At 68.3% G+C, this 54,709-nt stretch carries 57 protein-coding genes and 1 tRNA gene (2 of these 58 only partly in view); 31 read left to right on the top strand and 27 right to left on the bottom strand.

What is annotated here, in order from left to right:
* From HNQ67_RS07195 to HNQ67_RS07185, 3 genes are all read left to right on the top strand, one after another.
* Positions 1-122, top strand: partial view of a YbjN domain-containing protein gene (locus HNQ67_RS07195; RefSeq protein ID WP_183253814.1) — the 3' end only. Its footprint begins 391 nt before the window's first position; 122 of the gene's 513 nt are visible here — the last part of the coding sequence; its start codon lies beyond the left edge, outside the window; the stop codon is at positions 120-122.
* A gap of 44 nt (positions 123-166) precedes the next feature.
* On the top strand, positions 167-1,354 hold the full coding sequence (locus tag HNQ67_RS07190; protein ID WP_183253811.1) for a BaiN/RdsA family NAD(P)/FAD-dependent oxidoreductase: 1,188 nt from the start codon (positions 167-169) through the stop codon (positions 1,352-1,354).
* 219 nt (positions 1,355-1,573) lie between these two features.
* Positions 1,574-1,879, top strand: a complete 306-nt coding sequence (locus HNQ67_RS07185; protein WP_183253808.1) for a TFIIB-type zinc ribbon-containing protein — start codon at positions 1,574-1,576, stop codon at positions 1,877-1,879.
* A gap of 19 nt (positions 1,880-1,898) precedes the next feature.
* Here the strand turns inward: HNQ67_RS07185 and HNQ67_RS07180 are convergent, their stop codons facing one another.
* A complete protein-coding gene (locus HNQ67_RS07180; protein WP_183253806.1) occupies positions 1,899-3,614 on the bottom strand; it encodes a hypothetical protein in 1,716 nt (571 codons plus the stop codon).
* Positions 3,615-3,788: 174 nt separating this feature from the next.
* Here HNQ67_RS07180 and HNQ67_RS07175 point away from each other — a divergent pair, with 174 nt between their 5' ends.
* The 5 genes from HNQ67_RS07175 to HNQ67_RS07155 all read left to right on the top strand — a co-directional run bounded on the left by HNQ67_RS07175 (position 3,789) and on the right by HNQ67_RS07155 (position 7,327).
* Positions 3,789-4,493 (top strand): two-component response regulator ChvI, encoded by a 705-nt coding sequence (locus HNQ67_RS07175; RefSeq protein WP_183253804.1) that lies wholly within the window; start codon positions 3,789-3,791, stop codon positions 4,491-4,493.
* Positions 4,462-6,108: a stimulus-sensing domain-containing protein gene (locus HNQ67_RS07170; protein ID WP_183253802.1), complete on the top strand. Its 1,647-nt coding sequence runs from the start codon at positions 4,462-4,464 to the stop codon at positions 6,106-6,108. Before HNQ67_RS07175 ends, HNQ67_RS07170 begins: the two co-directional genes overlap by 32 nt.
* Positions 6,105-6,536: an HPr kinase/phosphatase C-terminal domain-containing protein gene (locus tag HNQ67_RS13615; RefSeq protein ID WP_183253800.1), complete on the top strand. Its 432-nt coding sequence runs from the start codon at positions 6,105-6,107 to the stop codon at positions 6,534-6,536. Before HNQ67_RS07170 ends, HNQ67_RS13615 begins: the two co-directional genes overlap by 4 nt.
* Before the next feature lie 90 nt (positions 6,537-6,626).
* On the top strand, positions 6,627-7,031 hold the full coding sequence (locus HNQ67_RS07160) for a PTS sugar transporter subunit IIA (protein ID WP_183253798.1): 405 nt from the start codon (positions 6,627-6,629) through the stop codon (positions 7,029-7,031).
* A complete protein-coding gene (locus tag HNQ67_RS07155) occupies positions 7,028-7,327 on the top strand; it encodes an HPr family phosphocarrier protein (RefSeq protein WP_183253796.1) in 300 nt (99 codons plus the stop codon). Before HNQ67_RS07160 ends, HNQ67_RS07155 begins: the two co-directional genes overlap by 4 nt.
* Positions 7,328-7,369: 42 nt before the next feature.
* On the opposite strand, the gene HNQ67_RS07150 is transcribed toward HNQ67_RS07155, so the two are convergent.
* On the bottom strand, positions 7,370-7,834 hold the full coding sequence (locus HNQ67_RS07150; RefSeq protein WP_183253794.1) for a peptidase S1: 465 nt from the start codon (positions 7,832-7,834) through the stop codon (positions 7,370-7,372).
* A gap of 160 nt (positions 7,835-7,994) precedes the next feature.
* Positions 7,995-8,070 (bottom strand) — tRNA-Ala (locus HNQ67_RS07145).
* 152 nt (positions 8,071-8,222) lie between these two features.
* On the opposite strand from HNQ67_RS07145, the gene HNQ67_RS07140 reads away from it, so the two are divergent.
* The 6 genes from HNQ67_RS07140 (at position 8,223) to HNQ67_RS07115 (ending at position 13,809) form a co-directional block, all read left to right on the top strand.
* The gene (locus HNQ67_RS07140; RefSeq protein ID WP_183253790.1) at positions 8,223-8,528 is read left to right on the top strand and encodes a YggT family protein; all 306 of its coding nucleotides are present in this window, start codon (positions 8,223-8,225) and stop codon (positions 8,526-8,528) included.
* Positions 8,529-8,655: 127 nt separating this feature from the next.
* Entirely contained in the window at positions 8,656-9,534 is an 879-nt protein-coding gene (locus HNQ67_RS07135) for a 3-hydroxybutyryl-CoA dehydrogenase (protein WP_183253788.1), read from the top strand.
* Positions 9,534-10,112 carry a phthalate transporter gene (locus HNQ67_RS07130; protein WP_183253786.1) on the top strand — a complete coding sequence of 193 codons (579 nt, stop codon included), beginning with the start codon at positions 9,534-9,536 and terminating at the stop codon, positions 10,110-10,112. Before HNQ67_RS07135 ends, HNQ67_RS07130 begins: the two co-directional genes overlap by 1 nt.
* A gap of 93 nt (positions 10,113-10,205) precedes the next feature.
* Positions 10,206-11,456: a DUF418 domain-containing protein gene (locus HNQ67_RS07125; RefSeq protein WP_183253784.1), complete on the top strand. Its 1,251-nt coding sequence runs from the start codon at positions 10,206-10,208 to the stop codon at positions 11,454-11,456.
* A 38-nt stretch (positions 11,457-11,494) separates the two neighbouring features.
* Entirely contained in the window at positions 11,495-13,000 is a 1,506-nt protein-coding gene (hisS, locus tag HNQ67_RS07120) for a histidine--tRNA ligase (protein ID WP_183253782.1), read from the top strand.
* Positions 13,001-13,215: 215 nt separating this feature from the next.
* Complete coding sequence (locus tag HNQ67_RS07115) at positions 13,216-13,809, top strand: GNAT family N-acetyltransferase (RefSeq protein ID WP_246347475.1); 594 nt, start codon at positions 13,216-13,218, stop codon at positions 13,807-13,809.
* A gap of 124 nt (positions 13,810-13,933) precedes the next feature.
* On the opposite strand, the gene HNQ67_RS07110 is transcribed toward HNQ67_RS07115, so the two are convergent.
* Entirely contained in the window at positions 13,934-16,075 is a 2,142-nt protein-coding gene (locus HNQ67_RS07110) for a M13 family metallopeptidase (RefSeq protein ID WP_183253780.1), read from the bottom strand.
* Positions 16,076-16,228: 153 nt separating this feature from the next.
* On the opposite strand from HNQ67_RS07110, the gene HNQ67_RS07105 reads away from it, so the two are divergent.
* Together HNQ67_RS07105 and HNQ67_RS07100 are read left to right on the top strand one after the other, a co-directional pair.
* The gene (locus HNQ67_RS07105) at positions 16,229-18,052 is read left to right on the top strand and encodes a cation:proton antiporter domain-containing protein (protein WP_183253777.1); all 1,824 of its coding nucleotides are present in this window, start codon (positions 16,229-16,231) and stop codon (positions 18,050-18,052) included.
* A 214-nt stretch (positions 18,053-18,266) separates the two neighbouring features.
* Complete coding sequence (locus tag HNQ67_RS07100) at positions 18,267-18,932, top strand: TetR/AcrR family transcriptional regulator (RefSeq protein WP_183253775.1); 666 nt, start codon at positions 18,267-18,269, stop codon at positions 18,930-18,932.
* Positions 18,933-18,988: 56 nt separating this feature from the next.
* On the opposite strand, the gene HNQ67_RS07095 is transcribed toward HNQ67_RS07100, so the two are convergent.
* Positions 18,989-20,110 carry an aromatic ring-hydroxylating oxygenase subunit alpha gene (locus HNQ67_RS07095; protein WP_183253773.1) on the bottom strand — a complete coding sequence of 374 codons (1,122 nt, stop codon included), beginning with the start codon at positions 20,108-20,110 and terminating at the stop codon, positions 18,989-18,991.
* A 123-nt stretch (positions 20,111-20,233) separates the two neighbouring features.
* On the opposite strand from HNQ67_RS07095, the gene HNQ67_RS07090 reads away from it, so the two are divergent.
* Both HNQ67_RS07090 and HNQ67_RS07085 read left to right on the top strand, forming a co-directional pair.
* Positions 20,234-21,181 (top strand): alpha/beta fold hydrolase, encoded by a 948-nt coding sequence (locus HNQ67_RS07090; protein WP_183253771.1) that lies wholly within the window; start codon positions 20,234-20,236, stop codon positions 21,179-21,181.
* A gap of 118 nt (positions 21,182-21,299) precedes the next feature.
* Positions 21,300-23,429 carry a transglycosylase domain-containing protein gene (locus HNQ67_RS07085; RefSeq protein WP_183253769.1) on the top strand — a complete coding sequence of 710 codons (2,130 nt, stop codon included), beginning with the start codon at positions 21,300-21,302 and terminating at the stop codon, positions 23,427-23,429.
* A gap of 92 nt (positions 23,430-23,521) precedes the next feature.
* Here the strand turns inward: HNQ67_RS07085 and HNQ67_RS07080 are convergent, their stop codons facing one another.
* Both HNQ67_RS07080 and HNQ67_RS07075 read right to left on the bottom strand, forming a co-directional pair.
* Entirely contained in the window at positions 23,522-24,238 is a 717-nt protein-coding gene (locus HNQ67_RS07080; protein WP_183253768.1) for a YgjP-like metallopeptidase domain-containing protein, read from the bottom strand.
* Positions 24,204-25,484 carry a polyhydroxyalkanoate depolymerase gene (locus HNQ67_RS07075; RefSeq protein WP_183253765.1) on the bottom strand — a complete coding sequence of 427 codons (1,281 nt, stop codon included), beginning with the start codon at positions 25,482-25,484 and terminating at the stop codon, positions 24,204-24,206. The genes HNQ67_RS07080 and HNQ67_RS07075 overlap by 35 nt, the downstream gene beginning before the upstream one ends.
* A 188-nt stretch (positions 25,485-25,672) precedes the next feature.
* On the opposite strand from HNQ67_RS07075, the gene HNQ67_RS07070 reads away from it, so the two are divergent.
* Positions 25,673-26,227 carry an RNA polymerase sigma factor gene (locus tag HNQ67_RS07070; protein WP_183253762.1) on the top strand — a complete coding sequence of 185 codons (555 nt, stop codon included), beginning with the start codon at positions 25,673-25,675 and terminating at the stop codon, positions 26,225-26,227.
* Positions 26,224-26,595 carry a DUF6768 family protein gene (locus HNQ67_RS07065; RefSeq protein ID WP_183253760.1) on the top strand — a complete coding sequence of 124 codons (372 nt, stop codon included), beginning with the start codon at positions 26,224-26,226 and terminating at the stop codon, positions 26,593-26,595. The genes HNQ67_RS07070 and HNQ67_RS07065 overlap by 4 nt, the downstream gene beginning before the upstream one ends.
* A gap of 23 nt (positions 26,596-26,618) precedes the next feature.
* Here HNQ67_RS07065 and HNQ67_RS07060 read toward each other — a convergent pair whose 3' ends face one another.
* Entirely contained in the window at positions 26,619-27,242 is a 624-nt protein-coding gene (locus HNQ67_RS07060; RefSeq protein ID WP_183253758.1) for an SCO family protein, read from the bottom strand.
* A gap of 53 nt (positions 27,243-27,295) precedes the next feature.
* Between HNQ67_RS07060 and HNQ67_RS07055 the strand changes: the two genes are divergently transcribed.
* Both HNQ67_RS07055 and HNQ67_RS07050 read left to right on the top strand, forming a co-directional pair.
* Complete coding sequence (locus tag HNQ67_RS07055; protein WP_343054844.1) at positions 27,296-28,789, top strand: ActS/PrrB/RegB family redox-sensitive histidine kinase; 1,494 nt, start codon at positions 27,296-27,298, stop codon at positions 28,787-28,789.
* A 70-nt stretch (positions 28,790-28,859) separates the two neighbouring features.
* The gene (locus HNQ67_RS07050) at positions 28,860-29,414 is read left to right on the top strand and encodes an ActR/PrrA/RegA family redox response regulator transcription factor (protein WP_183253756.1); all 555 of its coding nucleotides are present in this window, start codon (positions 28,860-28,862) and stop codon (positions 29,412-29,414) included.
* 110 nt (positions 29,415-29,524) lie between these two features.
* On the opposite strand, the gene pnp is transcribed toward HNQ67_RS07050, so the two are convergent.
* From pnp to rimP, 11 genes are all read right to left on the bottom strand, one after another.
* Positions 29,525-31,759 carry a polyribonucleotide nucleotidyltransferase gene (gene pnp / locus HNQ67_RS07045; RefSeq protein WP_183253754.1) on the bottom strand — a complete coding sequence of 745 codons (2,235 nt, stop codon included), beginning with the start codon at positions 31,757-31,759 and terminating at the stop codon, positions 29,525-29,527.
* A gap of 248 nt (positions 31,760-32,007) precedes the next feature.
* On the bottom strand, positions 32,008-32,277 hold the full coding sequence (gene rpsO, locus HNQ67_RS07040) for a 30S ribosomal protein S15 (protein ID WP_183253752.1): 270 nt from the start codon (positions 32,275-32,277) through the stop codon (positions 32,008-32,010).
* Positions 32,278-32,287: 10 nt separating this feature from the next.
* A complete protein-coding gene (gene truB, locus HNQ67_RS07035; protein ID WP_183253749.1) occupies positions 32,288-33,220 on the bottom strand; it encodes a tRNA pseudouridine(55) synthase TruB in 933 nt (310 codons plus the stop codon).
* Between the two features lie 43 nt (positions 33,221-33,263).
* Positions 33,264-33,704 (bottom strand): 30S ribosome-binding factor RbfA, encoded by a 441-nt coding sequence (gene rbfA / locus HNQ67_RS07030; RefSeq protein ID WP_183253747.1) that lies wholly within the window; start codon positions 33,702-33,704, stop codon positions 33,264-33,266.
* 61 nt (positions 33,705-33,765) lie between these two features.
* Complete coding sequence (locus tag HNQ67_RS07025; protein WP_183253745.1) at positions 33,766-34,476, bottom strand: DUF2459 domain-containing protein; 711 nt, start codon at positions 34,474-34,476, stop codon at positions 33,766-33,768.
* The gene (locus HNQ67_RS07020) at positions 34,473-35,126 is read right to left on the bottom strand and encodes a hypothetical protein (protein WP_183253742.1); all 654 of its coding nucleotides are present in this window, start codon (positions 35,124-35,126) and stop codon (positions 34,473-34,475) included. The genes HNQ67_RS07025 and HNQ67_RS07020 overlap by 4 nt, the downstream gene beginning before the upstream one ends.
* Positions 35,127-35,164: 38 nt before the next feature.
* On the bottom strand, positions 35,165-35,677 hold the full coding sequence (locus HNQ67_RS07015; RefSeq protein ID WP_183253740.1) for a hypothetical protein: 513 nt from the start codon (positions 35,675-35,677) through the stop codon (positions 35,165-35,167).
* Between the two features lie 71 nt (positions 35,678-35,748).
* Entirely contained in the window at positions 35,749-38,706 is a 2,958-nt protein-coding gene (gene infB / locus HNQ67_RS07010; RefSeq protein WP_183253737.1) for a translation initiation factor IF-2, read from the bottom strand.
* Between the two features lie 80 nt (positions 38,707-38,786).
* Positions 38,787-39,455: an RNA-binding protein gene (locus tag HNQ67_RS07005; RefSeq protein ID WP_183253735.1), complete on the bottom strand. Its 669-nt coding sequence runs from the start codon at positions 39,453-39,455 to the stop codon at positions 38,787-38,789.
* An 18-nt stretch (positions 39,456-39,473) separates the two neighbouring features.
* Complete coding sequence (gene nusA, locus HNQ67_RS07000) at positions 39,474-41,228, bottom strand: transcription termination factor NusA (RefSeq protein ID WP_183253733.1); 1,755 nt, start codon at positions 41,226-41,228, stop codon at positions 39,474-39,476.
* 3 nt (positions 41,229-41,231) lie between these two features.
* Positions 41,232-41,774 carry a ribosome maturation factor RimP gene (rimP, locus tag HNQ67_RS06995; RefSeq protein WP_183253731.1) on the bottom strand — a complete coding sequence of 181 codons (543 nt, stop codon included), beginning with the start codon at positions 41,772-41,774 and terminating at the stop codon, positions 41,232-41,234.
* A 218-nt stretch (positions 41,775-41,992) separates the two neighbouring features.
* Between rimP and HNQ67_RS06990 the strand changes: the two genes are divergently transcribed.
* Positions 41,993-42,478: a protein-tyrosine phosphatase family protein gene (locus HNQ67_RS06990; RefSeq protein ID WP_183253728.1), complete on the top strand. Its 486-nt coding sequence runs from the start codon at positions 41,993-41,995 to the stop codon at positions 42,476-42,478.
* Positions 42,475-42,999: a biotin transporter BioY gene (locus HNQ67_RS06985; RefSeq protein ID WP_221247771.1), complete on the top strand. Its 525-nt coding sequence runs from the start codon at positions 42,475-42,477 to the stop codon at positions 42,997-42,999. Before HNQ67_RS06990 ends, HNQ67_RS06985 begins: the two co-directional genes overlap by 4 nt.
* On the opposite strand, the gene trmB is transcribed toward HNQ67_RS06985, so the two are convergent.
* The 5 genes from trmB to HNQ67_RS06960 all read right to left on the bottom strand — a co-directional run bounded on the left by trmB (position 42,989) and on the right by HNQ67_RS06960 (position 46,664).
* A complete protein-coding gene (gene trmB / locus HNQ67_RS06980) occupies positions 42,989-43,684 on the bottom strand; it encodes a tRNA (guanosine(46)-N7)-methyltransferase TrmB (protein WP_183253726.1) in 696 nt (231 codons plus the stop codon). The genes HNQ67_RS06985 and trmB overlap by 11 nt on opposite strands.
* 93 nt (positions 43,685-43,777) lie before the next feature.
* A complete protein-coding gene (metK, locus tag HNQ67_RS06975; protein ID WP_183253724.1) occupies positions 43,778-44,980 on the bottom strand; it encodes a methionine adenosyltransferase in 1,203 nt (400 codons plus the stop codon).
* Positions 44,981-45,036: 56 nt separating this feature from the next.
* On the bottom strand, positions 45,037-45,492 hold the full coding sequence (locus tag HNQ67_RS06970) for a hypothetical protein (RefSeq protein ID WP_183253722.1): 456 nt from the start codon (positions 45,490-45,492) through the stop codon (positions 45,037-45,039).
* Positions 45,474-45,953 (bottom strand): hypothetical protein, encoded by a 480-nt coding sequence (locus HNQ67_RS06965; RefSeq protein WP_183253720.1) that lies wholly within the window; start codon positions 45,951-45,953, stop codon positions 45,474-45,476. Before HNQ67_RS06965 ends, HNQ67_RS06970 begins: the two co-directional genes overlap by 19 nt.
* A gap of 48 nt (positions 45,954-46,001) precedes the next feature.
* Positions 46,002-46,664: a helix-turn-helix domain-containing protein gene (locus HNQ67_RS06960; RefSeq protein WP_183253718.1), complete on the bottom strand. Its 663-nt coding sequence runs from the start codon at positions 46,662-46,664 to the stop codon at positions 46,002-46,004.
* Between the two features lie 266 nt (positions 46,665-46,930).
* Between HNQ67_RS06960 and HNQ67_RS06955 the strand changes: the two genes are divergently transcribed.
* Genes HNQ67_RS06955 through HNQ67_RS06935 form a run of 5 tightly spaced genes read left to right on the top strand, consistent with a single transcriptional unit; the run spans position 46,931 to position 49,972 of the window.
* Positions 46,931-47,848 carry an MBL fold metallo-hydrolase gene (locus HNQ67_RS06955; protein ID WP_343054843.1) on the top strand — a complete coding sequence of 306 codons (918 nt, stop codon included), beginning with the start codon at positions 46,931-46,933 and terminating at the stop codon, positions 47,846-47,848.
* Entirely contained in the window at positions 47,845-48,282 is a 438-nt protein-coding gene (locus HNQ67_RS06950; protein WP_183253716.1) for a YeeE/YedE family protein, read from the top strand. The genes HNQ67_RS06955 and HNQ67_RS06950 overlap by 4 nt, the downstream gene beginning before the upstream one ends.
* On the top strand, positions 48,279-48,698 hold the full coding sequence (locus HNQ67_RS06945; protein ID WP_183253714.1) for a DUF6691 family protein: 420 nt from the start codon (positions 48,279-48,281) through the stop codon (positions 48,696-48,698). The genes HNQ67_RS06950 and HNQ67_RS06945 overlap by 4 nt, the downstream gene beginning before the upstream one ends.
* A gap of 31 nt (positions 48,699-48,729) precedes the next feature.
* The gene (locus HNQ67_RS06940) at positions 48,730-49,149 is read left to right on the top strand and encodes a protein tyrosine phosphatase family protein (protein ID WP_183253712.1); all 420 of its coding nucleotides are present in this window, start codon (positions 48,730-48,732) and stop codon (positions 49,147-49,149) included.
* A gap of 19 nt (positions 49,150-49,168) precedes the next feature.
* Complete coding sequence (locus tag HNQ67_RS06935; RefSeq protein ID WP_183253710.1) at positions 49,169-49,972, top strand: sulfite exporter TauE/SafE family protein; 804 nt, start codon at positions 49,169-49,171, stop codon at positions 49,970-49,972.
* A 706-nt stretch (positions 49,973-50,678) separates the two neighbouring features.
* Here HNQ67_RS06935 and HNQ67_RS06930 read toward each other — a convergent pair.
* The gene (locus HNQ67_RS06930; protein WP_183253708.1) at positions 50,679-51,821 is read right to left on the bottom strand and encodes a tetratricopeptide repeat protein; all 1,143 of its coding nucleotides are present in this window, start codon (positions 51,819-51,821) and stop codon (positions 50,679-50,681) included.
* A gap of 143 nt (positions 51,822-51,964) precedes the next feature.
* Positions 51,965-52,327 (bottom strand): hypothetical protein, encoded by a 363-nt coding sequence (locus HNQ67_RS06925; RefSeq protein ID WP_183253706.1) that lies wholly within the window; start codon positions 52,325-52,327, stop codon positions 51,965-51,967.
* Between the two features lie 380 nt (positions 52,328-52,707).
* Here HNQ67_RS06925 and HNQ67_RS06920 point away from each other — a divergent pair, with 380 nt between their 5' ends.
* Positions 52,708-53,058, top strand: coding sequence for a hypothetical protein (locus HNQ67_RS06920; RefSeq protein ID WP_183253705.1), 351 nt, complete (start codon positions 52,708-52,710; stop codon positions 53,056-53,058).
* A 25-nt stretch (positions 53,059-53,083) separates the two neighbouring features.
* Positions 53,084-53,497, top strand: a complete 414-nt coding sequence (locus HNQ67_RS06915; protein WP_183253703.1) for a hypothetical protein — start codon at positions 53,084-53,086, stop codon at positions 53,495-53,497.
* Positions 53,498-53,677: 180 nt separating this feature from the next.
* Here the strand turns inward: HNQ67_RS06915 and HNQ67_RS06910 are convergent, their stop codons facing one another.
* Positions 53,678-54,709: the 3' portion of a site-specific integrase gene (locus tag HNQ67_RS06910; protein ID WP_183253701.1), read on the bottom strand. Its footprint extends 123 nt past the window's final position; only the last 1,032 of its 1,155 coding nucleotides appear in the window; its start codon lies off the right edge, out of view; the stop codon is at positions 53,678-53,680.

Below are 54,709 nucleotides of genomic sequence, written 5' to 3'. Positions count from 1 at the left end.
TCCAGTACGACGTGCTGATCGGCCCGGGCGGCGTTGAGCAGCTGGCCGATCATACGGCCCTGTGGCTGGACCTGGTCTCGGCTTTCGCCACGACGGTCGGCTATTTCGCCGCCGCGGAATAGGCGAAACTCTCGCTGACCGCCCGCCGGCCTGCTAACGCGGGCGGATGAAGGCTGACATCGTCGATGTGCTGATCGTCGGGGCGGGCGCCGCCGGCATGATGTGCGCCATCGAGGCCGGGCGACGCGGCCGCTCGGTGCGCGTGCTGGACCATGCCCGGGCGCCCGGCGAGAAGATCCGCATCTCGGGCGGCGGGCGCTGCAATTTCACCAATCTGGGGACCGGGCCGGGCAATTTCCTCGGGGAGAACCCGCGCTTCGCCACCTCGGCCCTGAAGCGGTTCACCCAGCACGATTTCATCAAGCGCGTCGACCGGGCCGGCATCGCCTGGCACGAGAAGACTCTCGGCCAGCTATTCTGCGACGACAGCGCCAAACAGATCATCCGCATGCTGACGGACGACATGCGCGAGGCCGGAGCGCGGCTGTCGCTGGGCGTGGCGGTGGAGCGGATTGCCCGCGACGGCGACGGGTTCGAGGCAGTGCTGTCCGACGGTTCGACGGTGAAGGCGGGCTCGCTGGTGCTGGCCACCGGCGGCAAGTCGATCCCCAAGATGGGCGCGACCGGCTGGGCCTATGACACGGCGCGGGGGTTCGGACTGAGGGTCACGGAGACGCGGCCGGCGCTGGTGCCGCTGACCTTCGAGACGGGCGTGCTGGAGCGGCTGAAGCCGCTGGCGGGCGTGTCGGTCGAGGCGGTCGTTTCGCATGGGAAAACGAGATTCGCCGAGGGGTTGCTGTTCACCCACCGGGGCCTGAGCGGGCCGAGCGTGCTGCAGATCTCGAGCTACTGGCGCGAGGGCGAGGCTATTTCCGTAGCCATGGCCCCGGGCCTGGACGTGTTCGCGCGGCTGAAGACGATGAAGGCGGAGAACGGGCGGCAGGCGGCGCATACGGCGCTGGGCCAGATCGTTCCGAAGCGGCTGGCCGAGTTGCTGGTCGAGCAGGAGGGGGGCGTCGGCAACCTGGCCGATCTGTCGGACAAGGCGCTGCGGCGGCTGGACGCGGCGGTCAACGGCTGGAGCGTCAAACCGGTGGGGTCCGAAGGCTACCGCACCGCCGAGGTCACGCTGGGCGGGGTGGCGACGGATCAGCTGGACCAGCAGACCCTGGCCGCAAAGAGCATGCCGGGCCTGTACGTGATCGGTGAGGCGGTCGACGTCACCGGCTGGCTGGGCGGCTATAATTTCCAGTGGGCCTGGTCGTCGGGCTGGGCCGCGGGTCAGGTCTGCTGAGCCCGCGACGTTCCGGCCTATTGCCGGGCCGGGGCGCCTCCCCCCACTCTGACCCGGCGGGACGGGCCCCTCTGGCGCGCCCCCGGCGGCGCCCCCTTCCCTTCGGCCGCCGGCGGCGCGTGATGTCGGACCGCATCGGGCGCTCCGGCGTTCGACTCCGGCCCAATCCGGACCGCTGGAGCGCCCGATACCCGTTCTGACCCCCTCGGAGACCTGTCAATGCCCTTGTTGATGTGCCCCAACGACAACGCCGCCATGCAGACGCTGGAGCGTGACGGAGTCCAGTTCGACATGTGCCCGACTTGTCGCGGCGTCTGGCTGGATCGGGGCGAACTGGAAAAGCTGATGGCCGCAGCCGCCGAGGACGGGCGCGCCTCGGCGCCCGCCGCCGCGACACAGCCATGGGGACAACAGCCCCGCGAGCCGAACCGCGAGCCGCCCCGCTACAAGGATGAGCGCTACCGCGACGACGATTACAAATACCGCAAGAAGAAGCGCGACAGCATCTTCGACATCTTCGACTGACCGCAGGCCCCCGGTCGATCTAGGCCGCCAGCCCGGCCGCCTTCATCAGACCCTTCAAGGGCGCGATCGTTTCCGGCGCGGCGGCGAGGGCGGCGCGGTTGTCGGGGGCGCGGAACAGCTTGATCGCCTCGGCCTTGGCCCGGTCGGCGGCGGGACCCGGCGGCGCCGTCTCGCCGGCCGCCATGCGCAGCAGGACGGACAGCTTCTGCGGCAGGGGGGCCGGGGCGCGGGCCAGCATGGCGACGATGCGGGCCTCGGCCTCGACCGTCCCGCCCACGCCGCCGATGGCCGTGATGATCTCGGTTTCGTCCCGCTCCATCAGGCCGCAGGTGCGCACGGCGCGGGTCAGGTTCGCGAGGATGCCCAGCTTCTGGGCCGCGGTCTGGTTCGAGGTCGCTCGCATCTCGCCCTCGAAGCGCAGCGAACCGACGCAGGCCGACAGCCAACGGGCCGAGGCGCGCTTGTTGGCGAGGCCGGTGACGTTCTCGCACAGCCGGGTCAAGGCCTCGGCTTCGCACAGCACGGTCGTGCAGGTCTTCACATAGGCGGCGACGAAATCGGCGGTGACGATTGCCTTGGAGCGCTCGTTGAACGCGGTCTGCACCTCTTCCAGCGTCAACAGCCGCCCGGCCGTCGCGGTCAGGGTCATGGCCAGGGTGCGCAGGATGTCGATCTCGCCGGCGGCGTCGTTGGGGCGCAGGCGGCGCGGGCTCATCAGCTCGCGCACGACCATCCGGGCAAGGGCGGCGGAAAGCAGGGGGAATTCGCCCGCCGCCACCCGCTCGCCGAGCCGGGCGGCGGGGCCGTCGACGACGGGAACCTGAAGCGCCAGCCTGGCGTCCTGTTTGATCAGGGCGGCGACCTCGCGCGGGGCGACCATCCGCACCACGGCGGCCAGCGAAGCCCCTTGGTCGAGGGCAGGGCCGAGCACGTCGGCCAGACTGGTCCGGGCGGCGAACAGTTCGCACATCACCTGTTCGATCGGCACCATGACCATGGCGCGCGGCGCGCCTTCCATGGGGGCGCGTTCGGCCAGATCCATCAGGCGGTCGAGGCGGGCCCGGCCGCCGCGCACGCCCTTCAGGGCCCCGGAGATGACGCCGCCCATGACGAAGGCGCGGTCGGCCTGTCCGGAGAACCGGTGGGCGATATCGGCCAGGGAGTGGTTCTCGAGGTCCGGGAACAGGTTGCGGCGCCCGGCGATCAACAGGCGTTCGATCGTCTTGTCGGCCAGCTTCTGATAATGGCGAACGAGGTCGTGCACGGGTTGACCCACGGCCTGACTTTCGGGCACGGCGACTTTCTGGACGGCGTGCTGGAGCTCGACGCCGGAGGCTTCCAGCTTCTCGGCCAGATCCGGGCGGTGCAGAAGTTCGAAGGCGGTGACGCCCTGGCGGTTCAGCCAGTCCTCGAGCACCCGGCCGATGAGGTCGCGGGCGATCGGCGCGTACAGATCCTGGGGCGCGCTACACCGCGGCCCGGCCTCGTCGTCGGGAATGACCCGTTTGCGCTGCACCTCCGGCGCGCCGCGGGTCAGCACCGTGACGCTGTCGAAGGCCATGGTGTCGGGATCGAGGGTTTCCTTGGTGACCCGGACGGCGGCGGCGCGATTGTCGCTCAGCAGATCCTCGGCTGTCTGGATCGCGTGGGCCCGGTCTTCCGTCGCCATCTGGAGGCTCCAGGACGCAGGCGCGGTCTTTCGGATATACAGCTCGTAGTGGACGGGGCCGGTCATGAAACACTCGCACTTCTGAACCCGCACCATGGCGCCAAGGCTTTAAGGCCGGGTTTCATTGCGCATTCAGGTGCGGCGGCCCATTTTATCGCCGTAATCTCACCCAGTTGATCTAGAACGGTTACGCTTGCCGCGCGTTGAGTGCGGGAACGGCAAGCCTGCAAGGAGACCGCCTTGGCGAACATCACCCTGGTCGACGACGACGAAAACATCGTGGCGTCCGTGTCGCTGGCGCTGGAAAGCCATGGTCACAAGATCACGGCCTTCCACGACGGCGCCGCCGGGCTGGAGGCGCTGGAAACCACGCCGCCGGATCTGGCGATCCTCGACGTGAAGATGCCCCGGATGGACGGGATGGAGGTGCTGCGCCGCCTGCGCCAGACCAGCCAGATCCCGGTCATCATGCTGACCTCCAAGGACGAGGAGATCGACGAGATCCTCGGCTTCAACCTCGGCGCCGACGACTACATCCACAAACCCTTCAGCCAGCGGCTGCTGATCGAGCGGGTCAAGGCCCTGCTTCGGCGCACCGGGGCCGACGGCGGCGAGCCGGAACCCGCGGGCGACGGATCGACCCGGGCCATCAAGCGCGGCAAGCTGTCGATGGATCCCGCACGGCACGAATGCACCTGGGACGGCAAGGCGGTGAAGCTGACCGTGACCGAGTTCCTGCTGCTGCAGGCGCTGGCCCAGCGACCCGGCTTCGTGAAGAGTCGCGACAACCTGATGGACGCCGCCTACGACGATCAGGTCTATGTCGACGACCGCACCATCGACAGCCACGTCAAGCGGATGCGCAAGAAGTTCCGGGTGGTCGATCCCGAGTTCGACGCGATCGAGACCCTGTATGGCGTCGGCTATCGATACCGCGAGAGCTGAGCCGGACGATCCGGCGGACGACGACCGGCCGCGCCGCCCGCAGCGGTTCGGCGGATCGCGGCTGGGCGGCTTCATCCTCGCTCTCAACCTGCTCAGCCTGCTGATCCTGTTCGGCGGCGCCCTGGTGCTGAACGAGTGGAGTCGCGGGCTGATCGAGGCCCGACAGGAGACGCTGGCGGCGCAGGCCGAACTGCTGGTCCAGGTGCTGGGCGACGAGCGGCTCGGCGTCACCCGGGGCGAGCCGACGCCGGAGCTCAACTATCTGGAGGCCAGCCGCTGGCTGCGCGACAACTTCATCCCCGAGGGCCAGCGGGCCCGCCTGTTCGATGTGGACGGCATTCTGGTGGCCGACAGCTACCAGGTGACCGAAGCGATACCGGGTGAGCCCCTGCCGCCGGCCCTGCCTGCCGGCAGCCCCCCTCCGGTCCTTGACGCCGCCGAGGAGGCCCGCGACGCCCGCGAGCTTGAACAGGCCCGGCGCGCCCTGGCGGAGGAGGTCGAAACCGCGCTGGAGGGCCAGTCGTCGGCGACCTTGCGCATGTCCGAGGGCGGCGACCGGGTGGTGTCGGTGTCGATCCCCGTGCGCCACGTCGAACAGGTGCTGGGCGTGCTGACGCTGGAGGCCGGCGATGTCGACGAGACGCTGGCGGCGCAGCGGCTGGCCCTGATGCCCTTCGCCCTGGTGGCGCTGTTCGTGTCGCTGCTGTCCTCCCTGTTGCTGCACCTGTTCGTGGCACGGCCGGTGATGCGATTGTCGGCGGCGGCGGACGCGGTCCGTCTCCAGCGCGCCCGGGCCATCTCCCTGCCCGACCTCGATCACCGCAGGGACGAGATCGGCGACCTGGCCCGGTCGCTGGAGACCATGACCGAGACGTTGTCGGACCGGATGGACGCCATCGAGCGGTTCGCCGCCGACGTGGCCCACGAGATCAAGAACCCGCTGACCTCGATCCGCTCGGCGCTGGAGACCCTGCCGCTGGTGAAGACCGACGCCCAGCGCGAGAAACTGACCAATCTGCTGCAACAGGACGTGCGGCGGCTGGACCGGCTGATCACCGACATCTCCAACGCCTCGCGGCTGGACGCCGAATTGAACCGCGACCGGCCGCGCTCGATCGATCTGACCGTGCTGCTGAGCGAGATCGTCGGGGTCTACGAGGCTGCAGTCCGGCCCGACGGCGGCGTCCATGTGACCTTCGAGGATTCGGGCGCCCGACACGCCATGATCCGCGGCCGCGACGGTCCGCTCGGGCAGGTATTCCGCAACCTGATCGACAACGCCCGTTCGTTCAGCGCCGCCGGGGGCGAGGTGCGGGTCAGCCTGTCGCGGGACGACATCGATCCCGACCAGCCGGTGCGGGTGCGCGTCGACGACGACGGGCCCGGCATCCCGCCCGAGAACCTCGAGACGGTGTTCGAACGCTTCTATACCTCGCGGCCCCGGGGCACGGCCTTCGGGACCAATTCCGGGCTGGGTCTGTCGATCGTCCGTCAGATCGTCGAGGCGCACGGCGGACGGGTCTGGGCCGAGAACCGGCTGGGAGCGGACGGGGAGGTCGCCGGCGCGCGCTTCGAGGTCGCCCTGCCCGCCGCGACGGCCGGACGGCGGCCGTGAGCGCGCAGCAGCCTCTCCACGGGACGGTGGCGGCGTGCTGGACCACCGCCGCCGGCTGGCGCGGGGTGCTGATCACCGGCGCCCCGGGTGCAGGCAAGAGCGACCTGGCGCTGCGTCTGACGGGACGCGGCTGGAGGCTGGTCGCCGACGACTACGCCCATGTCGTGGCGTCCGGCGGAGCCCTGTACGCCATCGCGCCGGAGACCATCGCCGGCCGGATGGAGGCGCGGGGGGTCGGGGTGCTGACGGCCTGCGCCCGCGGTCTGACCCGGCTGTCGTTGACGGTGGAGCTGACCGACGGGAAGGTCGAGCGCCTGCCGGAGGCCGAGTCCCGGACCTTCGACGGGGTGTCCCTGCAGTTGCTGCGCCTGAACGGATTCGAGGCCTCGGCGGTCGAAAAGGTCGCGGCGGCGCTCGCCCGGCTTTAACCCGCCGTCCGTTTGGGCTATTCCGCGCGGCTTGCGGCCGGTCCAGCGGACGGTCGGAGACGCGGGGGCGCGAGTCTTGGTGAAGCCTTCATGATCGGCCTGGTGATTGTCACCCACGGGGGACTGGCCTCGGAATTCCTGTCGGCCATGGAGCACGTCGTCGGCCCGCAGCGGGGCGTCGCCGCGATCTGCATCGGGCCCGAGGACGACATGGAGCGCCGCCGTCGCGACATCGTTGACGCCGCCCGGGCGGTCGACGACGGCGACGGCGTCATCCTGCTGACCGACATGTTCGGCGGCACGCCGTCCAACCTGGCCATTTCGGTGATGGAGGAGACCTGCGCCGAGGTCATCGCCGGCCTGAACCTGCCGATGCTGATCAAACTGGCCAGCGTGCGCGCCCGCGAGCCGCTGCAGGCCTGCGTCGCCCACGCCCAGGACGCCGGGCGAAAATACATCTCGGTCGCCAGCTGGGTGCTGCAGGGCGAGAAATGAGCGACGCGGCGAGCGCCTCAGCCGGGCGGGCGGCGGCGACCGCCAACATCTGCAACACGCGGGGCCTGCACGCCCGCGCCAGCGCCAAATTCGTCAAGTTGGCCACGACGTTCGACGCCGAGATCCACGTCACCCGCGATGGTGTCACGGTCAACGCCCTGTCGATCATGGGACTGCTGATGCTGGGCGCCGGCAACGGCTGCGGCATCGAGATCGCCGCCGAGGGCCCCGAGGCCGAGGCGGCGGTGGCGGCGCTGGCCGATCTGGTCGCCCGCCGTTTCGACGAGGACCAGTAGCGAGAACGACCGCAGGCGGTCGCGCGCGTCACCGCCCGGACGTTACGGCGTCTCGGTGATCAGCAGGGTCGCCGCGGCGGTGCCCCCGTTGAAGGTGCCGATCCAGATGTCGTAGGTCCCGCTCGACGGCTTGTTGAAGCGCACCTCGGCGTCGCCGTCACCCCAGCTGTCGTCATCGCAATACCACCGGCCGTCCGGGCCGTTGATGATCAGGGTGGTGTCTGTCGACGAGCGGGTGCGGAACACCAGCGGCAGAGATCCGGCGCTGTAGGTCACCTCGTAATCCGGCGCATTGGAGATGTCCCCGACGCAGGACGCCGGCAGATTGGTGTCCGTATAGGCGTCGATCGAGCCGCCGGCGGTCAGATTGACCCGATGCGGATCCGGCGTGAACCCGGCGCTCAGGCGGATTTCGCCGTAGTTGGCGGTCATGCCGGCGTTCTGGGCGGCGGCGACGCCCGGCGCGGCCAGAATGGTGAGCGCCAGCGCGTTGATGAGCATTTTCATGTGTTCAGTCCCCGACAATCTGTGGATCAGCCCGGCCGGACTCGACGCCTTTCGAACGGCGTCGTCAAGTTGGACGAACATTGTTGTCAGGTTTCGTGGGTCGCTCGACCGCTTCAGCGGTGGTCTCGCCCCCCTGCATGGCGCGCCGCGCGAAGCAGGATGGTGGAGCCGAGGGGAGTCGAACCCCTGACCTCGTCATTGCGAACGACGCGCTCTACCAACTGAGCTACGGCCCCGTTTCCGGGTTTCGGGCGAGGGCGCGACATACGAGCGGCGGGCCGGTGGTGTCAACGGTGTTCGGCGCCGATCGTCGCGAGGCCCGCGCGAATCCTTGGACAGGGCGGATCGACGCGCTAGAAGCGGACGGCATCGCGGGAGCATATCGTCCATGGGTTACGCCATCGTCTGGCTGGTCAACACCGTCCTCAGTCTCATGACGTGGGCGATCATCATTTCAGCCATCATGAGCTGGCTGTTCGCCTTCGACGTCATCAACCACCGCAACCGGTTCGTGAACCAGATCGCCATGCTCCTCGACGCGCTGACGGGGCCGATCCTGGCGCCGTTCCGCAAGATCATTCCGCCGCTGGGCGGACTGGACATCTCGCCGATCGTGGCCATCCTGACGCTTCACTTCCTCGGCATACTGTTCAACCGGATGAGCGCTCCCTTCCTGATTCAGGTGCTGGGTTAGGCGTGACCAGCGGGCGACAGGGAGACCCCACCGAAGCGACGGCGGACGGCGGGCGCTTGCACCCATCCGCAGGCCGTCTAGGGTGCCGCTCCGATCGGGCCGAGCGCCTGCCAGACCACCGGACTTCATGACCACGATCCGATCAGTCGCCATTGTCGGCGCCGGCCAGATGGGGGGCGGCATCGCCCAGGCCGTCGCGGGGGGCGGCTATGACGTCCTGCTCCACGACGCCATCCCGGAACGCATCCCGCAGGCCCAGGGGGTCATCGCGGCCAGCCTGGCCCGTCAGGTGGCGCGCGGCGCGATGAGCCAGGCCGAGGCCGACGCCGCCCTGGCCCGGATCCGGCCGGCGAAGTCTCTGGCAGAGGCGGCCAAGGCCGATCTGGTCATCGAGGCGGCGGTCGAGGACGAGGCGGTCAAGAAGGCCATCCTCGCCGACCTGCTTCCGCATCTGGGCCCGAGAACCCTTCTGGCGTCCAACACCTCGTCGATCTCCATCACCCGGCTGGCCTCGGCGACGGACCGGCCCGAGCGCTTCATCGGCCTTCATTTCATGAAGCCGGCCCCGGTCATGAAGCTGGTCGAGATCATCCGCGGCATCGCCACCTCGGCCGAGACCTACGACACCGCCGTGACCTTCGCCGAAAGCCTCGGCAAGACCACGACCAACGCCGAGGACTTCCCCGCCTTCATCGTCAACCGCATTCTGGTGCCGATGATCAACGAGGCGATCTACACCCTGTACGAGGGCGTGGGGAACGTGGCCTCGATCGACAAGGCGCTGAAGCTGGGCGCCAACCACCCGATGGGGCCGCTGGAGCTGGCCGACTTCATGGGCCTGGACGTGGTGCTGGCCATCATGAACGTGCTCTACGAGGGCCTGGCCGATAGCAAATACCGCCCCTGCCCTCTGCTCGTGAAATACGTCGAGGCCGGCTGGCTGGGGCGCAAGTCCGGGCGCGGCTTCTACGACTATTCCGGCGACACGCCGGCGCCGACCCGATGATGCGCCCGAAACTTCCGCCGCTCGAGCGGCCCGAGGACTTCCCCGGCCAGACCCGGGTGACGTGGCGGCGCGAACCGCACGCCATCGTGCTGGCGGCGATCGCAGGCGCCCTGTGGCCGCCGCTGATCCTCACTTTGCCGATCTGGCCGCCGCGAAACTGGATCCCGGGGCTGGAGATGGACTGGCGTCTGCTGGTGTTGTTGATCGGCCTGCTGGCCGTACCCGGCGGCCTGTGGCTGCTGGACAAGGAACGGCGGCGGACCAGCCGGCCGTCGACCCGGTTGGGCGTGATCTGGCGGTTCATGTTCTACGGCGGCCTGCTGGCCACGGCGCTGGGCGCGCTGTTCGCCCTCGTCCAGTCGGTGCTGCAGTGGCTCAACGCGTCCAATGTGGGCGAGGCGGTGGGCGGCAGCGAGACCTCCCTGCTGATCTATGGCGTCGGGGGCCTGTCGGTCGCCGTGCTGGTCGGCGTCAGCTACGCCCTTTGGGCCGGCCTGTGCGCCGCCTACATCGCCTTCCGGCCCCAACCGGAGGTGCGCGACCGCCTCGGCCTGATGGGCGAGCGCGATCCGGACTGAACCCCCGGCGGATCGAGGTTACGGGAAATTTAGTTTCAATCGCGCCCTGTCGGTGTAAAGTTTCCTTGTCTGCACTGGGGGGGGAAGGCCGACATGACCGCCGAGACGACGACCGCCGTGGCGCCCGGGGCCGTGGGCCCTGTCCGCGAAAAGGACCGGATCCACAATCTCGACATGCTGCGGGGCTGGGCCATTCTCGGCATCCTCGCGGTCAACGCCATGGCCTTCGCCTGGCCCGTCGAACTGATGATGGCCGAAGCGCCGCCTCCGGGCGATCTCAGCCGCGCCGACGTGATCGGCCTCTGGGTCACCGACGTCTTCTTCTCCGACAAGATGCGCACCCTGTTCACCATGCTGTTCGGGGTTTCGGTCTTCCTCGTAGGCGGCGAGCGCTCCGATGAGGTCCGCGGCAAGGTGCTGGTCCGCCGCCTGCTGTGGCTGGGCCTGTTCGGCGCGCTCCACGGCGCCCTGCTGTGGTACGGCGACATCCTGCTGCACTATGCCTACTGCGGCCTGCTGCTCATGCTGATGCGGTCGTGGTCGGCCAGGCGGCTGCTCTGGGTGGGCGGGCTGATCACCCTGCTGTGGGGCGTGGTCGCGACCCTCGGATACTGGGCGATGGGCAATCTGCCGCCGGAGTTCGCGGAGCAGATGGCGGCCGGACGCCCGACGGCGACGCCGGAATCGATCGCGGCCACCGTGGAGCTCTATCGCTCCGGCTGGCCCGCCGGACTGATCGAGAACCTCAAGCACTGGGCCCTGTTCCAGCTGATGATCAGCCCCTTCCTGATCCCCATCACCGTGCCGCTGATGATGCTCGGACTGGGGCTGTTCAAGTCCGGCTATCTGTCGGGCAAGGCGCCGATGTGGACCTATCTTCTCGTTCTGCTGGCCGGCGGCGCCAACCTGGTCCTGTTCGCCGTCTGGGGCTGGCAGGAGGCCATGGCGGGCGAAGGCGCCGATCCGACGGGCGGACTGGCTGACGCGGCGGGCGGCATGGCCCCGTTGATCACCCTGTTCTACGCCACCCTGCTGATCCTGATGGTGCGGTTCGGGTTGAAGCCTTTGACCCGAATCTTCGTCCCGGTCGGCCGCATGGCCTTCACCAACTACCTGACCCAGACGCTGATCATGGTGACCCTCTACTATGCGCCCTGGGGCCTGATGTGGTTTGGAACCCATTCGCCGGTCGAGATGTGGCAGGTGGTCGGCGCCGTCTGGATCGCCCAGTTGATCTGGTCGCCGCTGTGGCTGTCGGTGTTCCAGATGGGCCCGCTGGAATGGCTGTGGCGCTGCCTGACCTACGGGCGGATGGTGCCGATCCGCAGAGCGGCCGCCGCCTGATCGTTGCTCCATGCCGGGCGATGGCTTAATCGCCCGGCATGACCGACGCTCCGATCCGACCTGAAGCCCGCGCCCCCCGGGGTTTCGCCGACCGCCGCGGCCGCGACCTGATCGCCGAGCGGCGGCTGGTGACGCGCGTGTCCGCCGTCTACGAGCGCTGGGGCTTCGAACCGCTGGACACCGGCGCCTTCGAATACGCCGACGCCCTCGGCAAATTCCTGCCTGACGCCGACCGGCCCAACGAGGGCGTCTTCGCCCTTCAGGACGACCCGGACGACGAGGGCAATGGCGAGTGGATGGCGCTGCGCTACGACCTGACCGCGCCGTTGGCCCGGTTCGCGGCCCAGAACTGGGAGACCCTGCCCAAGCCGTTCCGCCGCTATGCCTTCGGACCGGTGTGGCGCAACGAGAAACCGGGCCCGGGCCGCTTCCGCGAATTCGTGCAGTGCGACGCCGACACCGTCGGCTCGGACCGGCCCGAGGCCGACGCCGAGATCATCGCCATGGCCTGCGAGGGCCTGCAGGCGGCCGGACTGGCGCCGGACCTGGCCGTGGTCCGGGTGTCAAACCGCAAGCTGTTCGACGGCCTGTTCGAGACGGGGGGCGTCGAGGACGCGGGCCAGAAGCTGACCGCTCTGCGCGCCATCGACAAATACGACCGGCTGGGCTGGGAGGGCGTCGCCGCCCTGCTGGGCGAAGGCCGGCTGGACGAGTCGGGCGACTACACCAAGGGCGCGCAGCTGCCCTCCAAGGTGATCGGCGCCATCGAGGGCTTCCTCGCCTCGGCCAACAGCCCCGACCTGTCGCGGGCCGAGACCCTCGACGCCGTCGCCCGGTCGGGGAACATCGGCGCGGTCGGCGAGGCGGCGCTGGCCGAGCTGGCCGCCATCGACGCGGCCCTGAACGCCATGAAGGTTGATCAGTCGGCCGTGCGTTTCGACCCGACCATCGTGCGCGGTCTGGAGTATTACACCGGCGCGGTGTTCGAAGCCGAGCTGCTGCTCGAAACCACCGACGACAAGGGGCGGGCGGTGCGCTTCGGCTCGATCGGCGGCGGCGGGCGCTATGACGATCTGGTGGCGCGCTTCACCGGCGAGCGGCTGCCGGCGACGGGCTTTTCGTTCGGGGTGTCGCGGCTGGCCTCGGCCCTGCGCGCGGCCGGGCGCGGCGCGGCGGACGCGGTGCGCGGGCCGGTGGTGGTGATCGCCTTCTCCGAGGCCGACATGCAGCACTATCTCGACGCGGTGGCCGAGCTGCGCAACGCCGGCGTCGCCGCCGAACTCTATCTCGGGCGCGCGGGCATGAAGGCGCAGATGAAATACGCCGACCGTCGCGGCGCCCCGGCGGCGGTGATCCTCGGCGGCGACGAGATCGCGGCGGGTCAGGTCACGGTCAAGGACCTCGACGCCGGGCGGGCGCTGGCGGCCGGGATCGCCGACAACGAGGCCTGGAAGGCGGAGCGTCCCGGCCAGGTGGTCGTGCCCCGGACCGACCTCGTGGCCACCGTCCGCCGGATCGTGGACGCTCCGCGCACGGATGCGTGAGTTATCATTGATAAGGAATGAAAACCGGGCGTTTCGGCTGACACTTCATTGACTTGACCGCCGGAATGTCGTCATTCTGCCGCCACTCGAAAGCCGTGGCGTTCCGACGCCGCGGCCTTTCGGAGGCGTTTCGGGGAGGAAACGTCCGCTCCGTAGAGAGCGAAAGAAGCCCGCCGCGATGTATCCCCCGCGGCGGGCTTTTTCGTGCCCGGCGTTTGCACGCTGTCGCCGCGCAACGGCTCGGCGGCCGCGAAGCGCCGTTACGGACACTGGCGGTTGCCGCACCGGGATGGGTGCGCGAAACCAACCGGATGATTGTCAGACCGGAAAAGCCCGAAGACATCCCTTCCATCAGGACTCTGACCGACGCCGCCTTCGTCGGAGTTGAGCACAGCAGCCGGACCGAGGCCGCTATCGTTGACGCCTTGAGGGCCGCCGACGCGCTAACACTGTCTCTTGTTGCCGAACTTCAGGGATCGATCATCGGCCATGTCGGCTTCTCGCCTGTGCTGATCGACGGCAGGGACATCGGATGGTCTGGCCTCGGCCCGGTCTCGGTCTCACCGGGCTTGCAACGGGGCGGAGTCGGTTCGGCGCTGATCAAGCAGGGCTTGGACAAGTTGGCGAGGCGTGGTGCTCAGGGATGCGTCGTCCTTGGGGATCCCGACTATTATGGTCGCTTCGGGTTCAGCAGCGACCACGCCCTTCGCTATGGGGATGTTCCGGCTGGGTATTTTCAGTCGCTGCTATTAGCTGGTGAACTCGCCGCTGGCGAAGTGACCTACCACGCCGCTTTCGAAGCCACCTGAAGGTCAGGGTCCGGTCTCCACCCCCTGACCGTCGTCCGGCGCGTCCGCTCTCGCCCTGCGGGTCACGAAAAAGGGCCGGAGCGTCGCCGCTCCGGCCCCTTCGTCGTTCAGTCGGTGAAACGCCCTACCAGATGCGGACCCGGTCTTCCGGGGCCAGGTAGTATTTGTCGCCGGGCTTGACGTCGAAGGCCTCGTACCAGGCGTCGACGTTGCGCACAGGGCCGATGACGCGGAATTCGGCCGGCGAGTGCGGGCCGACGGTGACCTGCTGGCGCAGGGCGTCGTCGCGATACTTCGTCCTCCAAACCTGGGCCCAGCCGTAGAAGAAGCGCTGGTCCCCGGTGACGCCGTCCAGCACCGGCGCGGGCTGGCCGTTCAGCGACAGGTGATAGGCCTCGAGCCCGACGGCCACCCCGGCGGCGTCCCCAATGTTCTCCCCCATGGTCAGGCCGCCCTGGAGGAAGAAGCCCGGGAGGGGCTCGTAGGTGTCGTACTGGGCCCCCAAGCGGGCGGTCAGCGCGTCGAAGCTGGCCTTGTCCTCGGGCGTCCACCAGTTGCGCAGCACGCCATCGCCGTCGGACTTGGAGCCCTGGTCGTCGAAGCCGTGGCCGATCTCGTGGCCGATGACCCCGCCGATGGCGCCGTAGTTCACCGCCGCGTCGCCGTTCGGATCGAAGAACGGCGGCTGCAGGATGGCGGCCGGGAAGACGATCTCGTTGTTGGCCGAGTTGTAGTAGGCGTTCACGGTCTGCGGGGTCATGCCCCATTCGTCCTTATCGACCGGATCGTTCAGGCGGTTGAGCTGATAGTTCCACTGAAACTGGCCGGCGCGTTCCGCATTGCCGAACAGGTCACCCGGCTGGATCTGGAGCGCGGAATAATCGCGCCACTTGTCCGGATAGCCGATCTTGACCGTGAATTTGCTCAGCTTCTCGAGGGCCGCCGCCTTGGTGGCGTCGCTCATCCAGGTGTAGTCGGGGATGCGGTTGCCCAGGGCGATGCGCAGGTTGGCGACCAGTTCCTCCATCTGGGCCCGATACTCGGGCGGGAAATATTCGGCGACATACCGTCGGCCGACCGCCTCGCCGAGCATGCCTTCGGCGAAGCTGATGCCGCGCTTGTCGCGGCTGCGCTGCTCGGGCTGGCCCTGAAGGTCGCGCGAGCGGAACTCCCACTGGGCATCGGAGAAGCGGCGCGACAGCAGACCGGCGGCGTCGTCGGTGGTGTGGAACGCCTGCCAGGCCTGGATCACCTCCATCGGCGTCTCGGCGTAGATGGCCGCGATCAGGGGCATGGCGGTGTCCTGACGGACAACCAGCCGGGGCACGTCGCCGACCCCGACCGCGTTATAGTAGTCCTGCCAGGCGAAGCCGGGCGCCTCGGCCGCCAGTTGGGTGATGGTGTATTCGTTGTAGGTCTCGTCGCGATTTCGGTTCTGGATCGGCGTCCAGTGCGCCTCGGCGATGCGGGTCTCGAAGGCGACGATGGCCTCGGCGGCGGCGGCCGGATTATCCCAGCCGATCATTTCCAGCATGCGGGCCACGTAGGCCTGATACAGCACCTTCTTCTCGGCCCAGCGGGCGTCGAGATAGTAGTCCCGGTTAGGCAGGCCGATGCCCGACTGGCCGGTCGAGACGACGTAACGGGTCGGGTGCTTCTGATCGATCGTGATGCCGGTGCCGAAGATGGTGGCCCCGACCCGGCCCTGGGTCTCGCCCATGTAGATCGCCATGGCGTCATGGGTGTCGGCGGCGCGGATGGCGGCGAGGTAGGGCTGCAGCGGCTTGGCGTCCAGCGCCTCGATGCGGGCCTCATCCATGTAGGAGCGGTAGGCGTCCGCGATCTTCTGTTCGTCCGAGCCGGCCGCCAGATCCGTGCGGGCGGTGAGGCCCTCGATCATGGCCTTGACCCGGTTATCGGACAGTTCGCGGAGCAGGGCGAAAGAGCCGTAGCTGGTGCGGTCTGACGGAATTTGCATCTCGTCCAGCGCCGTGCCGTTGGCGTGGCGCATGAAGCTGTCTCCGGGACGGACAGAGGCGTCGCGGCCGGCGAGGTCTACGCCCCAGGTTCCGTATTTCGGCGTCTCGATGCCCTGGTAACCCTGGACCGTGGCGCCGGCTTCCTGGGTCGAGAACAGTTCGAAGACCGTGCAGCCCTCGTCGACGCAGGCGTGGTCGTGACCATCATTCGCGAAATGCTGGGCCAGCGCGGGCGCGGCGGGCAGGAGCAGGGCGCCGACGGCGGCCCCGATAAGCAGCTTCTTCATGTGGGTTTCCCTCGACTTGACTTCGCTTTCCGGAAGGTCGGCGGCGACCCTACGCCGGGAGGCCGGCCTGTCGCCTGAATTTTTTGTCATGATGCAAAGGATTCCCGGGCACGACGGCGTTTCAGCCTGTAGGCTGAACCGTGTGGAGGACGGATGACGGGACACGGCGGCGGCGGCGAATACAAGGATCTGGTGGTCTTCCTGGCCGCGGCGGGCGTCATGGTGCCGCTGTTCAACCGTCTGAAGATCAGCCCCATACTCGGCTTTCTCGCCGCCGGGGTGCTGCTCGGCCCGGACGGCCTGGCGCGCTTCGCCGACACCGCGCCATGGCTGGCGTGGCTGACCATTTCCGACGCCGGGCAGATCCGCTCCTTGTCCGAACTGGGCGTCGCCTTCCTGCTGTTCATGATCGGGCTGGAGCTGTCGTGGGGCCGGCTCAAGTCGATGCGGCGGCTGGTGTTCGGGCTCGGCCTGACCCAGGTGGCCGCCTGCACCGTGGTGCTGGCCGCCCTGTTCATGATGCTGGGCCAGACCCTGGTCTCGGCGGCCGTGCTGGGCATGGGGCTGTCGCTGTCCTCAACCGCCGTGGTCATGCCCGTCCTGGCCGAGAGCGGACGGGTGCAGACCGCCTCGGGGCGAGCCACCTTCTCGATCCTGCTGGCCCAGGACCTTGCCGTCGCCCCCATCCTGATCACGGTGACGGTGCTGGCGGCGCTGGCCCAGAGCGGCGGCGATCTGGCGCCCGGCACGCTGGGCGCGGCCCTGCTGACGTTGGTGCCGGCGGCGATCGGTCTGGCCCTGCTGGTCGGTCTCGGACGGCTGGTGCTCCGGCCGATGTTCCGTTCGGTGGCCCGGGCAAAGGCTCGGGGCCAGGGTCAGGAGATGTTCGTTGCGGCCAGCCTGCTGGTTGTGGTCGGCGCCGGTCTGGCGGCGCAGGCGGCGGGCCTGTCGATGAGCCTCGGCGCCCTGATCGCCGGCCTGCTGTTGGCCGAGACCGAGTTCCGGCGCGAGGTCGAGCTGTCGATCGAGCCGTTCAAGGGACTGCTGCTGGGGGTGTTTTTCGTCGGCGTCGGCATCGGCCTGGACCTCGACGCCGTCGCGGCCAATCCGGCGTGGGTGTTCGGCCTCGCCGCGGCTCTGACCGCCATCAAGATCGGTATGATTTTCGGCGCCGCCCGGCTGTGGGGGATCAAGCGCAAGGCGGCCATCGAAACCGCCCTGGTGCTCGGGCCGGCAGGAGAGTTCGCCTTCGTCATCCTCGGGGCGGGCCTGGTCGAGGGCATCGCCTCGCCCGCCTTCACCGGCACGGTGCTGGTCGCGGCCACCATCAGCATCTTCACCATCCCGGCCATGGCCGCGCTGGCCGGGTGGCTGACGCGCGAGGCCCCGGCCGCGCCTGACCTTCCGCAGGAGGCGCTCGAGCCGGTCGGGGCGGAGAACCAGGTGCTGGTCGTCGGCTACGGCCGGGTCGGCCGGCTGGTTGGTGAGATGCTGAGCGAGCACGGCCAGTCTTATCTGGCGCTCGATTCCAACGCCTCGACCGTGGCCAAGGGCCGGGCCGAGGGGTCGAATGTCTTCTACGGTGACGCCGGGAGGGCGGAGATGCTGCAGCTGTGCGGCGTGGACACGGCGCGGGCCGTCGTCGTGACCATGGACTCGCCGGGCAAGGTGGACGAGGTGGTGCGCACGGCGCGGGCGCTGCGGCCGGACCTGATCCTGATCGCCCGTGCCCGGGACGACCGTCACGCCGTACGCCTGTACCAGCTGGGCGTCACCGACGCAGTGCCCGAGACCACCGAGGCGGCGCTGCAGTTGGCGGAAAACACCCTGGTCGATCTGGGCGTGCCGATGGGGCTGGTGCTGGCCTCGATCCACGAGCGCCGCGACCGCTTCCGTACACTCTTCCAGGACGCCATGCCGGACCGCGACGCCCGACCGCGCAAGGCGCGCGCCCTGCGCACCGCCGCGCGGCCCTGAACAGGGTCAGAATGTCGCGGCGTTAACCGCTGAGGTCATTGCCCCGTTAATCTCCGCACCCCATTTTGGTCATCGTTGCGTGATGATTGCCCAACCGGCATCAGACGACGACGCCCTGCGGATACGGCCTAGCGTTCCGCTTCCTCCCCATCGCTTCGGCGGTCAGTTTTTCGATCGGCGGATACCCTCCGCCGTCCAGTCGAGTACCCGTTTCATGCGAGATATCGCCCTGTCCCCCGCCCCCTCCGAATCCACGTCCGAGACCGAAACCCCGCGGCTGAATCGCCGCCAGGCCGCCAAGGTGCGAACGCGCCAGAAGGTTCTGGACGCCGCCCGCCAGCTCTTCGCGGAGCGGGGCTATGAGCCGGCCACCATTCGGGACATCGCCAAGGGCGCGGGCATGTCGACCGGTGCGGTGTTCGCCAACTTCCAGGACAAGGCGGAACTGTTCGAAGCCGTGCTGTCGACCGACATGGTCAAGCTGGCGGAGACCATGAAGGCCGCCGCCGCCTCGGAAGGCTCGATGCGGGGTCGGCTTCTGGCCGCGCTCGCCGCCGGCTACCACGCCTCGCTGGAGCAACTGCCGCTGGTCCAGGCGGTGATCGCCCGTTCGTGGTTCCAGCCCGTCGCCGCCGAGATGCGCACCCGCGCCGCCATCAAGCCGATCCTCTCGGTCGTCACCGACACGCTGCAGGCCGGGCTGGGCGAGGGCGAACTGCGCCAGGACGCCGATGTGCGGCTGCTGTCCGAACTGATCTACGACGCCTTCCTGTCCAACTACCGCCGCGCCGCCTACGACGGCTGGACCACCGCCCAGCTGTCCGAGCGCATGGGCAAGCAGGTCGACGTGATTCTCGCCGGCGCGCTCAGCCGGCAGTAGATCACGCCATCCCGAACTCGAATTAGAGTCGAAGGCCGCGGCGCCCGCCGCGGCCTTCAGCTTTTCCACCTCAGCGTCGCCGGTTTGATCGGGTTCTGGAACGCCCGCCCCTCGGCGCGGCTCCTGCCCCACTCCCGCTTGAGCTGCTGGTACCATTTCGCCTGTCGGTCGGCGTCGTCGATCCAGATCAGGGCCGGGTCGTAGCGCAGCCCCTCGTTCTGCAGGTTCACCATGCCGCCGTCCTGTTTCAGGAAGGCGACGACGCCCATGCGCAGGAAGGGCCTGGCGAGGCCGAACACCCAGTGATCGGACCAGAAGATCTGGGTGATCGTCGTCCTGTCGTCCGAGCGGGGAGTCAGGCAGGTCAGGGCCAGCACCTGCTTCTTTCCCACCTGGATATGCTCCCAGCGATAGCCGGGCAGGCGGAAGCTGATCTCGGTCGCCGGAGCGCCGCCGAGGAGTTTGTAGGCCCGGCTGTTCGACGACGGGGCATGGCGGACCATGGCAAAGCCCAGCTCGCGCGGCTCGAAGGCCTTGGCCTTCTCGTGCATCGAATGCTCGGAACGCCACCACCATTGCTGATGCACATAGGGGCCGTGAGCGGGGTCCATCAGCCCGACCACGGCGTGATCGATGTGGGCCTCGAAGTCCATCGCCTCGACCAGTCTGGCCTCGCCGCCAACGACGCCGGGGAATACGGGCGGCCCATGGTCGGGCTCTATCGGGTTGCGCGGGTCAGAAGCGACCCAGACGAAGACCATCCCCTGGCTCTCGCGCACCGGGTATGACCGCACCCGGATGCGCTCCGGCTCATAGGCCTGGTCCTCGACCAGCGAGGGGATGGCGGCGCAGACGCCATCGGGGCGGAAGCGCCAGCCGTGGTAGCAGCACTCGATGGTCTCGCCCTCGCCGGGCTTCTCGACCAACCGCCCGGCCGACAGGGGCGCGGCGCGGTGCGGGCAGATGTCGCGCATGGCGTAGACCTGCCCGGCCCGGGTGCGGCCGATCAACACCGGCTCGCCGAGCAGTTCATGGCGCTTCAGCGAGGCCGGCGCCACATCCCGCGACAGGGCGACGAAATACCAGCTATCCTGCACGAAGCCCTTGCCGAAGACGGCGGCGGGTGCGCCCCGGCTTGCGGCGGGAGCGGTGTCGGCTAGGGTCTCGGTCGAGGTCATGGCATCATTCTAGGACGGCGGCGGCCATCGCCGCCAGCCGGTCCGTCGCGCGGCGCAGAAAGTACTTTACATTCTAAAGTCGATTGGATAATCGGCGGGTGTACTGATGGAAAGATCGCACCGATGAAGACCGCCCTGATGAACCTTCTGGCCGCCGCCGCCCTCGCCACGCCCGCCCTCGCGCAGGAGAGCCACGGCGCGCACGCTCCCGCCGCCGCACAGGCGGGCCACGGCCACGCGCACGCCGACTTCGAGTCCGGCCGCTTTCACGTCCGCATCGACGGGCCCGAGCACCCGGTCGGCGACGTCATCCTGATCCCCGGCCTGTCGTCCTCGCCCCATGTCTGGGATCAGCTGACGGACGAGCTGAAGGGCCGCTACCGGCTCCACCGCATCCACGTCCAGGGCTTCGCCGGAGCCCCGGCCGAGGACAATGCGGAAGGGCCGGTCTCCGCGCCCGTGGCCGAGGACCTCGCCCGCTATATCCGCGAGCAGGGGCTGGAGAAGCCGGCGGTGATCGGCCACTCGATGGGCGGCACGATCGGCATGATGCTCGCCGCGCGCCATCCGGACACCGTCGGCAGGCTGATGGTCGTCGACATGGTCCCGTTCATGGGCGCCATGTTCGGCGCGCCGGGCACGAACCCGACGGCGGAAAGCGTCGCGCCGATGGCGGACCAGATCTACGCCGCCATGTCGCAGGGGCCCGAGGACGCCTATCGGCAACAGGCCGAGGCGACCGTGACCAGCATGATCAAGACGGAATCGGCCCGCTCCGGTCCGCTGGAGGACACTCGGCGCAGCGACCGGCAGGTGTCGGCCTCGGCCTATCGCGAGCTGATCGTCACCGATCTGCGGCCCGAGCTGGGCCGCATCACAGCTCCGACGGAAGTTCTCTATGTCGCCTTCGATTTTCCCGGCATGACCCCCGGGATGACGGACGGCATCTATCGCGGCTCGTTCGCCAACCTGCCGGGCGCGGAACTGAAGCGGATCGACGACAGCGCCCACTTCATCATGCTTGACCAGCCGGCCGTCTTCGCCGCCGAGGTGAACGCGTTTTTAGAATAGGGCCGCCCGGAGCCATGGTTTCGGCGGAAACGTCCCTCACGGTCGCGTGACGACGTGAGGGGCGTTTGCGTGCGTCCGGCGAACCGCTAAGACCGGTGCCGGACAGGATGAGGTTTCGATGGCGGGTTCCGGCTTCAGCTTCAGGCGGGGCGGCGGCGGTGGTGGCGACGGCCAGCCGAAGCCGAGCCGCACGCCCGCGCAGCGGCTGATCTACTGGGGATCGGTGGTGGCCGTCTGGGCGATCATCTTCCTGGTGGTCTTCTTCGCCGTCTTCGCGCGCGACCTGCCCGACACCTCGACCCTCTATAATATCGACCGCCAGCCCTCGATCACCTATCTGGACCGCAACGGCGCCCTGATCGCGGTGCGCGGCACCCAGCAGGCCCCGCCCGCCGATCTCGAGGCCCTGCCCGACTATGTCCCGGCGGCTTTCATCGCCATCGAAGACCGGCGCTTCTATCACCACCCGGGCTTCGACCCGATCGGCATGAGCCGGGCCATGGCCGCCAACATGCGCGCCGGGCGGGTGGTCCAGGGCGGGTCGACCCTGACCCAGCAGCTGGCCAAGAATCTGTTCCTGTCTCCGGACCAGAATGTGAAGCGCAAGGTCCAGGAGCTGATGCTGGCCGTGTGGCTGGAGATGAAATTCTCCAAGGAGGAGATCCTCGCCCTCTATCTGAACCGGGTCTATTTCGGGGCGGGAGCCTATGGCATCGAGGCGGCCTCGCAGCGCTATTTCGACAAGGGCGCCAAGGACCTGACTGTCGGCGAGGCGGCCCTGCTGGCCGGGTTGCTCAAGGCTCCGTCGCGCTATTCGCCGGTGTCCGAGAGCGAGCGGGCGGCCGCGCGGGCCACCGTCGTCCTCAACGAAATGGTCGATGCCGGCGTGATCACCTCCGAGCAGCGGACCCAGGCCGTGACCGAGCCCGTCCGGGTGTCGCGGACGCTGGCCAGCCAGCACGCTCAGTATTTCGTCGACTGGCTCGACAAGCAGATCCGGGAACTGGTCGGCGAGCCGACCGAGGACATGATCGTCGAGACGACGCTGGACCTGACCCTTCAGACCTCGGCCGAGCGGGCGGTGCGGCGCATCCTCGAACGGGATGGCTCCAAAGGCGTCGAGCAGGCGGCGCTGGTCGCCCTCGACGGCGAGGGCCGGGTGCGGGCCATGATCGGCGGCGCCTCCTATACCGACAGCCAGTTCAACCGGGCCGTCGACGCCCGCCGCCAGGCCGGTTCGGCGTGGAAGCCGTTCGTCTATCTGACCGCGCTGGAAAGCGGCTACACGCCCCAGACCCGGGTCAACGACGCGCCGATCCGCATCGGCAACTGGTCGCCCCGAAACTATTCCGGCAGCTTCGCCGGCGAGATGACGCTCGCCAACGCCGTGGCCCAGTCGACCAATACGGTGGCGGCCGGCATGGCCGACCAGATCGGCCGCGACAATGTGGCCCGCACCGCGCGCCGCCTCGGCATCAGTTCGCGGATCGGGCTGGAGCCGGCCATGGCGCTGGGCGCCGTCGAGGTATCGCCGCTAGAGATGGCCCAGGCCTATGACGCCTTCGCCAACGGCGGCAAGCGCGTCCAGGCCTATGGCATCAGCCGTATCCGCACCCCGCAGGGCCGGGTCATCTACCAGCGCGCCAGCCGCGAAGCCGGACCGGTGCAGGCGATCTCCAATCCGTTTCTCTACTACCAAAACCAGATGCTGCGTGGGGTGATGACCTCGGGGACCGGCCGCTCGGCGGCGATCCCGGGCCGCGACACGGCGGGCAAGACCGGCACCACCTCGGACTACAAGGACGCCTGGTTCGTCGGCTACACCGGCGGCTTCGTCACCGCCGTCTGGGTTGGCAAGGACGACAACAGCCCGATGCGCGGCGTCACCGGCGGCTCCTCGCCGGCCGCCATCTGGAAAGCCTTCATGCAGGCGGCCCTGCCGCGTCTGAACGCGCCGTCGATCCCGGACGGGCCGGCCATGCCGGAGGGCTGGCGCCCACCCAACCCGGTCGAAAGCCTGATCGGCCAGATCGGCGACCTGTTCGGCGACAATCCGCCCGGAGACGGCGCTGTCGAGCCGCTGGACGAGAGCCTGCTGGAGCCGCCGCGTCAGCGCCCGACCGCGCCCGAGCGCAACGAGGCGCCGGTCCTGCGTCCGACCCAACCCCAGCCCCAGCGCGACCCGCCGGCCCCGCGCCCCGAGCCGGCCCCGCCGCTGGAGAAGAAGGCCGAGCCGCTGTTCTTCTGACGGCCGAAGGTCATGGAGGAAAAGCGATACGCCGCGGGGAGGAAAAACAGGACACCCGGGCAGGAATTGCGAGACACCGGGGACAACCGGGGCTACCGACCCACCGCATGCAGGGCCGGGCCGTTGTCGCGCAGCCATTTTCGAAAGGGCCGGTGGTCGCCGACCAGCCGCTGAACCACCGACCAGTAGGCCGGGCTGTGGTCGGCGTGGACCAGATGCGCCACCTCGTGGGCGGCCAGATAATCGGCCACGGCCGGCGGGGCCATGATCACCCGCCAGCTATAGCGGATGGTCCGGTTGTGCGGGCTGCATGAGCCCCAGCGCGACCGCGTGTCGGCGATGGACACGGTGACCGGGCGCTGGCCGAGGGTTCGCAGATGCTGCTCCGTCCGCTCGAGCAGGACCTGCCGGGCCAACCGCCGGAACAGGTTCTGGACCCGTCGCGAGAAAGCTTCCCCCTCGCCGCCGGACTGGATGAAGGGACCGTCTGGACCGTCGATCAGCCGGGCCGCCCCGGCCCCGCCGGTCGAGACCAGCCGGGTCGGGCGGCCGTAGAGGGGCACCACGGCGCCGGGCTCCAGCGGCGCGCTGTCAGGTCGTTCCGCCAGCCGCTGGCGCATCCAGTCGGCCTTGGTGCGGGCGAAGGCCACAGCCTGGGCCAGGCCGCGCTCGGACGGCGCGACCAGCACGGCCTCGCCGGCGCGGCCGTCGATGCGGATCGACAGACGCCGGGCGCGCGGATTGACCGACAGCCGGGCCGGAACGCCGACGGCGTCAGGCGGCAGCCGCTGGCCGTTCCGGTACTGCACAGATCGCCTCGTTCCTCGCGATGAAGTCGCGCACCCGCGGATAGATGTCGTCGCGGAAGCGGCGGCCGTTGAAGACGCCGTAGTGGCCGACCTCCGGATGGACATAGAGCGTGCGCCGGTCGTCGGGCAGACCCGAACACAGGCCGTGCGCCGCCTGGGTCTGGCCGACACCGGAGATGTCGTCTTTCGCCCCCTCGACGGTCATCAGGCCGATGTCGGCGATCTTCGTCAGATCGACCTTGCGCCCGCGATGCTCGAGCAGACCGCGCGGCAGCAGGTGCTGCTGGAACACGATGTCGATGGTCTGGAGATAGAACTCCTCGGTCAGGTCCAGCACCGAGAGGTATTCGTTGTAGAATTCCTCGTGCTTCTGGGCCCCGTCGCCGTCGCCGTTGACCAGATGCTGGAAATATTCCTGGTGGGCGTCGACGTGCCGTTCCTCGTTCATCGACATGAAGCTGTAGAGCTGCACGAAGCCCGGATAGACCCGCCGTCCGAAGCCCGGATAGGGCCACGGCACGGTGTGGATCATGTTCGAGCTGAACCAGGTGAATGGCTTTTCCTCGGCCAGCTGGTTGGTCGCCGTCGGCGACAGGCGGGCGTCGATCGGCGAGCCCATGAAGGTCATCGAGGCGGGCCGATTGGGGTCCTCGTCCTCGGCCATCAGGGCGCAGGCGGCCAGAACCGGCGGCCCCGGCTGGCAGACGCCGACGACATGGGCGCGCGGCCCGATGACCCCCAGCATGGTCCGGACGTGGTCGATGTAGTCGAAGAAGTCGAACCGCCCCTCCAGCATCGGCACCTGACGGGCGTTGACCCAGTCGGTGACATAGACGTCGTGGTCCTGGAGGAAGGCCTCGACCGTGCCGCGCAGCAGGGTGGCGTAATGGCCCGACAGCGGGGCGACGATGAGCACCGCCGGGGCCGCAGTCGGCTTGCCCGCCCGCTTGAGGTCGCCGACGTGGCGGGCGAACCGCACCAGTCGGCACCATGGCGAAGACCAGACAACCTGTTCGGTGGTGCGCACCGGGCGGTCGGCGACGGTGACGGTTTCCAGCCCCCAGGCCGGCTTGCCGTAGCGCCGGGTGACGCTCTCGAACAGCTCGGCCGAGGCCCAGGCGGTGCGCGCCAGGGCGGTATCGGCGGCCGGGTTGAACGGAGAACTCCAGAACTGACGGGCCATCTGGGCCCCGATCCGGAACGGCGTCGCCGAGTGATAGGCGAGCTCGTGAAGCGAATACAGCATGCGTGTCCTGAAACGGCCCCCGCCGGTATATGGCAGGGCAGCATAGAACGCGCCGCACTGCAAAAAGATTATCGCTGATCACATTGTCGTAGGTACGCGGTCTTCGGCGCTCCGGGACCCCGGCACGATTTGATTGAACCGGATCGCGAGATGTCGGCACCTTTCCTTCAAGGAGGGACGTGGGCGGCATGGTCAGGACCAAAGAGCAGCTCCTTGACGAGTATCTGGTGGCGGCCGCGCGCACCGGGGACCGCAAGGCGTTCGAGCTGCTGGCGCGGCGCTGGCAGGGCAAGCTTATCGCCCATGCCTGGCGGCTGACCGGCGACGTCGACCTGGCCCGCGAGGCTGCACAGGAGGGCTGGATCGAAATCGTGCGCGGGGTCGGGCGGCTTCGCGACGAACGCGCCTTCCCCGCCTGGGCCTGCCAGATCGTGTCGCGGCGGTGCGCCCGGCGGATTGGTCGCCTGCAACGGGACCGGATCCTGAAGGCGGCGGCGGCGGCGGAACCGGTCGAGGCCTTCGCGGAGCCGGAACACAGCGACGCCCCGGCGATGACGCGGCTGCGGGCCGCGCTCGCCGACCTGCCGCCGGAGCAGAGGGCCGCGATCGGCCTGTTCTATCTCGAGGATATGGAGGTCGCGGAGGTCGCGATCGCCCTGCACGTGCCGGCGGGCACGGTAAAGACCCGCCTGATGCATGCCCGCCGCAAACTGCGCGCGGTGCTGGAAGGAGATGCGAGATGACAACCGATATCGACCGGATGATCGAGGAAGCCCTTCAGGGCGAGGAACAGGCCCTGTTCCGCGAAACCGCGCGTGAGCCGGGCTTCTTCGGACAGGCCCTGGGCGTGTTCGACGGGCGGGCCGGCTGGGCCAACGTCGTCCTTATGGTGGCGCAGACCGCGGCCTTCTTCTTCGGCGCCTGGGCGGCATGGCGCTTCTTCCAGGCTGACACCCCCCTGTCGGCCCTGCATTGGGGGCTGCCAGCCTCCGTGTTGATCCTCGGATCGCTGGTGATGAAGATGGCCCTGGTGCCCGTCGTGCAGGCCAACCGGATGATGCGCGAGCTGAAGCGGCTCGAGCTCCAGATCGCGGTGGCCCGCAAGGGCTGACGTCGGCGGGTCGTGGCGCGAATCTAGCCGCGCGCCATGACACGTCCGATCACTTCCGCGGCGCGGTCGGGCCCGAGATCGTGAGCGAGGGCGCTGCGGAACTTCCCGTCCGGCCCCATCAGATAGATCGTCAGGCCGTGGTTCATCGTATAGCCCTCGCCTTCCCCGACCTTCTGATAGGGAGCGCCGTAGGCCCGGGCCGCGGCGTCGACCTGCGCGGGCGTGCCGGTCAGGCCGATGACGCCCTCGGGAAAGCCGTCGGAGGACAGATAGTCGTTCAGCGCCTGCGGCGTGTCGCGCTCCGGATCGATGGAAATGAAGACGATCTGCAGATCCGCCGCCTTGTCGCCCAGCGCCTGTTTCGTCGCATCGAGCATCTGCAGCGTGGTCGGGCAGTAGTCCGGGCAGTAGGTGAAGCCGAAGAAGACCAGCGACCACTGTCCCTCCAGCAGGGTCTGGTCCACGGGCCGGGCGTTCTGGTCGACCAGCTGGAACGGTCCCCCGATACGGGCTTCGCCCGTCGAGACCACCTCGCCCGTCCGCAGACCGGGGGCGGGGCGGCTGGCCAGAACCACGGTCACCGCAATCAGCGCCACGGCGATGACCGCGCAGGCGGCGGCGAACAGCAGGATGGAACGGCGCGGCATTTCGGCTCCCGGCAGGACGCGCCACGCGGGCGCGGCTGGTCTATAGAAGACGCGTGAGCCCGACCCAAGACCCCCTGTCGTCGCAGTTCGGCGAGGCCGCCGACACAGGCGGACGCTTCGGCGGCTGGCGCAATGCGCCGCGCCGCAGCCGGGGTCTGTCGCTGAGGACGCTGGTGATCCTGCGTTGGATGGCCATCGCCGGCCAGAGCGCCACCGTCGTCGTCGCCACCGCCTGGTTCCATTTCGACCTGCCGCTGTGGGGTTGTCTGGCCGTGATCGGGGCCAGCGTGGCGATGAACCTCAACGCCACCGCCCGGCTCAGGCGCAGCGACGGCTCATTTCCGGACGGCGCCCTGACGGCGGCGCATCTCGGCTTCGACATCCTGCAACTGTCGCTGCTGCTGGCGTTGACCGGAGGGCTGCAGAACCCGTTCTGCCTGCTGCTGGTCGCGCCGGTGACGGTGGCCGCCGCCTCCCTGCCGGGACGGCAGGCGGCGCTGATGGGGCTGCTGGTGCTGGGGGCGACCATCGGCCTGTTCTTCTTCTCCATGCCGCTGCCGTGGCAGGCGGGAACCGAGCTGGAGCTGCCGCCGCTGTATCGCTTCGGCATCGGCCTGGCGCTGATCACCGGCGTGGTCTTCACCGCGGCCTATGCCTGGCGGGTGGCGGCGGACGCCGAAAAGCTGGAACTGGCCCTGGCCACCACCCAGGACGTGCTGCAGCGCGAGCAACGGCTGGCGGCGCTGGGCGGTCTGGCGGCGGCGGCGGCGCACGAGCTGGGCACGCCGCTGGCGACCATCCAGGTGGTGGCGCGGGAACTGCTGCGGGAGTCGGCCAAGGACGGCGCGGCGGCCGAGGACGCCGCCCTGATCCTGCAGCAGGCCGAACGCTGCCGCGACATCCTCAAACGCCTGTCCCAGCAACCCGAGGGAGGCGAGGCCGCCTTCGCCGAGGTCGGACTCAAGGCGCTGCTGGAAGAGGTGGTCGAGCCGCATAGGGGCTTCGATCTGGTCTTCGAGGTCAAGGTGCGCACCGCGTCCGGCGAGGCCGCCCCGCGCGTGCGTCGCCTGCCCGAGGTGGTGCACGGCCTGTCGACCCTGGTCGAGAACGCCGCCGACTTCGCCAACGGCCACGTGCGGGTGCAGGCCCTCGTCGACGCCGGCTTCATCGAGATCGAGGTGGTCGACGACGGCCCGGGCATCCCGCCGGACATCCTGCCCCGGCTGGGTGAGCCCTATGTGACCAGCCGGCCGCAGGGCAAGGCGCGCCGGGCCCTTGCGGCCCAGATCGCCGCCTCGGTGGCCGCCGCTGCCCCGGGGAGCAAGAGCCGCAAGGACCGCAAGACCGGCAAGGCCGCACCCGCGCCCGAGGCCATCGCCCCCAGCCAGGGCGGTATGGGACTGGGCTTCTTCATCGCCCGCACCCTGCTGGAGCGGACCGGAGGCAAGGTCTCGGTCGGGGTCGGAGAGGGCGGCAGGGGGCGGCCAAAGGGCGCGCGGGTCGCCGTGCGATGGCCGCGGCCGGCGCTGGAAGCGGGGCCGTCGTGATGTCGCACCTCCAAAGCTGAACCTTGACCTCTGCCGTATCGTTACCGACCTGACGGCAAGGAGAACGATGATGCCCGAGACCGAAGACCGTATCGCCGCCCTGCAGGACAAGACCCTGTTGCTGCTCGACGACGACAACGCCTTGCGCACGCGGCTGGGGCGGGCCTTGGAAAGCCGGGGTTTCGAGGTCGTCACCGCCGCCTCGGTCGCCGAGGCGCGCGAGGCGCTGCGGACCTCGGTCCCCGCCTTCGCCGTGCTGGACATGCGGCTGGAGGACGGCAACGGGCTGAAGGTGGTCGAGGCCATCCGCGAGCGCCGCGAGGACAGCCGCATCGTCATGCTGACCGGGTACGGCGCCATCGCCACGGCGGTCGCGGCGGTCAAGGCCGGGGCCGTCGACTATCTGCAGAAGCCCGCCGACGCCGACGACGTGGTCAAGGCCCTGCTGATGACCGGCGAGGCCCCCGAGCCGCCCGACAATCCGATGAGCGCCGACCGGGTGCGCTGGGAGCATATCCAGCGCGTCTACGAACTGTGCGACCACAACGTCTCGGAGACGGCGCGCCGGCTGGGCATGCACCGGCGGACACTGCAGCGGATCCTGGCCAAGCGGGCACCGCGGTAGAGACAGCAGGCAGCAGGCCGGGGGCGTAGGGATTGGCGGCCGCCAGATGAAAAAAGGCCCCGGCGTCTCCACCGGGGCCTTCTTCATGTCAGCGATGACGCCGTGGACGGTTAGTCCCGACGACGGCCGCGGCCGCGATCACGGTCGCCGCCGCCTTCACGCTTCGGGCGGCCGCCGGTGTCTTCCGACATCGGGGGCTCGCCACGCTCGGCGCGCTCGGCGTTGATCTTGTCGGTCAGGTCCTCACCGGTTTCCTGATCGACGACCTTCATCGACAGCTTGGTCTTGCCGCGGTCGTCCATGCCCAGGAATTTGACCTTGACCTCCTGGCCTTCCGAAACGACGTCGGCCGGGTTGGCGACGCGCTCCATGGCCATCTGCGACACGTGGACGAGACCGTCCTTGGCGCCGAAGAAGTTCACGAAGGCGCCGAAGTCGACGACCTTCACGACCTTGCCGGTGTAGATCATGCCGGGCTCGGGCTCGGACACGATCGACGAGATCCAGTTCTTGGCGGCGTCGATCTTCTCCTGCTCGGAGGCGGCGATCTTGACCGTGCCGTCGTCCTCGATGTTGATCTTGGCGCCGGTCTTTTCGACGATCTCACGGATGATCTTGCCGCCGGTGCCGATGATGTCGCGGATCTTGTCGGTGGGAACCTTGATCTGCTCGATCTTGGGCGCGAACTCGCCCAGCTCGGTGCGGGCGCCGTCGATGGCCTTGTCCATCTCGTCGAGGATGTGCAGGCGGCCGGCCGAAGCCTGGGCGATGGCCTTGCGCATGATCTCTTCGGTGATGCCGGCGACCTTGATGTCCATCTGCAGCGAGGTGATGCCTTCGCGCGTGCCGGCCACCTTGAAGTCCATGTCGCCGAGGTGATCCTCGTCGCCGAGGATGTCCGACAGGATGGCGAACTCGCCCGACGGCTCGAGGATCAGGCCCATGGCGATGCCCGAGACCGGGCGCTTCAGCGGCACGCCGGCGTCCATCAGGGCCAGCGACGAACCGCAGACCGTGGCCATCGACGAGGAGCCGTTGGACTCGGTGATCTCCGACACCAGACGGATGGTGTAAGGGAACTCTTCCGACGACGGCAGCATCGGACGGATCGCCCGCCACGCCAGCTTGCCGTGACCGATTTCCCGACGACCCGCGCCGCCCATCCGTCCGGTCTCGCCGACCGAATAGGGAGGGAAGTTGTAGTGCAGCAGGAACTTCTCCTTGTAGGTTCCGCTGAGGGCGTCGACGTACTGCTCGTCCTCGCCGGTGCCGAGGGTGGCGACCACGATGGCCTGGGTCTCACCGCGGGTGAACAGGGCCGAGCCGTGGGTGCGCGGGAAGACGCCGACCTCCGAGACGATGTCGCGAACCTTGTCGAGGGCGCGGCCGTCGACGCGGTGGCCGTTGTCGATGATGTCACGACGCAGGACGTGGGCTTCGCATTCCTTGAAGGCGGTGGAGAATTTGGCCGGCTCGACGCCGTCCGGATTCTCTTCGGTCTTCACGAGGGCCTCGGCGGCCTTCTTCTTGGCGACGTCGACGCCCGAGCGGCGGTCGTATTTGCCGACGTGGGTGTAGGCGGCCTTGATGTCCTCGCCGACCAGCTTCTGGATCGAGGCGACCACGTCCGAGACGTCGTCGGCCTGGAAGTCGAACGGCTCCTTGGCGGCGTGCTCGGCCAGGTCGATGATCGCGTCGATCACCGGCTGCATGCCGCGATGCGCGAACATCAGGGCGTTGAGCATGATGTCTTCCGACAGCTCCTTGGCTTCGGATTCGACCATCATCAGGGCGTCCTGGGTGCCGGCGACGACGAGGTCGAGCTCGCTGTCGGGCATCTGGTCCAGCGTCGGGTTGAGCACCAGCTCGCCGTCGATATAGCCGACGCGGGCCGAGCCGATCGGGCCCATGAAGGGCACGCCCGAGATGGTCAGGGCGGCCGAGGCGGCGATCATGCCGAGCACGTCGGGGTCGTTCTCCATATCGTGCTGGAGGACGGTGACGACGACCTGGGTCTCGTTCTTGAAGCCCTTGACGAACAGCGGGCGGATCGGGCGGTCGACCAGGCGGGAGACCAGGGTCTCCTTCTCGGTCGGACGGCCTTCACGCTTGAAATAGCCGCCCGGGATCTTGCCTGCGGCGAAGGTCTTTTCCTGGTAGTTGACGGTCAGCGGGAAGAAATCCAGGCCCGGCTTGGGCGCGCGCCCATAAACGACGGTGGCCAGAACCACGGTCTCGCCATAGGTCGCCAGCACGGCGCCGTCGGCCTGACGGGCGATGCGGCCCGTTTCCAGCGTCAGCGGGCGTCCGGCCCACTCGATCGTCTTGCGTTTGATATCGAACATGTTTCGTCTTTCGTATCCCGCGGGCGGATTCCGCGCGGGGTCCCATCAGTGGGTGGAGCGTCGGGCGTTCAGTCCTTCGGTCCATGGACGTCCGCGCCATCGCGAACCGCCCGGGAGTGGTTGAGGACCGGTGTTCAGCCCTCGCATATGCGCCGGTTACAGCCGCGGCGCGCGGGTCGTTCTGGATGCGGAACGAGGCGCGGACATGGCCCGCGCCTCGAAAACTCTGTCCGCTCGTCCCCTTCGCCTTAGCGGCGCAGGTTCAGCTTGGTGATCAGCGCCGTGTAGCGCTCGCGATCGACCTTGTTCAGGTGGTCAAGAAGGCGACGACGCTGCGAGACCATCTTGAGCAGGCCGCGGCGCGAGTGGTTGTCCTTCTTGTGGGTCTTGAAGTGCTCGGTGAGGTTGGCGATGCGTTCCGAAAGGATCGCGACCTGGACCTCGGCCGAACCGGTGTCGCCCTCGGAGCGGGCGTTGTCGGCGATGACCTCGTGCTTGCGGTCAGCAGTAATCGACATCGGGTATCTCCTATTGGAGGTGAAAAACGCGGTCGGGTTCTAGCCGGCCGGCCCGCAACTGACCGAGAGCGACGAGGGTCTGGCCCTGAAAGGCTGAAACGGTTCTGGAGCCGTCCCGAAGGCGGCTCCTGAGCGTTTCGACCTGTCTGGGGAGCAGAACGATCGGCCGTCCCTGCCGAAGCGAGAAGGCGTCCTGATCCGTCACGGCCAACTCCGGGATGTCGTCCAGGGCGGTCGCGACGGGAAGCAAGCCTTCCGAGGCGGCGTCCCTATGCACCAAATCAGTCAGGAAATCCAGTGATACGGCGTTTTCCGTCGAGAACGGTCCGACCCGCTCGCGGCGCAGGGCCGAAACGTGCCCCTCGGCCCCCAGCATGGCGGCCAGGTCCCGGGCCAGCGAGCGGACATAGACGCCCTTGCCCGTCCTTATGGTGATCTCGACGTGATCGGCGTCAGGCGCGTCGCTGACGGCGGCCTCATGAATGGTCACCCTGCGCGAGGCCAGTTCGAACTCGGCCCCATCGCGGGCCAGGTCATAGGCGCGCTGACCGTCGACCTTGATCGCCGAAAACTGCGGCGGAACCTGATCGATTTCGCCGACGAAGGCCGGAAGCGCCGCGCGCACGGCCTCGACGGATGGCCGTACGTCCGAACGGGCGACGATCTCTCCCTCGCGGTCGAGGCTGTCGGTCGAAATCCCCCAGTTGACGGTGAAGCGATAGACCTTCTGCGCCTCCATCATGAACGGCACGGTCTTGGTCGCCTCGCCGAGCGCGATCGGCAGGATGCCCGAGGCCAGCGGGTCCAGCGTCCCGGCGTGTCCGGCCTTCTGGGCATTGAACAGCCGGCGGATCTTCGACACTGCCTCGGTCGACCCCATCTCCCGAGGCTTGTCGAGGCAGACCCAGCCGTTGACGACATCGCCCTTCTTGCGGCGCGCCATTACGCTTGGCCTAACGCGCTTCGCGCTGCTTGAGGCCGGGCCATCAGAGGTCGTCGGTATCGGGCCGGGCGACATCCGCCTGGACCCGCGGATCGTCGAGCAGACGGTTGAGCCGCTCGGCCGCCGCGAAGCTCTCGTCGTGGCGGAAGCGGAGGTCCGGCGTGAAGCGCATGTCGATGTGGCGGCCCAGGGCGCCGCGAAGGAATTTCGAGTGGGCGTTGAGGGCCTTGACGATTTCGTCGACGTGACCCGCGACCGGGGCGCTGTCGACGCCCGCGCCCAACGGCTCGACGAAACAGGTTGCGTGTTTCAGGTCGGGCGACAGCCGCACCTCGGTGACCGTCACCGACACGTCCTTCAGAGCCGGATCGTGAATCTCCTCCTCCCGCATAACCTCGACGAGCGCGTGGCGGATCAGTTCGCCGGCGCGCAGCTGGCGCTGGCTGACGGCGCCGGCCTTCGGATTGGGTTTGCGCTTGCTCATGGTGCTGTCCTCGTCGCCTGTCGGGGCTCGGACCCGGCTGAAAAAAGCGAAGGGCGGGGGTCTAGGCTCCGGACGCCCCCCTGTCCAGTTCAGCCCGGTCGATCGCCGCCATCAGCTCGGCCGAGATGATCGATCGGAACGGCCGCACCGGCAGGCCGGCGGCATTGAGCACGCCGGCCGTCCAGTGGTTGCACAGGTGGGCGATCGAGAAGGTTTCGCGGCTGGCGTAGAAGCGGGCGTCATCCCCTTCGCGGGCGGCGGCGATGCGCGGCGCGCCGTCCGACAGGTCCAGCGACTCCTCGACATGGGCGACCATCGCCTCGAAACCGGCGGCGCTGATCCGGAAACTGCGCCGCCCGTCCTCGGAGAATAGTTCGGTCGGATCGCTCTGCGCCGGGTCGAGCATGATCACCGACGCATTGCCGGGCCTGAAGAAGGCGCGCGCCCCGTCCGGCAGGCGGCTCTCGATGGGGCTCTGGTCGACGTAGAATCTGGCGTCGCCCCAGCCGATCAGGACCCAATCCCCTGTCGGCAGCGACCGAACCGCCTCGGCCAGCGGCCCGCCCCGCGCCTCCAGAGCCGCGCGCGGTACGGCCAGATCGGTGTGGAAGCCGTTGTCGAGCAGGTGCAGATCCACGCCCGGGGCCTCCGCCGTGGCGCGCCACAAAGCCGGATCGCCCGGCGCGGTCCATGTCCACAGGGCGGCAGCCACGCCGACGGCGGCGGCGGCGATCAGAGCGCCGAGGCCGGTTCGGGCGCCTCTAATCTTCATCGGACCGGAAAGCTCCAGACGCCGCACAGGGACCCCGCCGGCGTCGCGGGGCCGATCGTCCGGGTCCGGAACAACATCAGATCGACCCGATCCCGCCGCTGCACGACGGCCGCGGCGCGAGCCGGTTGGTCTCCGCACAGGCTGGATGGCGTCGCGGGCAGCGCCGGGGTCGGCGCGACCACCTCGCGCAGCTCGATCTGGGCGTCGGCGGGGACAGCGAGCCGCGCCGCGAAGGTCTGGCCGGGCGCGAAGGCGTCGCGGCCCCAGGCGATGCGCAGCGGCCGGGTATGCAGGACTTCGCCATTGCCGAAGCGCAGTTCGGCCCCGACCATCGTCATCGTTCCGCCGGCGGTGGGGCGGGTGGCCTCTCCCGCCGGTTCCCCGGTCCCGACCCCATCGGAACCGACCGCTCGGGACTCGGTCCAGGCGGCGGTCTGGCGGGCGACCGTCGATCTCAGATCCTCGAACCCTCTGGCGGCCCAGTCGGCGACGCTCCGCGCGGCCGGTCCGGCCCCGGTCCGCACCGTGTCCCAGGCGGCCACGGCGTGCCTCTGTTCGATGGCCAACAGGAAAAGTACCATGCAGACGAAGGCCAGCGCGCCCGCGAGGCGTTTCATGGCGGTCTGCGGTCGGGCCGTGGCGGCGGTCATGACGCAACCTTAGCGAGGGTCGTGGGCGAGGTGAACGCCTATCGCCCCACAGGGGCGCCCGCATCTTCGAGCGCCTGCGCGGGGGGCATCGCCCACTCACCCCGCCAGGCGTAGGACAGCGCCACGCAGTGGCGATAGGCGCCGTCCGACCAGCGACCGACGGCGTGCAGGGTCAGGGGACGGGCCATCCGCACCCGGCCCGCCACCAGCCAGACCTCGTCCGAGCCGGGGCATAGCGCGCGCGACAGGCCCCGACCGTCGCCTTCGGGGGTGATGTGATAGACGGCGCTCTCGGTCGAGCCCGCCGGAAGGGCGCGGCGCACAGCGTCGGGGCCGCCGCGACGAATGTCGGCCGAGCCCCGCTGCGAGGTGGAAATGATGCGCCGTACGCTGATAGCGCCGAACAGGCCGCGATCGGCCTCCAGCGTCACGCCGCGCGTCAGGGCCTGGGTGACCCGATCAGCGGCGTCATAAGCCAGAAATCGGGTCTCGGCCGCGGCCGGTCCGGCGACGACCACAAGGGCCAGGGCAGTGATCAGGATGCGGCGCATGCGGCTTTGATCCCTGAAGGATGCGGCGAAACGGCGGCGCCCGAGTCGGTCACGGGGGCCGCCGCTCTTCCTTAATCCAGCGTGCGCTTGATCTCTTCGACCGTGAAGCACTCGATGTAGTCGCCGGCCTTGATGTCCTGGAAGCCCTGGAAATGCATGCCGCATTCCTGGCCCGACGGAACCTCGTTGACCTCGTCCTTGAAGCGCTTGAGCGTGGTGAGGGTGCCCAGTTCCAGCACCACCACGTCCTCGCGGATGATGCGGACCTTGGCGCCCTTGCGGACCACGCCCTCGGTGACCCGGCAACCGGCGATCTTGCCGGTCTTGGAGATGTCGAACACCTGCAGCACCTGGGCGTTGCCGAGGAAGGTTTCGCGCTGCAGCGGCGCAAGCATGCCCGAGAGCACGCCCTTCATGTCGTCGAGGAGGTCGTAGATGATCGCGTAGTAGCGGATCTCGACACCCTCGCGGTCGGCCAGGTCCTTGGCCTGTTTCGAGGCGCGGACGTTGAAGCCGAGGATCGGCGCCCCGGCCGACTTGGCCAGCTGCACGTCGCTCTCGGTGATGCCGCCGGCGCCCGACATGACGGTGCGCGCGCGGACCTCTTCGTTGCCCATCTTGTCGAGCGAGCCGACGATGGCTTCGGCCGAACCCTGCACGTCGGCCTTGATGATCACCGGCAGTTCCGAGACCTTCTTGGACTGCAGCTTCGACATCATGTCGACCAGCGAGACCTGGTTGACGCCGCCCGTGGCCTTCTCGCGCTTCACGCGGGCGCGGTATTCGGTCAGTTCGCGGGCGCGGGCCTCGCTCTCAACCACGGCGAAGGGCTCGCCGGGACTGGGGGCCTCGTCGAGACCGAGGATCTCGACCGGAACCGAAGGACCCGCCTCGGTCAGCTGGGCGTTGCGCTCGTCGAGCAGGGCGCGAACCTTGCCCCAGGCGGAGCCGGCCACGACGATGTCGCCGCGGGCCAGGGTGCCGCGCTTGACCAGGACGGTGGCGACCGGGCCGCGACCCTTGTCCAGCTTGGCCTCGATGACCACGCCTTCGGAGGTGCGCTCCGGATCGGCCTTCAGGTCCATGACCTCGGCCTGCAGCAGGATGGCGTCGATCAGACCGTCGAGGTTGGTGCGGTTCTTGGCCGAGACCTCGATGATCTGGGTGTCGCCGCCGAGGGATTCGGCGATGACTTCATGCTGCAGCAGCTCGTTGACGACCTTCTGCGAATTGGCGTCCGGCTTGTCGATCTTGTTGACCGCCACGATCAGCGGCGCATTGGCCGCCTTGGCGTGCTGGATAGCCTCGATGGTCTGAGGCATGACGCCGTCGTCGGCGGCCACGACCAGCACCACGATGTCGGTGACATTGGCGCCGCGCGCCCGCATCGCCGAGAAGGCCGCGTGGCCCGGCGTGTCGAGGAAGGTGACGCGCGCATCGTTGGGCAGACGGACCTGATAGGCTCCGATGTGCTGGGTGATGCCGCCGGCTTCGCCCGACGCCACGTCGGTGGTGCGCAGGGCGTCCAGCAGCGAGGTCTTGCCGTGGTCGACGTGGCCCATGATGGCCACGACCGGGGCGCGGGGCGTCGTCGCCTCGTTGTCGATGGCGTCGGACAGGAAGCCCGTCTCGATGTCGGATTCGGAAACCCGTTTGACCGACATGCCGTATTCGTCGGCCACCAGTTCGGCGGTGTCGGAATCGATCACGTCGTTGATCTTCACCATCAGACCCTGACGCATCAGGAATTTGACGATGTCGACGCCGCGCACGGCCATCCGGTTGGCCAGATCGCCGACGGTGATGACGTCGGGAATGACCACTTCGCGCGGACGGTTCGGCGTATCGGTCGAGCCGCCCTTGCGCTTTTCCTTCTCGCGTTCGCGGGCGCGGCGCACGGAGGCCAGCGAGCGCATCCGCTCGGCGGCGTCCTCGTCACCACCGGCCAGCGCCTGGATGGTCAGACGGCCTTCGCGGCGCTTGGGCTCGCCGCGCGTGCGGCTGACGGCCTTGCCGGGTCCGGCGTCCGAGAAACGCTTGTCGCGATCATCCTCGCGGCCGGCGCCGGCGGGACGGCCGAAGCCGGCGCGGGACGGACGGGCGACCTCGGGCGTGGCCGGCGGCGCGTTCGGAGCGGCACGGCCGCCGGGGCCGCTGCGGGCTCCGCCCGGGCGAGCGGCGCCCGGGGCGGGCCGCGGGTTCAGGGCCGAATAGCGGACCGGCTCGGCCGGACGGGCGCCTTGCGGGCGTTCGGCGTAGTTGCGCTCGCCGCCGCCCATGGCGGCTTCACGGGCAGAGCGGCCGCCGAAGGCCGGGCGTTCCGCGGCGCGGCCGGGCGCCTTGGGCTTGGGCGCCCGCTGGCCGAAGTTGACCACCGGGCGGGCCGGCGGTGCGGGACGGGCGGGCGCTGCGGGCGCGGCGGCCTCGGTCGGGGTTGGGGTCGGCTCCGGCGTGGGCGCCGGCGCGGCCGGTTTGGCGGCGGCCTTGACCGGCTTGGCCGGAGCGGCGGCGGTCAGCTTGGCGGCCTCGGCGCGTGCGGCCTCGGCGGCGGCGCGGGCGGCGGCGGCCTCAGCCTGGGCGGCGCTGGCGGCCTGGTCGGCGGCGGCGGCCTGCTCGCGGGCGGCGGCGTCCTTGCGGGCGCGCTCGGCGGCGGCGGCGGCTTCACGCTCGGCCTGCTGGCGCGTGGCCAGCTCGATGGCGCGGCGACGGGCCTCCTGCTCGGACGCGGACAGGCCGCCGGCCTCGCGGGGCGGCGCGGCCGGGCGCGAGGTCGGGGCCTCGGTCTTCGGACGGGCGACGTCGAAGCCCTGCGGGCGCTGATGGCCCGGGGTGGCGCCGACGCGGCGCTTGGTCTCGACCACCACGGTCTTGGTGCGGCCGTGGCTGAAGCTCTGGCGCACGGTGCCGGTCGAAACCGATCCCGCCTGCCGGGGCTTCAGGCTCAGCGGCGCGCGCGGACCCGTCTGGGACGGAGTCCCGGTCGGAGCCTGCGGTGCGCCGTCGTTGGTCTTGTCGTTCTCGTCAGTCATCCGGTCGCTTTACTCGGGACGGCGGGATATCCGCCATCGTCTCGTTCAAACACAAAAAGCCGCGCGTCGCTCCGCTCCGATCAGGAAGCAGAACCCCGCCCGTCCAAATCCTTATTCGGGGCTCCAGCCCGCCCTTCGCCCCACTCCGGGGGCAGAAGCGGTCGAAATCCCGCCAGTCGTTCGACCTCGAAGGTCCAGCGATCAGCCCGCCCGCCCTCAAGCAGGACGGCGTGTATCGCATTTTCCAGCCCAAGGGCCAAACTCAAATCGTCCGCCGTGAAGGCGCCGCAGACTTTCGGGGTCGGCGTTTGGTGTTTCGCGAGGGAAAGCAGCTTGCCCCGGCCATCGGCGGAACCGTCCGCGGCCTCCACGATCCACGCGGCCTTGCCCGATCGGATCGTGGCGGCCGCCTTCTCGAAGCCTGAGATAAGCACGCCCTCGCGCCGGGCAAGCCCCAGCTGGTCCAGGCAGCGCCGGAACAGCAGGGTTTCAACCAGATCGGCGAGATCGGCGGCCGGTTTCAGCGGAGTCTTGGCCGCGCGCGAGAACAGGTTCTTCCTCACCGCCGCCTCGACCGAGGCGCGGTCGGCCGCGACCCACAGGCCGCGGCCGGGCAGCTTGCGCGCCAGGTCGGGAGCGACCGTGCCGTCCGGAGCGGCGACGAAGCGGACCAGTCGAGATTCATCCATGACCTGGTGGGTGACCAGGTCCCGGCGTTCCCTATCGATCGTCGCTTCGCGCAAACTCATGGAGGGCCCGGTCTCCCATCACGCGTTTTCGGGCTGTTCGGAGTCCTCGGCGAGGACCTCCGTCTCGTCGTCGCCTTCGGGCGCCGCCTCTTCCCCGCCCTCTTCCTGGGCCGCGAAGACGGCGTCGGCGTCGTATTCGCCTTCGCCTTCTTCCTCGTATTCCGGCTCAGGCTCAGGCTGCGGCAGCTCCGAGGCGTCGATCCAGCCGGCCGCCACGCGGGCCTGCAGGATCAACATCTCGGCGTCTTCCTGCGCCAGGTTGAAGCTCTCGAGAACGCCCGGGACCTTGACCCGCTCGCCGTTCTTCACCTCGTAGCCGCCGCGGATTTCGTCAGTGGCCAGGTCGGCGAGATCCTCGACCGTCTTCACGCCGCCCTCGCCGAGGGCGACGGCGATCTGCAGGGTCACACCCGGCACCTCGAGCACGCCGTCCTCGACACCCAGTTCCTTGCGCCTGGCGTCCAGAATAGCGGCCTGCTTGTCGAGGAAGTCGCGGGCGCGAGCCTGCAGTTCCTCGGCGGTGTCGTCGTCGAAGCCTTCGATGTCCGAAATCTCGTAGGTTTCCACAAACGCCAGGTCTTCGACCGTGGCGAAACCTTCGGTGACCAGCAGTTGGGCGATGACCTCGTCCACGTCCAGGGCTTCCTGGAACAGGGCGGTGCGCTCGGTGAATTCGCGCTGGCGGCGCTCGGAGTCCTGGGACTCGGTGATGATGTCGATCTGCCAGCCGGTCAACTGCGAGGCGAGGCGGACATTCTGGCCGCGGCGGCCGATGGCCAGCGACAGCTGTTCGTCCGGCACCACCACCTCGACGCGGTCGGCCTCTTCATCGAGCACCACCTTCGACACCTCGGCCGGGGCCAGGGCGTTGACGATGAAGGTCGGTTCGTCGGCGTTCCACTGGATGATGTCGATCTTCTCGCCCTGCAGTTCGGCGACCACCGCCTGAACGCGCGAGCCGCGCATGCCGACGCAGGCGCCGACCGGGTCGATCGAGGAGTCGTTGGACAGGACGGCCATCTTGGCGCGCGAGCCGGCGTCGCGGGCGGCGGCGCGGATCTCGATCACGCCGTCGTAGACCTCGGGCACTTCCTGGGCGAACAGCTTGGCCATGAAGCCCGGGTGCGAGCGGGACAGCATGACCTGCGGGCCCTTCGCTTCCGGGCGCACGTCGTAGATGTAGGTGCGGATGCGGTCGCCGATGTTGAAGATCTCGCGCGGGATCGAGTCGTTGCGGCGCATGATGCCCTCGCCCCGGCCCAGGTCGACGACGGTATTGCCGTATTCGACGCGCTTGACGGTTCCGTTGACGATCTCGCCGACGCGGTCCTTGAACTCTTCGTACTGGTTGGCGCGCTCGGCGTCGCGAACCTTGCCCATCACCACCTGGCGGGCCATCTGGGTCTGCACCCGGCCGAATTCGAACGGCGGCAGCTCCTCGACATATTCCTTGCCGACGACGGCCTCGGGATCGCGCTTCAGCGCGTCCTTGAGGCGCACCATGGCGCTGTCGTTGAACTCTTCCAGCTCGTCCTCGGGCTGCCAGTCGTCCTCGACGATGGTGACGTGACGGGTCAGGGCCAGTTCGCCCGATTTGACATCGATCTTGGCGCGGATGTCGTGATGGGCGCCGTAGCGCGACTTGGCGCCCTTCTGGATCGCCTCCTCGATCGCCTCGACGACGATCTCCTTGTCGATGTTTTTCTCGCGCGCGACCGCATCGGCGATCTGCAGCAGTTCGAGTCGGTTCGCGGAAACGCCGGCGACAGCCATGGTCTAGTCCTCGGTCTCAGAAGAGTTGTCGTTACGGGCGGCGCGCTTTTCGGCGCCCGCCTTCATCAGTTCGTCGGTCAGCACCAGTTTGGCGTCGACCAGCCAGTCGAAGGGGATGAGGGCCGTGTCCGCCTCCCCGTCCAGATCGATGGCGATGTTGTCGCCGTCGGTCCCGGCCACCACGCCCTTGAAGCGTTTCCGCCCCTCGATCATCCGGTCCGTCTCCAGCCGCGCCTCATAGCCCTCGAACAGGTCGAAGTCGGACTGGCGGGTCAGCGGACGGTCGACGCCCGGGGACGACACTTCCAGCAGATACTCGCCCGAGATCGGATCGGCGGCGTCGAACACCTCCGACACGGCGCGGCTCAACCGGGCGCACTCCTCTACGGCGATGTCGTGGTCCGCCGGCCGCTCGGCCATGATCTGCAGCCGCCGCCGCTGCGTCCCGCCCATCAGACGCACGCGCACGATGTCGAGGCCCAGGCTCTCGGCGATCGGCTCGATCAGCTCCAGGAGCTGGCGGTCTTCTGCGGTCTTGGCCTTCAAGTCATTCTCTGTCGGGCCGCCACGCAGGCGCCCGATGTGTCCCGGACAAAACAAAAGCGGCTGGCCTCCCGGGCCGCCGCTTCAAACGGCGCCGTTGGACGCCGGTCTAACGATGTGAGGGGGCATATAGCCCTGTGAAACGGCTTTGTCAGCCCCCGTCGTCGCAAGCCGTCCGATGATCATTGCTTCCGGCGTCTCCCGTCGCCAGAACAGGCTCGATGAAAGTCCACTGGATCGGCCTCGGCATCCCCGGTCGCCTCGGGGTGTCGCGCAGGCCCGACGGCGGAGCCCTCGACGAACAGTTCGCCCGCCGGGGTCACGGCGTGGTCGATCATGTCGTCAACCTGCTCGAGCCCGAGGCGGCGGCGTCGACGGGATTGGCCGGGGAGGGCGCGGCGTGCGAGCCACACGGCGTCGGCTTCTGTAATTTCCCGATCACCGACGACGGCCTGCCCCCGAACGTCGAGCACTACCACCGCGTCGCCCACGCCATCGACCGCCGTCTGCCCGCCGGGCAGGCGCGGGTCATGCACTGCCGCGCCGGGCTGGACCGCGCCCCGTCGCTGGCCAACGGCGCCCTCATCGCCAGCGGGATGAACATCGACGGGGCCGTCCTGCGGGTCGGCCGCGCCTGCGGCCGCCCGGCGGCCGAGACCGACGAACAGTACGAATTCCACAAGGCCTTCGCGGCGGGTGAAATGTGAGCCCGCCGCTCCGCCTCGCCGCCGTCGCCGGCTTCGCCCTGCTGATGGTCGTCTGCGCCCAGATCGCCGTGCCCATGGTCCCCGTGCCGATGACGCTGCAGACTTTCGCGGTGCTGCTGGCCGGCGCCATGCTCGGCGGGTGGTGGGGCGCAGCCGCGGTGATGCTCTACCTGACCATGGCGGCGGCCGGACTGCCGGTCCTGGCCGAGGGCGGATCGGGTTTCGACCGGTTCACCGGACCCACCGCCGGCTATCTGGCCGCCTTTCCCCTCGCGGCCTTGGTCGCGGGCGAATTGTCCCGCCGCCCGATGTTCCGGAGCCCGGTGACGGAAACGGCGCTGATGATCGGCGCCCATCTGCTGATCCTCGCCCTCGGCGCCGCCTGGCTGGCGCGGAGCCTCGGCCCGGCCGACGCCCTCGCCAACGGCTTCACGCCCTTCCTGATCGGCGCGGTGGTCAAGTCGGCGGCGGTGGTTCTCTGCGCAACGGCGCTGCGGCGTCTGACCCTGTTCAGACCCTGACGAAGTCGAGGAAGATCGGCGCGGTGTCGCCCAGCTTCTTCTCCTCGTAGCGGGTGACCACATGGTCCTCCGGCGCGACGCGCCAGTCGTCAGCCCGGTTCGCCGTCCATTCCAGCCCCGGCGTCCGCTCGAACTTTTCCAGCGCCCAGTCGGCGTAGTCCTTCCAGTCGGTGACGAACCTCAGCCGCCCGCCGGGCTTCAGCAAACGGACGATCTCCGCCGCGAACGCGTCCTGCACCAGCCGCCGCTTGTTGTGCCGCGCCTTGTGCCAGGGATCGGGGAACAGGATCATCACCCGGTCGAGCGAGGCGTCCGGCAGGGCCGCCATCACATCCCGGGCGTCATCGGGGTGCAGCCGCACATTCTTCAGCCCGCCCTCCTCGATATGGCGCAGGGCCGAACCGACGCCGTTCAGGAACGGCTCGCAGCCGATCATCAGGGTATCCGGGTGGCGTGCCGCCTGGGCCGCCAGATGCTCGCCGCCGCCGAAGCCGATCTCGAGCCAGACCGCCTTCGCGTCCGGCGCCAGCGCCCGCGGGTCGATGGCGCCGGCCTTGGGATCGGGCAGGGCCACGGCCGGCATCAGGGTGTCGAACAGCGCCGCCTGGCGCGGCTTCAACGCGCGCGACTTGATGCGGCCGAACGAGCGGAGCGGACGGTGCGCGGGATCGTCGGTGGAGGACATGGGTCGGCGGTGTAGAGGGGCTGGGGGCCAGGGGCTAGGGGCTACGGGAACCGTCCCGCGTCGACCCGATCCTGCCTGGCCGCCAGCCCTTTGTCAGACCAGCGCCTTCAGCTGATCGACCAGATCCGTCTTCTCCCAGCCGAAGCCGCCGTCCGCATCCGGTTCGCGGCCGAAATGGCCGTAGGCGGCGGTGCGGGCGTAGATCGGCTTGTTGAGACCCAGATGCTCGCGGATCGCTCGCGGCGTGGCGCCGCCGATGAAGCCGAGCAGCTTGTCCTCCAGCAGGGTCTCGGCGACCTTGCCGGTGCCGTGCATATCGACATGGATCGATTGCGGTTCGGCCACGCCGATGGCGTAGCTGATCTGGATGGTGCAGCGGTCGGCCAGGCCGGCGGCGACGACGTTCTTGGCCAGGTAGCGGCAGGCATAGGCCGCAGAGCGGTCGACCTTGGTCGGGTCCTTGCCCGAAAAGGCGCCGCCGCCGTGCGGGGCCGCGCCGCCGTAGGTATCGACGATGATCTTGCGTCCGGTCAGGCCCGCGTCGCCGTCGGGACCGCCGATCTCGAACACGCCGGTGGGATTGATGTGCCAGACGGTCTCGTCGGTGACGAAACCCTCGGGGAGCACCGACAGCACCACCGGCTTGACCACCCCGGCCACCTGCGCCTGGGACAGGCCGCGGGCATGCTGGGTCGACACGACGATGGAGGTGGCGGCCACCGGGCGGCCGTTCTCGTAGCGCAGGGTGACCTGGCTCTTGGCGTCTGGCTCCAGCCGCTTTTCCCCGCCATGGCGCAGCTCGGCCAGCCGCTTCAGGATGCGATGGCTGTAGGCCAGGGTCGCCGGCATCAGTTCGGGCGTCTCGTTCGAAGCGTAGCCGAACATGATGCCCTGGTCGCCCGCGCCCTCGTCCTTGTTGCCCGAGGCGTCCACGCCCACGGCGATGTCGGCCGACTGGGCGTGCAGGTGGCATTCATAGGAGGCGGTCTCCCAGTGGAAGCCGTCCTGCTCGTAACCGATGTCCCGGACCGCGGCCCGGACCAGCGGCTCCAGGCTGTCGATAATCGACTGGGTGAACGCCTCGTTCTGCTCTTTCGTATGGCCCGGCTTCGTCGCCCGGACCTCGCCGGCGAGCACGATGCGCTGGGTGGTGACCAGGGTCTCGCAAGCCACCCGGGCCTCCGGATCCTGCGCCAGGAACGCGTCGACGACGGTGTCGGAGATGCGGTCGGCGACCTTGTCGGGATGTCCTTCCGAAACGCTTTCGGAGGTGAACTGGAAGGACGAACGGGCCAAGGCAAACTCCTGATGCGCGGAACGGCCGCCAGACATATAAAGATATGTTTATATGTTCAAGATGCGGAGCGACTGGGGAGCGGGAATTTCCACCACCGGCTCGCTGGCCGCTCGGCTGCCAGCCAGCGCTCGGCAACGCCGGCGATCAGGGCCAGGTAGGTGACCGCCCACAAACCCAGTTGCGCCGAGAGTGCGGCATACAGTGAGACGTCCGGGCGGAGAATCTCGAGAAGCGTCACGAGGCCGCACAGACAGACGGCTGCGGCAGCGACCAGCAGCCACCAGCGGTCGAGCCTGAAACTCATCCAGATCAGGGCCAGGGCGGTCAGCAGTGGCGCCAGCATCGCCGCCCGGTGCGGAGCAGCGATCGGCAGGCGGGCCACGCCGATGGTAAGCAGATAATCGCAGACGAGGACAGCCGCCCCCAACCGTTCGGTCTGACCGCCCTTCCACCCCGCGAGCGCGAAGGCCACCCAGCCGAGGACATGGGCGATCAGGCCGAAGAGCGACATGGCGCGGCTTCCTCTGAGCGACTGGAACGGTCACGGACCGCCCGGCGGCGCCGCCACTGCCGGTCGACGCTGACCGCTCGTTCCCCCGCCAGCCATCGTTCGGCGACACCGCCCAGAACCACTATGTAGAGGAAAATCCAGAAGCCAAGTATCGCGGACAGCATCGCGAACCTGGACAGTTCCGGGTTCACCATCCCGATGGCGCGAACCAGCACGCACAGCGCCAGCGATGCGGTCGCCGCGATCGGCCACCATCGATCGGTCCTGAAGGCAAGCCAGCCGAAAGACAGCATGACAACGAAGTCCTGTGTCGCCGCGATGGAATCGACCTCACGGATGCTCCAGGCGACGCCGAGCCTTGTAACCAGATAGTCGAGGAGCAGCACCAGTGCGCCGAAACGCTCGGGATGGCCGCCCTTCAACCAGCCGATGCTGATTGAAAGCAGGGCGAAGACATGCATGGCTATGACGAAGGGCGTGGTGATGCGGCGCTCCCGTCAACTCCGGCCTCAGCCGCCGCTCCCGGGTCGCGGGAAAGAGGTGGACTCCCCGATCTCCTGGGCCTGCCCCGCGTAATCGAGGATCAGGTCGGCCACCGCCTTCAGCATCACCGCCGTCACCACGATGAAGACCAGCAGGATCAGAAGGCGGACGGCCCAGTTGCGGGGCGGGGGGCGGTAGCCGAAGCGCCGTTCAGGCTCCCTGTCTGGGCTCCGACCTGCGCCATCACCCAGCCCGCGCTCAGGACCTGCCGAAGCAGTTCCCGCGGATCGGACTCCGCCGCGTCGTCCGCCAATCCCCGCATCAGATGGCTGCGCACCGGATCGTTCGAGCCCATCGGGCTGAATGCGTCCAGCGCGGCTTCCAGATCCTCCCAGGTCCAGTGAGGAAGCGGCGTGCTCTTCAATGCCATGGTCTGTCTCCCTGTCGAGGAAGACATCAGGGGCGGAAGCGGCGGCGGCGCCAATGGGGTCTTTCGGCCCTGGTACGTTTCGTTCCAGGAGAGCGAGCGCGGCCTTGCGCCGGTTGACGCCCAGCCGGCGGCAGGCCTCGTGCACATGTTTCTTGACGGTGGCCTCGGACAGCCCCAGCCGGCCGGCGATTTCCTTGTCCGTCAGAAAGGCCGTCAGCCTCAGACACTCTTCCTGACGGGCGCTGAGACGCTGCGACATTCCATGCTCCGGTACGAACGGAACAGCTACGGCGCGGCGCCGCCGTCGTCCAGTGCCCTGACGTCAAGTTCGGCGCCTGTCATCCGTTGTGACCGCCTTCGCGCCGCCGCTGATGTACGCGACCTGACGTGAGCGCCGCCAGGATCTCGACCGCCGCAACGACATGACGCAGCCGACGGTCGCGACGCCGCTCCCGGAACATCTCGCAGAACCGTTTCCCGCCGGATTGGTTATCTCGGGCGCCCGTACAGCTGAGCGAGACATCGATGATGCAGACCATCACCCATGGCGGCGCGACCATCGCCGCGTTCCACGACGAGCCGACGGGGAGCTGGCAGTATGTCGTGAGCGATCCGGAGACGCGGGCGGCGGCGGTAATCGATCCCGTCTGGGACTTCGACGAGAAGGCGGCGGCGACCGCGACCCGTAATGCCGACCGGATTGCGTCCTATGTCCGGGCGCAGAATCTGCAGCTCGCCTGGATCCTCGACACCCACCCCCACGCCGACCATTTTTCGGCGGCCCCTTATCTGAAGGACCAATTCGCGGCGCCGACCGCCATCGGTGAAAAGGTCAGAGGCGTGCAGGCGCTATGGAAGGATATCTATGGGCTCGGCGACGACTTTCCGACCGACGGCCGTCAGTGGGACCGGCTGTTCTCCGAAGGCGACACGTTCAAGGTCGGCGGCCTCGACGGGAAAGTGATGTTCTCGCCGGGGCACACCATGGCGTCGATTACCTATGTCATCGGGGGCAACGCCTTCGTCCATGACACCCTGATGATGCCGGACGCCGGCACATCTCGCGCGGACTTCCCCGGTGGCGACAGCCATGCGCTCTATCGCAGCATCCAGGAAATCCTCGCCCTCCCCGACGACACCGGCGTCTTTATCGGACACGACTATGGCCCCGAGGGGCGCGAGCCGGCCTGCTTCAGCACAGTCGCGACCCAGAAGGCCGACAACATCCACGTCGGCGGCGGCGTTTCCGAAGCTGAGTTCGTGGCTCTTCGCGACAAGCGCGACGCCACCCTGCCCCTGCCCAGGCTGATGCTCTACGCCCTGCAGGTGAACATCCGGGGCGGGCGTCTGCCAGAGCCGGAGTCGGACGGTCGTGCATTCTTCCGTATACCGGCCAATCAATTCGAGCCGCCGAAGACCGGTCAGGACAAGGAAGCCGGATGAGCCCTGAACCGATTTCATTTGTCTGGCCGCTGGCCGGCGGCCTGCTGGTCGGCCTGTCGGCGGCGATCTACCTGCTCGTCAACGGTCGGGTGACGGGCATATCAGGTCTGACAGCGAACGCGACGGGCCTGTCCCGGGGCGGTCCGAGGATATTATCACTGACCTTCATCGGGGGGCTGCTGGGAGGGGCCGTGCTGAGTGCAGCCTTGGTCCGGACGCCCGAAGTCCAGATCACCTCCAATCTCTGGCTGCTGATCGCCGGCGGCCTCATCGTCGGCTTCGGAACACGATGGGGATCGGGTTGCACCAGCGGCCACGGCGTGTGCGGCCTGGCTCGCCTGTCACGGCGCTCGATGGTCGCGACCGCGGTGTTCATGGTGGTCGCCGCCGTCACCGTGTTCGTCATCCGTCACATCCTCGGATGGGGTCTATGAGCCGGCTGGTCGTTGCGCTGATCTGCGGTCTGCTGTTCGGCGCGGGCATGGTCATCTCCGACATGATCAATCCGGCGCGGGTGCTCGCTTTTCTCGATGTGACCGGGGCGTGGGACCCGGCTCTGGCGTTTGTAATGGGTGGAGCCCTGGTCCCCTCATCCGCCGCCTGGCTGATCCGCCGGCGGCTCAACGCGCCGATGGCCGCGGACGCGTTTCACGTCCCTGAGAACCGGACCATCGATCTGCCCCTCGTCGGGGGCGCGGCGTTGTTCGGCCTCGGCTGGGGCCTCGTCGGACTGTGCCCGGGCCCTGCCCTGGCCGCCCTGACCACCGGGGCCTGGCAGGCGTTCGTCTTCGTCGCTGCGCTGGTTTCCGGCATGGCGCTGTATCGCCTGACGTTGGATCGCGGATCCTGAGCGCCCCCCGAAAATCAATGAGGAGACGGTGATGGACATACGCCCCCTGGACGGCCGCCTGTCGGCTTCGCCGCAGATCGCGCCCGAGGACATGCCGGCGATCGCCGGGGCGGGTTTTCGATCAGTGGTGTCGAACCGGCCCGACGGCGAGGGTCCCGATCAGCCCTCCGCGGCCGAGATCGAGGCCGCCGCGCGGGAAACCGGGCTGGCGTTCGCTCATGTGCCGGTGGTCGGAGGCGCCATCGAGAAAACGGATATCGACCGGTTCCGCCAGGTCGTGGACGACCTGCCGAAACCGGTCCTCGGTTTTTGCCGGACGGGGACGCGAACCACGACCCTCTGGGCGCTCCAGCACGCCGGCGAACGATCGGCCGACGAGCTGATCGACGTCGCCCGCGCTGCGGGCTACGACATCAGTGGACTGGCTCCCCGCCTGCAGGCGGCGAAATGATGAAGGGACGCGGGATCTGATGGACGCCGCCGCCTCTCTCAGCCTTGTCCAGTACGGGCTCGGCGCTGCGGCCGGGTCGCTGGTGGGGTTCTCGCTGGGTCTGGTGGGCGGCGGCGGCTCCATTCTGGCGGTGCCGCTGATCGTCTATCTGGTCGGGGTCAAGGATGCCCACATGGCCATCGGCACCAGCGCCTTCGCCGTCGCCGCCAACGCCTTCGCCAACCTGCTCAATCACGCCCGGCACGGGACGGTGCAGTGGAAGATCGCCGGCCTGTTCGCCGTCGCCGGCGTGGTGGGGGCCGCTCTCGGATCCACGTTCGGCAAGGCGTTCGACGGCGACCGGCTTCTGGCCTTGTTCGCCATCCTGATGCTGGTCGTGGGGGGGCTGATGCTGCGCGGCCGCAAGGCTGGCGGCGACGCGGAGGTGCGACTGACGACCGGGAATGCCCCGAAGCTCATCGGGACCGGCGCGGCGACCGGCATGTTGTCCGGCTTCTTCGGGATCGGCGGCGGGTTCCTGATCGTGCCCAGCCTGATGTTCTCCACCCGGATGCCGATCTATTACGCGGTGGGCTCTTCCCTTGTCGGCGTCACCGCCTTCGGCCTGACGACCGCCTTCAACTACGCCCTGTCGGGTTGGGTGGACTGGCTGCTGGCGGGCGTATTCGTGGCCGGCGGCGTCCTCGGAGGGCTTCTGGGCGCGAGGTCCGCCAAGGCGCTGTCCGCGCGCAAGGGAGCGCTGAACATGGTGTTCGCGGCCCTGATCTTCGTCGTCGGTTTTTACATGCTCTACCGGAGCGCCGGCGCTCTCTTCACGACGTGACGCGTCGTTGACGACATCACCGCCAGCCGAGACACGGGCGCCGCCAGGGCGAAGCGGCCCGCACGCCGACCCATCGCCCGCCCTGCTGACCGCAGCTATCAAGAAAATGGTGCCGCTTAGGTGACTCGAACACCTGACCCCCGCATTACGAAGGCTACTCCAGCCTCGGGCCTAAAGCCTTGCAGGCTATGGTTTTGAGCCAGATTCTGCCGACACCTGACGCCCCTACCCAGCCCCTTCCCAGATTGGCTTGAGGGACCGTCGAGGCCGCTTCCTAGGTTACGCGACTTAACGTGGGAAGCGCCGAGAAACCGACCTGCGCCATACCCGCAAACGGGCCCGATTGAGCGCTCACTTCACAGGCGTGGACGGTGCGCGGAGTTTCTATCCTGTGCAGACTATGATCGCCCTTCGACCAATCTCGGACAACGAGTAGTCCCAAGGACAGACCCGGCGACGGCGCACCATCCCCTATCGCTGTCCTTGCGCCGGTCCCCGAAAGCGCCATCCCGTACGCACGACCCACACGCGGTCGCGGTCCAAGCTAGTCAGCGCATCTGCAGGACCACTCAGAGCTTCCTCGCGCGACGTCTTTGGCCCGACACAAAGAGAGCTGACGCAAGGCCAATCACCGCCCCGGCTGTCATTGACCTAGTCATGGAACCTCCTCAAGCCATCGTGAGCCGTTCTCATCAGTGTCCGAGGTTTAGTAGCCATTCGCGAACACCTGACACATCGAGTTGAGGCGTCCCATTCGCTGCAGGGCGTCGAGCTTGGCGATCGCCTCTTCGCCGCCGTCCCGTTCAAAGATCACCAAGCGCTCCCGAACGTCGTCACCGACCTGTACGGCCCCCTCGAACACCAAGGTGTTAGCCGCCGTGCGCCGGGTCGTCGTGCGTGTCCAGTCAATCTCGAAGGAAGGGAAACTGCCGTTTCGCGCGACCCCGAGGTGGGTGACGCACGGTAGTTCCGGGAACGCGCTGTCAGTACGGGCAGCGACCGTGCCCCGCCCCCAAGTCGAGATGAAGAGGCCCTTAGCGGTGTCGCCCTCCAGAACGCGCATCTGGAGATCGAGCGCCGACGCGGCCGAGCACCCCTTTGCGTCCCCGGCCTCGCATGACCTGCGAAGCCAACGAAGGCTCTCGTCGAAATCGATCGTGGCGCCATAGCCAGGGAGGTTCAACAAGCCGTATTGATAAGCGTAGCCGGGAATTTCGGCCTCCGCCGCCAAACGCGCGTAGCGAGCCGCCATGCTGTAGTTCACCGCGTGCCCGCTCCCGCCGATGTAGAAATCCGTCAGCACAGACGCAGCACGAGCGTTTCCACCGTCGCTGGCGAGCGTCAGGAGCCGGCGGGCCTCAGCCAAGTCCACCTGAACGCCGCCGGTGCCGTTTACGTAGAAGAGAGCCAGTACGTACTGTCCGAACGGATCCCCGGCCTGGGCAGCGGCCCGGGCCCACCGCATCGCTTCGCCAGGATTGCGGGTCAGTCCCGCTCCAGTGACATAGGCGCCAGAGATCACCGCCATCGCCTTTGCATCGCCCTGCTGCGCCGCGGCAAGGACCCGTTGCGCCGCGCCCGGAAAGCCGAGGCGTTGGCGGATGTCCGGGGCGATCATGACCTGCCAATCACGGGCGGACATGCCCCAACGATCCGTCGTTTGCGCATGCGTGGTCCCGAACAGGCCGAAGCTCAACAACAGAGCAAGACCCAATCGGGAGCATGACTGAACGAAGCCAGCGGCTAGGCCGGCGATACCTCTCGCGAAGGAAGTTCGCATCCCTTGAATGTCTCCCATCAGGTTAAGCAGGTGGTGGAATTTGTTTTCCACTCCAACCCACTTGATCAAACTGGTCAGAAAGCTCGCTGTCTGCCGGTATCGTTCGAGGTCAAGACGTCCTCAGTTGCCGTGAGGCTCGCGGGCCAAGAAGACGCCGCAGCCCTCTTGGCGGTTCTCGGCATTGCGACTGTTGGTCAGGCGCCCGCGAGTGATCACCAAGAAACGACGACGACCGACTTGCCGTAGGTATTGCGTTCTTGGTTAGCCATCCGGTTGCGTGCGTCCTCGGCGTCCTGGACATTGTCATAGAGCACGCTGCTCGGCGTGCCGACCATCGCGCTTCGGGTGCTGGCCACCAAGTTCTCGCGCTCCCGGGCAGAATACCAACGGCGGATCGCCGCGCTGAGGTCGGAGCTGTTCACCGACATGACCGAGTTCGAAATATAAAACGTACTGCCGTCATTCCCATAAGCCCATGCGAAGACGTATCGCGTCGACTGGTTCGCGCTAGCGACCGCCGGCGCCAAGGCCAGCAACGAAGCCGCAATCACCGCGCGGCGTACCAAGTTCTTCATGAGATCCTCCCCGGACTTTTGTTTTCGGCTTGGGCAGTCCACCTGCACAAGAACACCCTCGCCCCCTTCTAATCTGTAACCCGGATACGGCGAAAAACAATAGTGACAAAACCTGATCGGGAACGCCAAACCGTGCGGCACGTGGCTGTGCGCGCCCCCCCCTATGTCTGCCCATTTCCGCTTCGCTCCCGCGGCATCACAACGGCTAAACTAACCGGGGTCCGCACCGCGTGGCGGGGCTACGCCAGCGCTTTTTGCGCGTGCGCAAATCATCGTCATCTCCCGTCAGGCCAAGGCGATTGACTCATGCACGGTCGGATAGCACCATCGTCCCGGTTCAGTTCAGGGTTCCGGCAGCGGACCCAGTCGGAGAACGATTGATGCTGGTTCCGATTCTGGCCGCGGTCGTCGCGGCATCCGCCCCCTCTGCAGCCCCCGCCGCCCAGGAAATGCAGTTTGGCTACTGCAAGGCGTCAGAACTCAACTACGGACGTTACCACCTGTTTTCGACCGTCTTCCAAGTGCCTTACGCCACCTACCACGTCGGCGTTCAGAACAGCTTCGACGCATTCGCAGGAGCCTATGATGGGCGGACATTCGGCTCGGCGATCTGCAGCATTAACTATGATTCGTGGCAGGAAGCCGAGGATGCCAAAAACCGCTGGATAGCCCGCCACCGCCAGGATGGGCATGCCGTGGCTCTTGCACGGTGGTCTTACCGCGGCGATTGATCGCCCCTAAATCGGAAATCCGATCATGACGAAAGCTGCGAAAATCCTTGAAGGCCTGAAAGTGCTCGCCATCGCGTCGATGGGGATGTTGATGCTCGCTTCCCCGCCGGCCTTGTCGCAAGAGAGGTATTCGGTGGCTGACTGGGCCAACACCAGCTGGACGGACCAATCGTCTGGCAGCACGCTCGATTTTATCGAGTTTGACGGCGACATTGAGATCACTGGGGTCGTGAAGGCCTCCGGCAACAACTTCGACGCCTGGTCAGGTTGCGGAAACGTTCGTTTCGCATCGGACTACTCCCGCTTCATGGTGACATATAACGGGTGCGGCAACGCGGCTTACAACAGCGCGCGCCTGATCTGCGTCCGTCGCAGCCAAACGACGCTGGAGTGCACCAACAGCATGAACACCACTGCGGTGCGATTGACGAGGAAATGACGTGAAGGGGCTATTGGACGGGGCCAGCGCCCCTCCGCCGCCTTCGGGTCCCAGCCCTAAGCAGGGTGCGGTGCATCAAGTCGGCTCCTTCATCGCCGCTGCCGGCATCGCCGCCGAAAAAATAAAGGGCCCCCGCCCCACGAACCAGCCGAAGCCAGCGCGCGGGGCGGAGTTGGGGGGTTAGACCGCAGCCTGCTTCGCCGCGCCGGCCTCGACAGCGGCCAGCAGGGTGTCGTTGGCGAGATGGGCGTAGCGTTGCGAGGACTGGTAGCTGGCGTGACCCAGCACCTTGCCAACCGCGAACAGGTCGACGCCACTGTTGACCATGAAGGACGCCGCCGAGTGTCTCAGGTCGTGGATCCTGAGGTCCGGCAGCTTGGCCACGCGTCTCGCTCGCTGCCAGCTATGGGTGATCGAGACGAACGGCTTCTTGGTCTCAGGGTTGGGCACCAGCCACGGGCATCCCTTGAAGCGTGGAAGGGCTTCGATGATGGCCAGCGCCGCCGTCGAAAGCGGGACCCGTCGCGGCTTGCCCGTCTTGCTTGTCGGGATCAGCCACGTCCGTCGTTCAACGTCGACATGCTCCCACCGGGCGTCCAGTAGCTCCCGCACCCGGGCACCCGTCAGGAGCAGAAGCCCCACGATGTGTTGGAGCTGGGTGTTCTGCGACTGCGCCACCGCCTCCCGCAGCCGGGTCGCCTCCTCGGCCGTGAGAAACCTTTCCCGGGCGTTGTCCAGGGGCTTCCTGAACACCCCTCGGGTCGGGTTCTTCTCGCTGCCGGGGATGCCCCACCGCGCGCCTAGCTCGAAGGATCGGCCGAAGATGACCCTGATCTTCTCGACCGTGGCCGGGGCCAGCCCCTCGGCCCGCTTCTCGCCGAGCCACTGGGCGACGGCCCGGCTGTTGATGTCCGTCAGCCGCACCTTCCCCCATTTCGGAACGATGTGCCGGCGCATGTACATCTCCGTGGTGGAGTAGGAGCGCTGGTGAAGCTTTGCGTCGTCGAGATGCATGACCGACAGCTCCACGTACTGGGGGATGGCTCTCGCCAGCACCTTCTCGGCGCGGGGGTCGCCGCCCATCACGACCTTCGCTCGGAGTCTCTGCGCCTCCTTCTTGGCCGCGGCGAACGTGACGTCCTCGTACTTCCCGATCTTATGCTGCTTCTGACGACCGGCGGCGTCGGGATAGCGAAGGTAGTAGGTTCGGCC

Origin of the sequence: Brevundimonas basaltis, from assembly GCF_014202075.1 — a bacterium.
Taxonomy (GTDB): Bacteria; Pseudomonadota; Alphaproteobacteria; order Caulobacterales; family Caulobacteraceae; genus Brevundimonas; species Brevundimonas basaltis.
The sequence above is the reverse complement of the archived record's forward strand: the minus strand, read 5'-3'. Positions and strand labels throughout refer to the sequence as shown.

Bases quoted from the DNA above. Each gene is read 5' to 3' on its own strand.
- HNQ67_RS07190 (WP_183253811.1), top strand. From the start codon at position 167: ATGAAGGCTGACATCGTCGATGTGCTGATCGTCGGGGCGGGCGCCGCC.
- HNQ67_RS07185 (WP_183253808.1), top strand. From the start codon at position 1,574: ATGCCCTTGTTGATGTGCCCCAACGACAACGCCGCCATGCAGACGCTG.
- HNQ67_RS07180 (WP_183253806.1), bottom strand. From the start codon at position 3,614: ATGACCGGCCCCGTCCACTACGAGCTGTATATCCGAAAGACCGCGCCT.
- HNQ67_RS07170 (WP_183253802.1), top strand. From the start codon at position 4,462: ATGGCGTCGGCTATCGATACCGCGAGAGCTGAGCCGGACGATCCGGCG.
- HNQ67_RS07160 (WP_183253798.1), top strand. From the start codon at position 6,627: ATGATCGGCCTGGTGATTGTCACCCACGGGGGACTGGCCTCGGAATTC.
- HNQ67_RS07155 (WP_183253796.1), top strand. From the start codon at position 7,028: ATGAGCGACGCGGCGAGCGCCTCAGCCGGGCGGGCGGCGGCGACCGCC.
- HNQ67_RS07150 (WP_183253794.1), bottom strand. From the start codon at position 7,834: ATGAAAATGCTCATCAACGCGCTGGCGCTCACCATTCTGGCCGCGCCG.
- HNQ67_RS07140 (WP_183253790.1), top strand. From the start codon at position 8,223: ATGGGTTACGCCATCGTCTGGCTGGTCAACACCGTCCTCAGTCTCATG.
- HNQ67_RS07135 (WP_183253788.1), top strand. From the start codon at position 8,656: ATGACCACGATCCGATCAGTCGCCATTGTCGGCGCCGGCCAGATGGGG.
- HNQ67_RS07130 (WP_183253786.1), top strand. From the start codon at position 9,534: ATGCGCCCGAAACTTCCGCCGCTCGAGCGGCCCGAGGACTTCCCCGGC.
- HNQ67_RS07125 (WP_183253784.1), top strand. From the start codon at position 10,206: ATGACCGCCGAGACGACGACCGCCGTGGCGCCCGGGGCCGTGGGCCCT.
- hisS (WP_183253782.1), top strand. From the start codon at position 11,495: ATGACCGACGCTCCGATCCGACCTGAAGCCCGCGCCCCCCGGGGTTTC.
- HNQ67_RS07110 (WP_183253780.1), bottom strand. From the start codon at position 16,075: ATGAAGAAGCTGCTTATCGGGGCCGCCGTCGGCGCCCTGCTCCTGCCC.
- HNQ67_RS07105 (WP_183253777.1), top strand. From the start codon at position 16,229: ATGACGGGACACGGCGGCGGCGGCGAATACAAGGATCTGGTGGTCTTC.
- HNQ67_RS07100 (WP_183253775.1), top strand. From the start codon at position 18,267: ATGCGAGATATCGCCCTGTCCCCCGCCCCCTCCGAATCCACGTCCGAG.
- HNQ67_RS07095 (WP_183253773.1), bottom strand. From the start codon at position 20,110: ATGACCTCGACCGAGACCCTAGCCGACACCGCTCCCGCCGCAAGCCGG.
- HNQ67_RS07090 (WP_183253771.1), top strand. From the start codon at position 20,234: ATGAAGACCGCCCTGATGAACCTTCTGGCCGCCGCCGCCCTCGCCACG.
- HNQ67_RS07085 (WP_183253769.1), top strand. From the start codon at position 21,300: ATGGCGGGTTCCGGCTTCAGCTTCAGGCGGGGCGGCGGCGGTGGTGGC.
- HNQ67_RS07075 (WP_183253765.1), bottom strand. From the start codon at position 25,484: ATGCTGTATTCGCTTCACGAGCTCGCCTATCACTCGGCGACGCCGTTC.
- HNQ67_RS07070 (WP_183253762.1), top strand. From the start codon at position 25,673: ATGGTCAGGACCAAAGAGCAGCTCCTTGACGAGTATCTGGTGGCGGCC.
- HNQ67_RS07065 (WP_183253760.1), top strand. From the start codon at position 26,224: ATGACAACCGATATCGACCGGATGATCGAGGAAGCCCTTCAGGGCGAG.
- HNQ67_RS07060 (WP_183253758.1), bottom strand. From the start codon at position 27,242: ATGCCGCGCCGTTCCATCCTGCTGTTCGCCGCCGCCTGCGCGGTCATC.
- HNQ67_RS07050 (WP_183253756.1), top strand. From the start codon at position 28,860: ATGCCCGAGACCGAAGACCGTATCGCCGCCCTGCAGGACAAGACCCTG.
- pnp (WP_183253754.1), bottom strand. From the start codon at position 31,759: ATGTTCGATATCAAACGCAAGACGATCGAGTGGGCCGGACGCCCGCTG.
- rpsO (WP_183253752.1), bottom strand. From the start codon at position 32,277: ATGTCGATTACTGCTGACCGCAAGCACGAGGTCATCGCCGACAACGCC.
- truB (WP_183253749.1), bottom strand. From the start codon at position 33,220: ATGGCGCGCCGCAAGAAGGGCGATGTCGTCAACGGCTGGGTCTGCCTC.
- rbfA (WP_183253747.1), bottom strand. From the start codon at position 33,704: ATGAGCAAGCGCAAACCCAATCCGAAGGCCGGCGCCGTCAGCCAGCGC.
- HNQ67_RS07025 (WP_183253745.1), bottom strand. From the start codon at position 34,476: ATGAAGATTAGAGGCGCCCGAACCGGCCTCGGCGCTCTGATCGCCGCC.
- HNQ67_RS07020 (WP_183253742.1), bottom strand. From the start codon at position 35,126: ATGACCGCCGCCACGGCCCGACCGCAGACCGCCATGAAACGCCTCGCG.
- HNQ67_RS07015 (WP_183253740.1), bottom strand. From the start codon at position 35,677: ATGCGCCGCATCCTGATCACTGCCCTGGCCCTTGTGGTCGTCGCCGGA.
- infB (WP_183253737.1), bottom strand. From the start codon at position 38,706: ATGACTGACGAGAACGACAAGACCAACGACGGCGCACCGCAGGCTCCG.
- HNQ67_RS07005 (WP_183253735.1), bottom strand. From the start codon at position 39,455: ATGAGTTTGCGCGAAGCGACGATCGATAGGGAACGCCGGGACCTGGTC.
- nusA (WP_183253733.1), bottom strand. From the start codon at position 41,228: ATGGCTGTCGCCGGCGTTTCCGCGAACCGACTCGAACTGCTGCAGATC.
- HNQ67_RS06990 (WP_183253728.1), top strand. From the start codon at position 41,993: ATGAAAGTCCACTGGATCGGCCTCGGCATCCCCGGTCGCCTCGGGGTG.
- trmB (WP_183253726.1), bottom strand. From the start codon at position 43,684: ATGTCCTCCACCGACGATCCCGCGCACCGTCCGCTCCGCTCGTTCGGC.
- HNQ67_RS06970 (WP_183253722.1), bottom strand. From the start codon at position 45,492: ATGTCGCTCTTCGGCCTGATCGCCCATGTCCTCGGCTGGGTGGCCTTC.
- HNQ67_RS06965 (WP_183253720.1), bottom strand. From the start codon at position 45,953: ATGCATGTCTTCGCCCTGCTTTCAATCAGCATCGGCTGGTTGAAGGGC.
- HNQ67_RS06960 (WP_183253718.1), bottom strand. From the start codon at position 46,664: ATGTCGCAGCGTCTCAGCGCCCGTCAGGAAGAGTGTCTGAGGCTGACG.
- HNQ67_RS06955 (WP_343054843.1), top strand. From the start codon at position 46,931: ATGATGCAGACCATCACCCATGGCGGCGCGACCATCGCCGCGTTCCAC.
- HNQ67_RS06950 (WP_183253716.1), top strand. From the start codon at position 47,845: ATGAGCCCTGAACCGATTTCATTTGTCTGGCCGCTGGCCGGCGGCCTG.
- HNQ67_RS06945 (WP_183253714.1), top strand. From the start codon at position 48,279: ATGAGCCGGCTGGTCGTTGCGCTGATCTGCGGTCTGCTGTTCGGCGCG.
- HNQ67_RS06940 (WP_183253712.1), top strand. From the start codon at position 48,730: ATGGACATACGCCCCCTGGACGGCCGCCTGTCGGCTTCGCCGCAGATC.
- HNQ67_RS06935 (WP_183253710.1), top strand. From the start codon at position 49,169: ATGGACGCCGCCGCCTCTCTCAGCCTTGTCCAGTACGGGCTCGGCGCT.
- HNQ67_RS06925 (WP_183253706.1), bottom strand. From the start codon at position 52,327: ATGAAGAACTTGGTACGCCGCGCGGTGATTGCGGCTTCGTTGCTGGCC.
- HNQ67_RS06920 (WP_183253705.1), top strand. From the start codon at position 52,708: ATGCTGGTTCCGATTCTGGCCGCGGTCGTCGCGGCATCCGCCCCCTCT.
- HNQ67_RS06915 (WP_183253703.1), top strand. From the start codon at position 53,084: ATGACGAAAGCTGCGAAAATCCTTGAAGGCCTGAAAGTGCTCGCCATC.